Annotated in this window: 54 protein-coding genes (2 of these 54 running past the window's edge); 19 read left to right on the top strand and 35 right to left on the bottom strand. The window is 66.3% G+C overall.

The window, feature by feature from the left end; all coding sequences use genetic code 11:
* The 5 genes from cysC to AB4850_RS04705 form a co-directional block, all read right to left on the bottom strand.
* Positions 1–391, bottom strand: the 5' portion of a protein-coding gene (gene cysC / locus AB4850_RS04725) for an adenylyl-sulfate kinase (protein WP_414441445.1). Its footprint begins 176 nt before the window's first position; 391 of the gene's 567 nt are visible here — the first part of the coding sequence; it begins with the start codon at positions 389–391; the stop codon falls past the left edge of the window.
* Positions 388–1,203, bottom strand: a complete 816-nt coding sequence (locus tag AB4850_RS04720; protein ID WP_414441444.1) for a sulfotransferase family protein — start codon at positions 1,201–1,203, stop codon at positions 388–390. The genes cysC and AB4850_RS04720 overlap by 4 nt, the downstream gene beginning before the upstream one ends.
* A gap of 95 nt (positions 1,204–1,298) precedes the next feature.
* Positions 1,299–4,535, bottom strand: a complete 3,237-nt coding sequence (locus AB4850_RS04715) for a matrixin family metalloprotease (protein WP_414441443.1) — start codon at positions 4,533–4,535, stop codon at positions 1,299–1,301.
* Complete coding sequence (locus AB4850_RS04710) at positions 4,522–5,169, bottom strand: hypothetical protein (RefSeq protein ID WP_414441442.1); 648 nt, start codon at positions 5,167–5,169, stop codon at positions 4,522–4,524. Before AB4850_RS04710 ends, AB4850_RS04715 begins: the two co-directional genes overlap by 14 nt.
* Positions 5,170–5,695: 526 nt before the next feature.
* Entirely contained in the window at positions 5,696–6,631 is a 936-nt protein-coding gene (locus tag AB4850_RS04705) for a LysR family transcriptional regulator (protein ID WP_414441441.1), read from the bottom strand.
* Positions 6,632–6,702: 71 nt separating this feature from the next.
* Between AB4850_RS04705 and AB4850_RS04700 the strand changes: the two genes are divergently transcribed.
* A complete protein-coding gene (locus AB4850_RS04700; RefSeq protein ID WP_414441440.1) occupies positions 6,703–7,443 on the top strand; it encodes an SDR family NAD(P)-dependent oxidoreductase in 741 nt (246 codons plus the stop codon).
* A 123-nt stretch (positions 7,444–7,566) separates the two neighbouring features.
* On the opposite strand, the gene AB4850_RS04695 is transcribed toward AB4850_RS04700, so the two are convergent.
* Positions 7,567–9,174, bottom strand: coding sequence for an amidase (locus AB4850_RS04695; RefSeq protein ID WP_414441439.1), 1,608 nt, complete (start codon positions 9,172–9,174; stop codon positions 7,567–7,569).
* 158 nt (positions 9,175–9,332) lie between these two features.
* Between AB4850_RS04695 and AB4850_RS04690 the strand changes: the two genes are divergently transcribed.
* A complete protein-coding gene (locus AB4850_RS04690; protein ID WP_414441438.1) occupies positions 9,333–10,250 on the top strand; it encodes a LysR substrate-binding domain-containing protein in 918 nt (305 codons plus the stop codon).
* Positions 10,251–10,275: 25 nt separating this feature from the next.
* Positions 10,276–10,824 carry a lysozyme inhibitor LprI family protein gene (locus tag AB4850_RS04685; RefSeq protein WP_414441437.1) on the top strand — a complete coding sequence of 183 codons (549 nt, stop codon included), beginning with the start codon at positions 10,276–10,278 and terminating at the stop codon, positions 10,822–10,824.
* Between the two features lie 155 nt (positions 10,825–10,979).
* On the opposite strand, the gene AB4850_RS04680 is transcribed toward AB4850_RS04685, so the two are convergent.
* The 5 genes from AB4850_RS04680 to AB4850_RS04660 all read right to left on the bottom strand — a co-directional run bounded on the left by AB4850_RS04680 (position 10,980) and on the right by AB4850_RS04660 (position 17,526).
* Complete coding sequence (locus AB4850_RS04680; protein WP_414441436.1) at positions 10,980–12,152, bottom strand: sensor histidine kinase; 1,173 nt, start codon at positions 12,150–12,152, stop codon at positions 10,980–10,982.
* 241 nt (positions 12,153–12,393) lie between these two features.
* The gene (locus AB4850_RS04675; protein WP_414441962.1) at positions 12,394–13,800 is read right to left on the bottom strand and encodes a cytochrome c; all 1,407 of its coding nucleotides are present in this window, start codon (positions 13,798–13,800) and stop codon (positions 12,394–12,396) included.
* A gap of 59 nt (positions 13,801–13,859) precedes the next feature.
* Entirely contained in the window at positions 13,860–15,638 is a 1,779-nt protein-coding gene (locus AB4850_RS04670; protein WP_414441961.1) for a GMC family oxidoreductase, read from the bottom strand.
* Positions 15,635–16,363 carry a gluconate 2-dehydrogenase subunit 3 family protein gene (locus AB4850_RS04665; protein ID WP_414441435.1) on the bottom strand — a complete coding sequence of 243 codons (729 nt, stop codon included), beginning with the start codon at positions 16,361–16,363 and terminating at the stop codon, positions 15,635–15,637. Before AB4850_RS04665 ends, AB4850_RS04670 begins: the two co-directional genes overlap by 4 nt.
* A gap of 221 nt (positions 16,364–16,584) precedes the next feature.
* Positions 16,585–17,526, bottom strand: a complete 942-nt coding sequence (locus AB4850_RS04660) for a GlxA family transcriptional regulator (protein ID WP_414441434.1) — start codon at positions 17,524–17,526, stop codon at positions 16,585–16,587.
* 150 nt (positions 17,527–17,676) lie between these two features.
* Here AB4850_RS04660 and AB4850_RS04655 point away from each other — a divergent pair, with 150 nt between their 5' ends.
* Entirely contained in the window at positions 17,677–18,006 is a 330-nt protein-coding gene (locus AB4850_RS04655) for a DUF3817 domain-containing protein (RefSeq protein ID WP_414441433.1), read from the top strand.
* The gene (locus AB4850_RS04650; RefSeq protein WP_414441432.1) at positions 18,003–18,422 is read left to right on the top strand and encodes a CopD family protein; all 420 of its coding nucleotides are present in this window, start codon (positions 18,003–18,005) and stop codon (positions 18,420–18,422) included. The genes AB4850_RS04655 and AB4850_RS04650 overlap by 4 nt, the downstream gene beginning before the upstream one ends.
* A gap of 242 nt (positions 18,423–18,664) precedes the next feature.
* On the opposite strand, the gene AB4850_RS04645 is transcribed toward AB4850_RS04650, so the two are convergent.
* A complete protein-coding gene (locus AB4850_RS04645) occupies positions 18,665–19,186 on the bottom strand; it encodes a sigma-70 family RNA polymerase sigma factor (protein WP_414441431.1) in 522 nt (173 codons plus the stop codon).
* A 454-nt stretch (positions 19,187–19,640) separates the two neighbouring features.
* On the opposite strand from AB4850_RS04645, the gene AB4850_RS04640 reads away from it, so the two are divergent.
* The 9 genes from AB4850_RS04640 to AB4850_RS04600 all read left to right on the top strand — a co-directional run bounded on the left by AB4850_RS04640 (position 19,641) and on the right by AB4850_RS04600 (position 25,630).
* The gene (locus AB4850_RS04640; protein WP_414441430.1) at positions 19,641–20,450 is read left to right on the top strand and encodes a transporter substrate-binding domain-containing protein; all 810 of its coding nucleotides are present in this window, start codon (positions 19,641–19,643) and stop codon (positions 20,448–20,450) included.
* 122 nt (positions 20,451–20,572) lie between these two features.
* Positions 20,573–21,262 (top strand): amino acid ABC transporter permease, encoded by a 690-nt coding sequence (locus AB4850_RS04635; RefSeq protein WP_414441429.1) that lies wholly within the window; start codon positions 20,573–20,575, stop codon positions 21,260–21,262.
* Positions 21,259–21,909, top strand: coding sequence for an amino acid ABC transporter permease (locus AB4850_RS04630; RefSeq protein ID WP_414441428.1), 651 nt, complete (start codon positions 21,259–21,261; stop codon positions 21,907–21,909). The genes AB4850_RS04635 and AB4850_RS04630 overlap by 4 nt, the downstream gene beginning before the upstream one ends.
* Complete coding sequence (locus AB4850_RS04625) at positions 21,896–22,618, top strand: amino acid ABC transporter ATP-binding protein (protein WP_414441427.1); 723 nt, start codon at positions 21,896–21,898, stop codon at positions 22,616–22,618. Before AB4850_RS04630 ends, AB4850_RS04625 begins: the two co-directional genes overlap by 14 nt.
* Positions 22,619–23,038: 420 nt before the next feature.
* On the top strand, positions 23,039–23,266 hold the full coding sequence (locus AB4850_RS04620; protein ID WP_414441426.1) for a hypothetical protein: 228 nt from the start codon (positions 23,039–23,041) through the stop codon (positions 23,264–23,266).
* A gap of 329 nt (positions 23,267–23,595) precedes the next feature.
* On the top strand, positions 23,596–23,961 hold the full coding sequence (locus AB4850_RS04615; protein WP_414441425.1) for a DUF2946 family protein: 366 nt from the start codon (positions 23,596–23,598) through the stop codon (positions 23,959–23,961).
* A 118-nt stretch (positions 23,962–24,079) separates the two neighbouring features.
* Positions 24,080–24,727 carry an SCO family protein gene (locus AB4850_RS04610; RefSeq protein WP_414441424.1) on the top strand — a complete coding sequence of 216 codons (648 nt, stop codon included), beginning with the start codon at positions 24,080–24,082 and terminating at the stop codon, positions 24,725–24,727.
* 62 nt (positions 24,728–24,789) lie between these two features.
* Positions 24,790–25,233, top strand: a complete 444-nt coding sequence (locus AB4850_RS04605) for a copper chaperone PCu(A)C (protein WP_414441423.1) — start codon at positions 24,790–24,792, stop codon at positions 25,231–25,233.
* A 28-nt stretch (positions 25,234–25,261) separates the two neighbouring features.
* Positions 25,262–25,630 carry a copper resistance protein CopC gene (locus AB4850_RS04600; RefSeq protein WP_414441422.1) on the top strand — a complete coding sequence of 123 codons (369 nt, stop codon included), beginning with the start codon at positions 25,262–25,264 and terminating at the stop codon, positions 25,628–25,630.
* A 104-nt stretch (positions 25,631–25,734) separates the two neighbouring features.
* Here the strand turns inward: AB4850_RS04600 and AB4850_RS04595 are convergent, their stop codons facing one another.
* From AB4850_RS04595 to AB4850_RS04545, 11 genes are all read right to left on the bottom strand, one after another.
* Complete coding sequence (locus AB4850_RS04595) at positions 25,735–26,457, bottom strand: hypothetical protein (protein WP_414441421.1); 723 nt, start codon at positions 26,455–26,457, stop codon at positions 25,735–25,737.
* A gap of 42 nt (positions 26,458–26,499) precedes the next feature.
* Positions 26,500–28,053: a methyl-accepting chemotaxis protein gene (locus tag AB4850_RS04590; protein ID WP_414441420.1), complete on the bottom strand. Its 1,554-nt coding sequence runs from the start codon at positions 28,051–28,053 to the stop codon at positions 26,500–26,502.
* Between the two features lie 98 nt (positions 28,054–28,151).
* The gene (locus AB4850_RS04585; protein WP_414441419.1) at positions 28,152–29,117 is read right to left on the bottom strand and encodes a VOC family protein; all 966 of its coding nucleotides are present in this window, start codon (positions 29,115–29,117) and stop codon (positions 28,152–28,154) included.
* 14 nt (positions 29,118–29,131) lie between these two features.
* Positions 29,132–30,628: an aldehyde dehydrogenase gene (locus AB4850_RS04580; protein WP_414441418.1), complete on the bottom strand. Its 1,497-nt coding sequence runs from the start codon at positions 30,626–30,628 to the stop codon at positions 29,132–29,134.
* Between the two features lie 15 nt (positions 30,629–30,643).
* Complete coding sequence (locus tag AB4850_RS04575; protein WP_414441417.1) at positions 30,644–31,471, bottom strand: aspartate dehydrogenase; 828 nt, start codon at positions 31,469–31,471, stop codon at positions 30,644–30,646.
* Complete coding sequence (locus tag AB4850_RS04570; protein ID WP_414441416.1) at positions 31,464–33,122, bottom strand: thiamine pyrophosphate-binding protein; 1,659 nt, start codon at positions 33,120–33,122, stop codon at positions 31,464–31,466. Before AB4850_RS04570 ends, AB4850_RS04575 begins: the two co-directional genes overlap by 8 nt.
* Positions 33,115–33,909: an SDR family oxidoreductase gene (locus AB4850_RS04565; protein ID WP_414441415.1), complete on the bottom strand. Its 795-nt coding sequence runs from the start codon at positions 33,907–33,909 to the stop codon at positions 33,115–33,117. The genes AB4850_RS04570 and AB4850_RS04565 overlap by 8 nt, the downstream gene beginning before the upstream one ends.
* Entirely contained in the window at positions 33,910–34,770 is an 861-nt protein-coding gene (locus tag AB4850_RS04560) for an IclR family transcriptional regulator (RefSeq protein ID WP_414441414.1), read from the bottom strand.
* A complete protein-coding gene (locus tag AB4850_RS04555; protein ID WP_414441413.1) occupies positions 34,767–35,687 on the bottom strand; it encodes an alpha/beta fold hydrolase in 921 nt (306 codons plus the stop codon). The genes AB4850_RS04560 and AB4850_RS04555 overlap by 4 nt, the downstream gene beginning before the upstream one ends.
* Before the next feature lie 10 nt (positions 35,688–35,697).
* Positions 35,698–36,237, bottom strand: coding sequence for a cupin domain-containing protein (locus tag AB4850_RS04550; protein ID WP_414441412.1), 540 nt, complete (start codon positions 36,235–36,237; stop codon positions 35,698–35,700).
* A 36-nt stretch (positions 36,238–36,273) separates the two neighbouring features.
* Positions 36,274–37,044 carry an SDR family oxidoreductase gene (locus AB4850_RS04545; RefSeq protein ID WP_414441411.1) on the bottom strand — a complete coding sequence of 257 codons (771 nt, stop codon included), beginning with the start codon at positions 37,042–37,044 and terminating at the stop codon, positions 36,274–36,276.
* 388 nt (positions 37,045–37,432) lie between these two features.
* Here AB4850_RS04545 and AB4850_RS04540 point away from each other — a divergent pair, with 388 nt between their 5' ends.
* A complete protein-coding gene (locus AB4850_RS04540) occupies positions 37,433–38,506 on the top strand; it encodes a porin (RefSeq protein ID WP_414441410.1) in 1,074 nt (357 codons plus the stop codon).
* A gap of 65 nt (positions 38,507–38,571) precedes the next feature.
* On the opposite strand, the gene AB4850_RS04535 is transcribed toward AB4850_RS04540, so the two are convergent.
* The 7 genes from AB4850_RS04535 to AB4850_RS04505 all read right to left on the bottom strand — a co-directional run bounded on the left by AB4850_RS04535 (position 38,572) and on the right by AB4850_RS04505 (position 44,124).
* Positions 38,572–39,534, bottom strand: a complete 963-nt coding sequence (locus AB4850_RS04535; protein ID WP_414441409.1) for an IclR family transcriptional regulator — start codon at positions 39,532–39,534, stop codon at positions 38,572–38,574.
* Between the two features lie 134 nt (positions 39,535–39,668).
* On the bottom strand, positions 39,669–40,625 hold the full coding sequence (locus AB4850_RS04530) for a PDR/VanB family oxidoreductase (RefSeq protein ID WP_414441408.1): 957 nt from the start codon (positions 40,623–40,625) through the stop codon (positions 39,669–39,671).
* Positions 40,626–40,668: 43 nt separating this feature from the next.
* Positions 40,669–41,112, bottom strand: a complete 444-nt coding sequence (locus tag AB4850_RS04525) for a RidA family protein (RefSeq protein ID WP_414441407.1) — start codon at positions 41,110–41,112, stop codon at positions 40,669–40,671.
* Positions 41,109–42,128, bottom strand: a complete 1,020-nt coding sequence (locus AB4850_RS04520; RefSeq protein ID WP_414441406.1) for a Rieske 2Fe-2S domain-containing protein — start codon at positions 42,126–42,128, stop codon at positions 41,109–41,111. The genes AB4850_RS04525 and AB4850_RS04520 overlap by 4 nt, the downstream gene beginning before the upstream one ends.
* 16 nt (positions 42,129–42,144) lie before the next feature.
* Positions 42,145–42,360, bottom strand: a complete 216-nt coding sequence (locus AB4850_RS04515) for a recombinase-like helix-turn-helix domain-containing protein (protein ID WP_414441405.1) — start codon at positions 42,358–42,360, stop codon at positions 42,145–42,147.
* Complete coding sequence (locus AB4850_RS04510; RefSeq protein WP_414441404.1) at positions 42,360–42,692, bottom strand: hypothetical protein; 333 nt, start codon at positions 42,690–42,692, stop codon at positions 42,360–42,362. Before AB4850_RS04510 ends, AB4850_RS04515 begins: the two co-directional genes overlap by 1 nt.
* A gap of 25 nt (positions 42,693–42,717) precedes the next feature.
* Positions 42,718–44,124, bottom strand: coding sequence for an MFS transporter (locus AB4850_RS04505; RefSeq protein ID WP_414441960.1), 1,407 nt, complete (start codon positions 44,122–44,124; stop codon positions 42,718–42,720).
* 316 nt (positions 44,125–44,440) lie between these two features.
* Between AB4850_RS04505 and AB4850_RS04500 the strand changes: the two genes are divergently transcribed.
* Positions 44,441–45,586, top strand: coding sequence for an FAD-dependent monooxygenase (locus AB4850_RS04500; RefSeq protein WP_414441403.1), 1,146 nt, complete (start codon positions 44,441–44,443; stop codon positions 45,584–45,586).
* A gap of 36 nt (positions 45,587–45,622) precedes the next feature.
* The gene (locus tag AB4850_RS04495) at positions 45,623–46,384 is read left to right on the top strand and encodes an IclR family transcriptional regulator (protein ID WP_414441402.1); all 762 of its coding nucleotides are present in this window, start codon (positions 45,623–45,625) and stop codon (positions 46,382–46,384) included.
* 69 nt (positions 46,385–46,453) lie between these two features.
* Here AB4850_RS04495 and AB4850_RS04490 read toward each other — a convergent pair whose 3' ends face one another.
* The 3 genes from AB4850_RS04490 to AB4850_RS04480 all read right to left on the bottom strand — a co-directional run bounded on the left by AB4850_RS04490 (position 46,454) and on the right by AB4850_RS04480 (position 51,031).
* Positions 46,454–48,631 (bottom strand): TonB-dependent receptor family protein, encoded by a 2,178-nt coding sequence (locus AB4850_RS04490; protein WP_414441401.1) that lies wholly within the window; start codon positions 48,629–48,631, stop codon positions 46,454–46,456.
* Between the two features lie 259 nt (positions 48,632–48,890).
* Positions 48,891–50,348, bottom strand: coding sequence for a PepSY-associated TM helix domain-containing protein (locus tag AB4850_RS04485; RefSeq protein ID WP_414441400.1), 1,458 nt, complete (start codon positions 50,346–50,348; stop codon positions 48,891–48,893).
* 191 nt (positions 50,349–50,539) lie between these two features.
* A complete protein-coding gene (locus AB4850_RS04480) occupies positions 50,540–51,031 on the bottom strand; it encodes a DUF2946 family protein (RefSeq protein ID WP_414441399.1) in 492 nt (163 codons plus the stop codon).
* Positions 51,032–51,203: 172 nt separating this feature from the next.
* Here AB4850_RS04480 and AB4850_RS04475 point away from each other — a divergent pair, with 172 nt between their 5' ends.
* Complete coding sequence (locus AB4850_RS04475) at positions 51,204–51,653, top strand: DUF2946 family protein (RefSeq protein WP_414441398.1); 450 nt, start codon at positions 51,204–51,206, stop codon at positions 51,651–51,653.
* A 329-nt stretch (positions 51,654–51,982) separates the two neighbouring features.
* A complete protein-coding gene (locus tag AB4850_RS04470) occupies positions 51,983–54,115 on the top strand; it encodes a TonB-dependent receptor (protein ID WP_414441397.1) in 2,133 nt (710 codons plus the stop codon).
* A 51-nt stretch (positions 54,116–54,166) separates the two neighbouring features.
* Here the strand turns inward: AB4850_RS04470 and AB4850_RS04465 are convergent, their stop codons facing one another.
* Positions 54,167–55,300 carry a porin gene (locus AB4850_RS04465; protein WP_414441396.1) on the bottom strand — a complete coding sequence of 378 codons (1,134 nt, stop codon included), beginning with the start codon at positions 55,298–55,300 and terminating at the stop codon, positions 54,167–54,169.
* 80 nt (positions 55,301–55,380) lie between these two features.
* Positions 55,381–56,394 carry the 3' portion of a purine-cytosine permease family protein gene (locus AB4850_RS04460; RefSeq protein ID WP_414441395.1) on the bottom strand. It continues 444 nt past the right edge of the window, so 1,014 of the gene's 1,458 nt are visible here — the last part of the coding sequence; the start codon falls outside the window, past its right edge — the gene reads right to left on this strand; its stop codon occupies positions 55,381–55,383.

The following is a 56,394-nucleotide window of genomic DNA, read 5'->3' as shown; positions in this document are numbered from 1 at the left end:
GATACAGGCCTTTCGGATCTCGCGTCATGCAGGTCTCGAGCGATGCATCGATAAACACTTCGATAAATCGATGATCACCCACGATATCGCGGGCGACTCGCCGATCTTCGGCATAGGGTGAGACAAGCGCCGCGACCACGACTAAGCCGGAATCGACTGCCACTCTGGCAATTTCCGCTGCCCGGCGAACGCTCTCCGCACGGCCTTCGCGGCCAAATCCGAGATCTCGATTGAGGCGAGCTCGTAACGTGTCGCCGTCTAGTACCAATACACCGAAGCCTTTTTTTCGCAATTCGCCTGCGAATTTCTGAGCGAGCGTCGTCTTTCCTGCTCCCGATAAACCGGTCAGCCAATAGCAAAGGGCGGTGTCGTAAGTGCTCTTGGCGTTCACAGCAGCGTGACCTTTCTTGGATTGAGCTCGGGTTTCGCCCAGAAATTGGAGCCTGCGTATTTGGCGAAGAGGTCAGGCGGTATGCGAGGCGAGCGTGGCTGATACTCCACCTTGCTTCTTACCTTGTGGAGTCCCGGCATACCCAGCTGTGCGTCGTACTCGGGCTCGTCGTAGACAGCGTTGTTGAAATCGTGCTCGAACCAAGGCTCGCCGATCGCTCGATACAGCGATTTGAGGACTCGCTCCGGTTCGCTGACGAGACGTTCGTATTGAACGACAAGCAGGCGACCGGCATCACCACCGTACCAAGCTTCACGCAAGGTGCTCCATGGGTGGCCAATCAGGCCTCGCTCGGTATCCATCAAGGTCTCGGCCCTGGCGTATACCGAGTTTCCGGGCTGGAAGTTGAAAACCTTCGAGAGTTGCAGCGGATTCTTTCCCAGCATCGTTTCCACGCTGTCGATGATCCAACTCACCTCTCGCACGCAGCAGATGATGCGCGCTTGCGGATAAAGTGCAGCCAGCAAGGCTACCTTTCCAGTCCAAGTACGATTCGTGTCGAAGACAACCTGGTCTGCTGAAATCTGTCCGTAATATGAATCGAATATGCCGCGCAGCATCCGAGCACGTTTTTCGTCATCGAAAAACGTACTGAATTCACCGCCACACATTTTCGGATGAATAGCTCCGCAAAGCGCTGCGACCGGGCTCGTCATAGCTGCCGTGAAGCGCGGATTTTGGCGAAGCAGCGCGCCCAGCAAGGTTGATCCGGAGCGTGGCAATCCGGAGATCAAATGCAGATTTGAAACCATTGAATTCGAAGTCCAGCAACAGGTCGATAAGTGCAGCGTATTCAACGGCTGGCGAGACATCCGCCAGCCGCCGAATAAGAGGCATACGGCTCGGGTTAGTGAGCCGCCGCTAGCAACTGCGTTTGCATCGATGCCTGATCGACAGGTGAGGACACTGCGGCACCCGCATTCGTTGCCCCCCCTGCCATGGCCTGTATCAGCGCTGTAGTCTGCGCGGAAGCCCCGTACAGCGCCTGGATGGCGTTGATATCGGTTTGATCCAGCGTCTGGTTGCTCGAGGTCAGGTCGTAATTCATGATCGACGAGGTATCGGCGTTATCTGCGAGTCCCAATGCATGACCGATCTCGTGAAGCACCGTTTGATAGAACGTCGCTTCGGCCCCCGAGTAGATCTGGTCACCATTTGCGCTGCTGACGAATCCATCTTGCGTAGGTGATTCGAGTTCAATGGATGCACCCGCGGCGATGACCCCGTTTGCCGCCTTGAACGTGGTATAGCCGACTTCGCCGGTTGTGGCCGTATTCAGATCGGCCCAATTGATGGAAATATCGGAAGATGCCGTACTCGACACCTCCTCGAAGTTCAAACCCGAGGCGGCAGCCCATGTGGCAAACGCCTGCTCGATCTCGCTCTCGTATTGGGAGCCTTGTGATCCACTCGTATCGTTAAAGCTCCAAGTGATCGTCGGGACGTTCCAGCGGGCGCCCTCAAGCACGTTCGGACCTGCTCCCGAAGCGGCTTCGGTGTCTCGGGACATTTCTGCGGCCTGAGCCAGCCCATTTTGAGCCGCCATTGCTGCAATACCATTGCCCTGAGATTGATCAAATTGAGCGATTGCGGCGACGTTGCTCGAGAGCTTTTCGGTTACATCTGCGCGACTGCCGGAGAATCCGTAGCCGCCGTAGTAGCCGTATCCATAACCACCGCCATTGCCGGAGCCGTCGTCGATGTAGTCGACGCCACTCCACCCAGTACCAGAGTCTCCGCTTCCATCAACAATGTCACCTGCGGCATCACCACTAAAGTCGATCGTGTCGCCACTGATGTCAATGTTGTCGTCTTCGCCATCTACGCCGACGAAACTTCCAGTGCCCGCATAAACCAGAACATCGTTGTTGCCATTGATATACGTAGTACTGCCATTGCCATCGGCGATCCTGTCCCCAGCGCCATAGACCGAAAGCGAGTCGCCATCCGCACCGTTAATTTGAATGCCCGACCCACTGAGGATGTCATTGTAGCCAGCAACATTGATCGTACTGCCGCTACCGGCATAGTAAAGATCGTCTCCACTGCCGAAAATGCTGGTAGTGCTTGCAAGACCGTTAGCGATATAGTCTCCGCTTCCCCAGATAGACAACGAGTCGTTGTCCTCTCCATCAACCGTGATGCTCGAACCAGTAATGGTGTCATTTTGACCCGAGACGTTGACAGTACTTCCGCTACCGGCATAGTAGAGGTCGTTGCCATTTCCAAAAAGATTGGTGGTGCTGTTCAAACCATCAGCAATGGAATTTCCACTTCCCCAGACAGATAGCGAGTCACCGTCTTCTCCGTCTACCGTGATGCTCGAACCAGTGATAATGTCGTTTTGACCTGAGACGTTGACGGTGCTTCCGCTGCCGGCGTAATAGAGATTATTATCACTTCCAAAAACATTGGTAGTGCTGTTTAAGCCGTCGGCGATGGAGTTCCCGCTGCCCCATACAGACAATGAGTCGTTGTCCTCACCATCAACGGTAATGCTTGACCCGGTGACGATGTCATTTTGACCAGAAATGCCGACAGTGCTGCCACTTCCGATATAGGACAGGTTGTCATTATTGCCGTTGATACTTGTGGTGCTATCTACACCGTTTGTAATCGTATTGCCGGCTCCGTTAACAGTGAATGTATCGTTGTCTTGGCCGTAAACCGTATCATTTGATGCGTTGACAATGTCGTTTTGACCAGAAATCCCAAATGAGCTTCCGCCTGACGATCCGTCGACATCGCTGACGACGTTGTTACTACCAACAAAATCCTCGGACAGGGAATTCTGCGCAACTAGAATCGTGCTACCAGAACCATTCAGTTGATTATCTGAACCAGACAATGTGAAGACATCCCCTGACAGCGAACCCGAAATTACGTTATTGTCTCCGGAAATATTAACGACATCGCCATCCTCCGCAGCAATAATTTTGTCACTCCCAAAAATATTTTCATTGAAATCCTGCCCGTTTATATCTATCGACGAGGCGTTCGTAGTGAGCGAAACTCCCGACGCATTAATATTTGCCGTCGATGACGGATCTGTGAAAGTTTGTACTTCCGAACCTAAACCCGAAAATTCTTCGTTCGATATGACATTTCCCAATTCATCAGTTACGATGGAACTATAAGTTCCATCGGAGTTATGAACATAGGAAATATTCTCCACAATATTACCGGAAACCGAATATGTCGACGAGCTAACCTGCGATCCCGAAAAATAAATCTGCTCAGACTCCCCATTAGTCAAACCCAAACTTGCGGAGGCAATACTCCCATTGGAGTAGTTAACAATTATATTATTATCAAGCACTGATTGATTAGTTACCACACCACTATAATTCGACAGCGCATACATACCGCCAAGCAACGCAGGATTTGAAGAATAATATTCCGGAAAAGATTGATTAACAATAGCATTGTATGAACCAAGTTCGCTGAATGCCGCTTGAATCAATGCATTGTTCGCGTCTGCAGTTGGCAGACCGGCGAGCCCACCGTTGGTCCAGGCGTTATCCAAGACAGCCTGGATAATGCCCCCGGCATGATTCGTTCCATCACCATTAATAATAAATCCAGAATCAATTCCCTTGTTCGTATAAACCTGCTGCTGCACCTGAAAGCTGAATGCTTGCGATTGACCTTCCGCTATGCCACCGAGTATTCCGGCCATCGTATTGAAATTAGGATCATTGGGACTGAGATTTCCCAATGAATTAAAAAGCTGTTGATTTGAAGCAAAATTCGCATATTTCCCAACTTCGTAAGATAAATCACTTACAAAATTCAAAGGATCAGAGTTTGCTTCGGCCCATATGGCGTTACCCAAAAGGATTTGAATTTGGCTTCCAACAGCCGTCGTCTCCTCTCCATTTGAATCAAGCGGATTATTATTACCAACCGGAACATAAAGCCCGATAGGCAAAGCAGTTTTTGCATCAACTTCAGATTGATAATTATTTAAATACTGAACCAACAGCGGGCTTGAATTAATATAATCGAGTGCAGCTGATGAAATTTCCTCACCACCCCACATCGTGGCAGAAGCAGAGATCGGAGTTAAGTTAATTTTGGCCACTTTTTTCCTTATACGTTTGAGTGAGATATATCTCGGACACGCATGCCGGGACCCTTGGAGATAATATGAATTTAATTTTTATATCACCCTTTTCACCAACCGCCTCCAAATATCGCCACGACGTCGCGGGGCCGTAGCCTTTTACAAAAGGAAAAAATTTCCTGACATCCTCACCGGATAGGCATATTGAATTTAAATTCAATGACAGCTTTGCCGCTGCAGTCTGCACCTTATCATCCGAAATACTTTCAATGAAATCTGCGATACATGGCTGCTTCGACGTCCGAGAAGAATCCAACATCGGAGATATGTTTAAAAAAAACATTCTTCTTGTGGCAACACTTGGTTCAGGCGGAATAGATATAGCGCAGTCATTAAATGCAAAGGGGGAAATTTTAATATTTTGAGATATTAACTCGGAACGAAGGGAATTCTGATAAAACTCGACATCAGCTAGATCTCCGTGATCAAACACGTTCCTGAGCGCAGGAAGCAAGTCAGCACTTAATAAGTGATTTTTATTTTCAACACCAATTGAGTTATTTTTTGCAGACCCAGTTTCCACACACCCGGAAATCAAAAAGCCCATAAAAACATATGCCAACTTATCCAAATGAGGAAAAAATTTTTTCACCACACCCTCCGATTTAGATAGCAAAGAAGATATGAGCAAAAATATGATGCATCTCTACCCCTCGACCTTTTATATTTTACGATTTCGAATTTTCTTAAAACTCGGCCCAATGACTTGACAATCCCCAATGATATTAGAGAGACATTCACGAATGAAATTTTCATGTTCGGCATTAATTGCCCGACACTTACTCGGACAACCGGCCGATTGATTGAATAGGTTTGACGCACATAGAACTTTACTCTCTCATTTTGTTATCTTCACCAACGACGATTTTATTCGGCCACTATACCTATAGTTACAAATTGTTTCGACCAATTTAACAACGCCAGAGAGCCAATGGCAAGCCATTTTAGTTTTTCACCACATTTATTACAAAAATAATATTACTTAATATTTTTGAATTTAGATGGAAAGGCCTTTGAAGCCTCCCTGGCAAAATAACAAGCCAAGGCAGCCAACGTCGTCGGACAGCGCGTGATTAGCGATAAAGGAGCGGACCTGAAGCACCACCCTTGCGCACTCGTCACCCTCGCGCGCGCCCAGTCCGCCCCTGCATGAAATCAATAAACGCCCGCAGCTTGCGCGGCACATGAATGCGGCTCGAATAATAAAGATGGAAGCCGGGGAAACTCGGCCACCACGGTTCGAGCAGCGCCACCAGCCGGCCGGCGCGGATGTCGTCGGCCACTACCGCTTCGAGCGTGCAGCCGATGCCCGCGCCACTGCGAATCGCCGAGAGCAGCAGATCGCCGTCGTTGGTCAGGAACGGCCCGGGCGTATCCACGTTGAACGTTCGCGCGCCCTCCTGAAACTCCCAGCGAAAAATGCCGCCCTCCAGCCGCACGTTCAGGCAGCGGTGCGCAGCCAGATCGGCCGGCTCGCGCGGCATCGTCCGGCCGTCGAGGTAATGCGGCGCGGCCACCGTCGCGAGCCGCTGCGTGCCGCCCAGCGGCACCGACACCACGTCCTGCGCCAGATTCTCCAGCAGGCGGATACCGCCGTCGAAGCCGCCCGCGACGCTGTCCACCAGCGCGTTGTCGCAATGCAGCTCGACGGTGATGTCGGGATAGGCCTCCAGGAACGGCGTCAGGTGCGGCATCACGAGGATGTCGGCGGCCACGCGCGACACGTTCAGCCGCAACAACCCGGCCGGCCGGTCACGGCGGTCGTGCACGTCGTTGACGGCGCCGTGCAACGCGTCGAGCGCCGGCTGCGCGCTGTCGAGAAAGCGCCGGCCGATTTCGGTCAGGCCCACCTTGCGCGTCGAGCGTTCGAGCAGGCGCACGCCGAGCCGCGCCTCCAGCGCGCGCAGCGTCTGCGACAGCGCCGAGGTCGATACGCCCAGCTCGTTGGCCGCGCGCGTGAAGCTGCGGTGATGCGCGACTCGCGCAAACGCCGCGATGCCGGGCAGCATCTCCGGCGAGATCATTCGATTGTGAAGCCCATCTTCATGGTTCATCCCGTTCCACCGCTTTATCCGGGCCAAGGTGGCGCCTAGCATACAGGCTCACTTCACAATCAGGAGCAGGCATGACGCGACTCGCAGGCAAGACGGCCATCGTGACGGGATCTTCGAAGGGCATCGGCGCGGGCATCGCGCTGCGGCTGGCGGCGGACGGCGCGAAGGTGGTCGTCAACTACACGCGCGACGCCGAACCGGCGCACGCGCTGGTGGAACGCATCGTGGCGGCGGGCGGCGAAGCCGTCGCCGTGCAGGCCGACGTGGCCGAGCACGGCGGCCCGCAGGCGCTGGTCGAGGCCACGCTCGCCGCGTTCGGGCGGCTCGACATCCTCGTCAACAACGCGGGCATCTACGCGATCGATTCGATCGACACCTTCAGCGCCGAATCGATCGACCGGCACTTCGGCGTGAACGTGCGCGGCCTGCTGCTGATGACGCAAGCCGCCGCGCGCGCGTTGCCCGACGGCGGCGTGATCGTGAACATCAGCTCGGGCGTGGCGAAAAGCCCGACCGGGATGGCGCACGTGTACTGCGCGACCAAGGGCGCGGTCGACACGCTGACGCGCTCGCTCGCGCTCGAACTCGCCCCGCGCGCGATCCGCGTGGTCGGCATCGCGCCCGGCTTCACCGACACCGAAGGCAACAGCCACATCCCGCGCGAACTGCTCGCGCCGCTCATCGAGAAGACGCCGCTCGGCCGCTCCGGCAAGCCGGCCGACATCGCGGCAGCGGTGTCGTTCGCCGTGTCGGACGACGCAGGCTGGGTGACGGGCTCGACGATCGATGTGGCGGGGGGGCTGGTGTTCTGACAAGGTCGGATGCGTGGCCGGGGGGGCTGTAGCGGGTTCGGTGCTGGCCTCGGGTGCCAGCCTCGGGTGCCGGGGTCGAGTACCGGCCTCGGCCCCGGCCTCAGAGGCCCGCTCCGTCCCGCCTCAACCGCGATCACCCGCCCACACCACCGGCCGACGACCAGCCCACGGCCGCGCGCGCTCCAGTTGCCCGGCGAGCCGCAGCAAGATGTCCTCACGCGCAAAACCCGCCGCGAACTGCAGGCCGATCGGCAGGCCCGATTGCGGATGCGTTTCGAGCGGCACCGACATCGCCGGCACGCCCGCGACATTGAACGGCGGCGTGAACGGCGCATGGCCGAACACGCGCGCGGTCCATTCGAGGCCCGTCATCGCGTCGGCGCCCGCGCCGTACACGCCGATGGCGGGCGGCATCTGCGGCAGCGTCGGCGTGAGCAGCACGTCCACCGCCTCGAACCAGCCGCCCACCGCGCGCGCCACCGTGTTGCGCCCCGCCAGCGCCGCCGCGAATTCCGACGCGCGCGCCGCCTGGCCATGACGAAAACAGGCCAGCGTGGCCGGCTCCAGCGTCGTGAGATCGATCGGGCGGCCGGTGGCCGCCGCCAGAGCGTCGATCCAGCCCACCAGCGTGGCCGTCCAGATCGTCGCGTTCAGTTCGACGAACGCCTCCCACGACATGCCGAGCGACGGCCGCATCTCGATCACCGTATGGCCGAGGTCTTCGAGCAGTTGAACGGTGGCGCGCGTGGCCGCCGCGATGGCGGGATCGGTGCGGCTCGCGTCCCATGGATCGATCATCACGCCGATCGTCAGCGCGCCCGGCTCGCGGCCCACTTCCGACAGGAAGCTGCGCGGCGGCGCGGCCGTCACGTACGGGTCGCCGCTCGCGTGCCCCTGGATCGCGTCGAGCAGCGCGGCGCTATCGCGCACGCTGCGGCTCACGCCCAGTTGCACGCCGAAGCCCGCGAACACCTCGTCGAGCGCGGGGCCGTTCGAGCTGCGCCCGCGCGTGGGCTTCAGGCCGAACAGGCCGGTGCTGGCGGCCGGCACGCGGATCGAGCCGGCCGCGTCCGTGGCATGCGCGAGCGGCACCGCGCCGGCCGCCACGGCGGCGGCCGATCCGCCGCTGGAGCCGCCCGCGCTCAGTGCCGTGTGCCACGGGTTGCGCGTCGCGCCCTGCTGCACCGATTCGGTCGCGGTGCTGAACGCCATCTCCGGCGTGGTGGTGCGGCCGATCGTCTGCAGCCCGGCCGCGCGAAACCGCGACATCAGCCAGGAGTCGTGCTCGGCCACCAGGCCCGCCGCGAGCCGGCTGCCCAGTTCGACACGCTTGCCGCGCATCGAAACCGCAAGATCCTTGATCAGAAACGGCACGCCGGACAGCGGGCCGGCGGCCGGCTGCGCGGTGTCCGCGTTGCGGGCGTCTGCGTTGCGGGCATCGGCATCGCGGGTGTCAGCATCGCGGGCGTCTGCGTTACGGGCGTCTGCGTTACGGGCGCCTGCGTTGCGGGTGCCTGCGTTGCGGGTGCCCATATCGCAGTTGCCAATACCACCAGCGTCGCCAACGCCACCCTCGACGGCCCAGTGCTCGATCACGGCGTTGATCTCGGGGTTGACGGCGTCGATCGCCCGACGGGCCAACTCGGCCAGTTCCGACGCGGTCACGTCGCCTGCTGCGACGCGTTGCGCCAGGCCGATGGCGTCGTGGCTCGCGTATTCGTTGAGGTTCATGGATGCCTTCCCGTTGGAAGCGATGGAGAAGGTCACACGATAGGGGTTGGCGAGGCGGCCGATTAGTCGGTCAAAGCGGCAAGGATTGCGCCATGGGTGGCACGATTGGCGTGCTAATCTGCCGCCATGACCGCCCACCCTCGCCCGCTTTTCCGCCGATGAGCCGCGACCTCAACGACACGCTGGTGTTCCTGCAAGTGGTTCGATCGGGCAGCTTCACCGCCGCCGCAGCCGCCTTGCAAACCCCGAAAACCACCGTCAGCCGGCGCGTGCGCGAACTGGAGGCGCACCTCGGCGCGCACCTGTTGCACCGGACCACGCGCAAGCTTCGCCTCACCGAAGCGGGCACCGCCTACTTCGAGCATTGCCGCGCGATCGCCGGGCAGCTCGACGCAGCCGAGCACGCCGTGCAGCGCATTCGCGGCACACCGGGCGGCTGGCTGCGCGTGACGCTGCCCTACTCGTTCGGCGCGACCTGGATCGCGCCGCTGATCGCCGGCTTCTGCACGCGCTACCCCGACGTGCGGCTCGACATCGTCGCCTCGCATATCCCGATCGACCTGTTCGGCGAGGACGTGGATGTCGCGCTGCGGCTCGGCGCGCTGCCCGATTCGAGCCTCGTGGCGCGCCGGCTCGGCACCTTCTCGACCGCCGTCTACGCCAGCCCCGCCTATGTCGAACGGCACGGCGCGCCGGCCACCCCGGACGATCTGCCGCAACACCCCGTGCTCGCCCTCCACCAGGCGCGCAGCGACAGCGGCTACCTCTGGCCGCTGCGCAAGGCCAGCCGCAAGCCGGCGCGCTACGCCGTGGAGCCGGTGATCGTGGCCAGCGATCCGGCGCTGGTGCTCGACGCGGCGCGCGCCGGCCTGGGCCTGCTGCTGGCGATGGACGCCGGCATGGCGCCCGAGGTCGAAGCCGGGCGGCTGGTTCGCGTGCTGCCCGACTGGATCGGGCCGCCACAGGATTTCAACGCGCTGTTCCCTCGCGAGCGCGCGCCGTCGCCGAAGCTGCAGGCATTCCTGCATTACCTGAAGACGCAGTTGCGCATCGGCGAAACCGGGCCGGCCGATTAACGATGAGTTTCGACGGAATCGGCGAATGAAAATCACCGATTATCAATTCATGCCGAATTCGATTATTCGGCATGGGCCCAATTTTCTTTCAAAAACATTTCAACACCGAAAACACGGTTATCCCGGTAAATCTGGCCGTATCATGACGCCCGCCATCCTGCGGCACATGACGTCATATCCCAATCAAATCAACCAGGACTCATTCCGAATGAAAAAGCTGCTCGTGTTGTCCGGCGCATGCCTGATCCTTTCGCAAAACAGTTTCGCCGAAACGTCCCCCGAATATGCGGCCTGCCGCGATCGCGCGGCCGGCAACGCGGTGCAACTCGACCTGTGCGTCGAGAAGGAATTGGCGATTCAGGACACGCGCCTGAACAAGGTCTACGGGAAACTGGCCCACAAATACGGCAGCGATCAGGCCAAGCGCAAGGCGCTGAAGGCCGACGAACTGGCCTGGCTGAAAAACCGTGACGAGGAATGCCAGAGCGGTAACGGCGGCGTGACGCTGCCCGATTGCGAATTGCGCAAAACGGACGCGCGTGCGGATGAACTCGAGTCGCGCCTGGCGAATTGATGGTGCATGGGGCCGCTGCGAATCGGGATGAGAATCGAGATGAAAATCGGCATGATCCGGACAACACCACATGCCGATCCCGAACCCGGCGCGCCCCATTTTTGAAGCGAATCACGTCAAACCGCTTCTAAGGTAGCCGCAGCCACCCGGCCGGCTCAATCGACTTGCGCCTTGACAGCCGTTTGCATCGCCGGCAGCCGGGCGCAGAACGTGGTTCCGCCTTCCAGGCTGGAGCGCACCTCCAGCGTTCCGCCATGCGCGATCGCGATCTGATGGCAAATGAACAGGCCCAAGCCCAGCCCGCCGCCAAGCCGGCTGTCGGGTGACCGCCAGTACGGCTCGAACAGCCTCGGCAGCAGATGCTCCGGAATCGGATTGCCCCCATTGGTGACCGAGATCGACAGGATGTCCTGAACGTGGCTCACGTCGACACGGATCGGCTGATCCTGCGCGCCATGCGTCAACGCGTTGCCGAGCAGGTTAGACAGAAGCTGCTGCATTCGGCGCAGATCGACCTGCACGGAGGGCGCGACGGATATGTCGGACACGATCACGCGAGTGGGATTGGCCACGGTCAGTTCGTCCACCACCGCAAACAGATGCGTGTCGAGCAGTTCCACCGTCTCGATCGACATGGCGATGCCCGCACCGAACTGCCCCCGCGCGAAATCCATCATGTCGCCGATCAGGCCCGTCATCCGGCTCACGGTGCGTCGCAGGCGCTGGCCGGCCGCGACCACCTCGGGCTCCGACGGGCGCCGGACCAGCCACTCCGCCGTGGCGTTGACGGTGGACAGCGGGTTGCGAAGGTCGTGGCACAGCACCGCGATGAACTGCTCGCGCAAGCCCGCCGTCTCCTTCTCCTTCCTCAACATCGCGTCGGCCGACCACAGGCGCAGTTCGTTATCGAGTTGCATGCCGATCAGTTGGGCAAACACCTCGAACATGCGCACGATGCGCGGCTCCGATACCTTCGCCGGCCGCGCATCGATCGCGCACAGGTTGCCGAAATAGCTGCCGTTCGGCAGCACGATCGGAATCGAAATATAGCTTTCCAGCCCGTATATCTGCCCGGTGTGATGGCCGCGATAGGTGGCGTCCTGGCTGAACTGGTCGATGACGATGGGCGCGTTGAGCGCGCGGGATTCGAAACACAGCGTGGTTTTCAGCTCGAGCTGGCCGCCCGGCTTCAAGCCGAAATCGACGTTGTCCAGCACCGCGCAAGCCGTCCAGGTGGCGTCGGTCACGCGCGCGACGGCCGCGAAGCCCATCCCTGTTTCGTCGCAGATCATTTTCAGGATGGAAGGCACCGCGCTGATGCGATTCACGGCGCCGATATCCCGCGCAATCGATTCGTGCGAATCCGGCGACACCCCTGGTTCGTTTTTCATGCAACACCCCGCTGCGCCGTGTGCTCGGCGGCCCACCCGGGCCGCATCGTCTGGCGCGGTCGAAACCCCACGCCCACACGGGAGATTCGCGATTATAGCCTCGGGCCTGCGGCATTTTGGCGAGGGATCGCGCGCCGGAGCGACAGGCCGATCCCTCGGCGAGGGGCCACACCAGCGCCTACCGCCCCGTTCGCCCGAAGCTCGCCCCCGCCGGCGCATCGGGCCGCGTGCCCGGATACGTCTTGCGCAGCTTCGCCACCTGCGCGGCCGTCACCGGCGCCCCGCTGTTGCCCCAACTCGTGCGCACGAACGTCGCGACCTCCGCCACTTCCTGATCCGACAGCCGCCAGCCGAACGGCGGCATCGTGAACGTCGACGGCGCGGTGTGCGTGCCGTTCAGCGCCGCGCCTTCCAGCACCACGTGAATCAGCGAGGCCGGATCGGCGCCCTGCACCACCGGGTTGCCGCCGAGCGCCGGGAACACGCGCGTGTAGCCGCGGCCGTCGCTGCGATGGCAGGCCATGCAGTTGTCGACGTAGACAGCCGCGCCGGCCTTGCTCGCGTCGCCGGCGCGCAGCGCCTTGGCGGCCGCGTCGTCGTACGCATACGGCGTCTCGCCGGTCGCGCGTGGCGGCAAGGTCTTCAGGTAACGCGCCATCGCGTTCAGGTCGGCATCGCTGAGGTACTGCATGCTGTGATCGACCACGTCGGTCATGCCGCCGAACGCCGCAGTGTGGGCGTTGCGGCCGCTCTTCAGGAACTGCACGATCTCCGGCTCGGACCACGTGCCGAGGCCGGTGCGTGGCTCGCCGCGCAGGCTGGTGGGCACCCAGCCGTCGATGGCCGCGCCGCCGGCCAGGAAGTCGAGGCCGTCGGCATCGGTCAGCGCGCGTTCCTGCATGGTCGGCGCGCGCGGCGTGTGGCACGCGCCGCAATGGCCGAGGCCCTGCACGAGGTAGGCTCCGCGCGCGAGCACGGCGTCGGGGTAGCGCGCGGCGTCGAACGGCTGCGGCGCGGGCGCGTACAGCTTGCGCCAGATGCCGAGCGGCCAGCGCATCGACAGCGGCCAGACGATATCCACGGGCCGGTTGGCCTGCTCGACCGGCGTCACGCCGTGCATGAAGTATGCGTACATCGCGCGCACGTCTTCGTCGGACAACCGCGCGTACGACGGATACGGCATCGCCGGATACAGCGTGTCGCCGTTCTTGCGCACGCCCGAACGCACGGCGCGATCGAAATCGGCCAGGCTCCAGCCGCCGATGCCGCTGGCGGGGTCCGGCGTGATGTTGGTCGAATAGATCGCGCCGATCGGCGTGGCGAACTTCAGGCCGCCCGCGAACGGCTTGCCGCCCGACGCGGTGTGGCAGGCGATGCAATCGCCGGCCCGCGCCAGATATTCGCCGCGCTTGAGCAGATCGGCGGCCGCGACGGAGGAGGCCGAGACCGAGGCCGAAATGGAAGCCGATGTCGATGCCGATGCCGATGCTGATGTCGAAGCCGATACCGCAGCCGTCGAAGCCGCAGCCCCGTCGGCCCACGCCTGAGCCGCCGGCCACGCCACAACCGCCACCACCCCGGCCATCGCCACCACCACTGCCGCCGCCCGCGCCAACCGCGTGCCCCTAGAAAAGATGCTCTGCTTCATACGCTCACCAACGGGCCGGGGTTCTTCAGATACTGCGTGCGGATCGCGCGCGCCGACCAGTAGGCCAGCGCGGCCACCAGCCCGGTGGGGTTGTAGCCGATCCCCTGCGGGAACGCCGATGCGCCCATCACGAACACGTTGTGCACGTCCCAGCTCTGCAAATAGCGGTTTAGCACGCTGGTCTTCGGGTCGGTGCCCATCACCGCGCCGCCGACGAGGTGAGTCGTCTGGTACTGACGCGCGTCGAAGTGCTTGCCGAACTCGCGCGTCGACACGCCGATCGCCTTCGGCCCCATCGCCTCGGCGATCTTCTTCATCTGGCCGGTCACGTACTGCGCCATCTTGATGTCGTTGTCCTTCCAGTCGAACGTCATGCGCAGCAGCGGCTGGCCGTACGAATCGCGGTAGGTCGGATCGAGATCGAGGAACACGTCGCGGTACGACATGTTCGAGCCGTGCGCGTCCATCGACACGGTATGCGCGTAGTTGTCCTTGACGGCCTTCTTCCACGCCGAGCCCCAGGCCGGCGTGCCGGCCGGCGTGGCGATGCCGCTGATCGGCTTGGTGCCGGCCTGGTTGACCCACAACGGCGACCCGCCGACGAAGCCGAGCGGCCCGTGGTCGAAGTTGTCGGCGTTGAAATCGTCGACGGCCACGCCGTTGCCGCCTGCGCCCACGAACGGGTTCGTCCAGGTGTCCTTGTCGAAGAACGCCTTGATGGTCGAGAGGTTCTGGTACGCGAAGTTGCGCCCCACCACGCCCTCGCCCGACACCGGGTCGTAGGGCTTGCCGATGCCCGACAGCAGCAGCAGATGCACGTTGTGATACTGGAACGCGGCCACGATCACGAGATCGGCCGGCTGGAACACCTCGCGGCCGGCCGGGTCGACATAGGTCACGCCGGTGGCGCGTTTCTTGTCGCCGTCGAGTTCGACGCGCAGCACATGGCACTTCGAACGCAGCTCGAACTTCGGCTCCTGCTTGAGCGCGGGCAGGATGTTCAGGTTCGGCGACGCCTTCGAATACATGTAGCAGGCATAGCCGCTGCAATAGCCGCAGAAATTGCACGGCCCCATCTGCACGCCGTACGGGTTCGTATACGGCCCCGACGTGTTGGCCGACGGCAGCCGGTACGGATGCAACCCGATCGATCTGGCGGCGTCGGAGAAACGCTGCGCCGAATAGGTATTCAGTTGCGCGGGCAACGGAAAGGGGTTGCTGCGGCTGGCCTCGAACACGTTGCCGTCGCCCACCACCTTGCCGTCCACGCGATAGGCCTGCCCCGAGGTGCCGAACACCTTCTCGGCGAAATCGAAATACGGTTCGAGTTCCTCGTAGCTGACGCCGTAATCCTGGATCGTCATGCCTTCGGGGATGAACCGCTTGCCGTAGCGTTCCTCGTAATGGCTGCGCAGGCGCAGCTCCTCGGGCGTGATCCGGAAATGCACGCCCGACCAGTGCAGCCCCGCGCCGCCCACGCCCTCGCCGGGCAGGAACGCCGCGAGCTGGCGATACGGCAGCGCGGTGTCGCCGGGCGCGTGGCGGATCGACACGGTCGTCTTCGACAGGTCGAGGAACAGCTTCTTGCGCACGCTGTAGGTCAGCTCGTCGAGCGTGTTCGGGTAAGCGCCGTCAGGGTACGTGTCGCGATATTCGCCGCGCTCCAGCGCCACCACCGACAGCCCCGCCTCGGTCAATTCCTTCGCGAGGATCGCGCCGGTCCAGCCGAAGCCCACCACCACGGCATCGACATGCGGTTTCTTCTCGGCCATCAGCCACGCTCCCCATTGATCGACAGCGGCGCGTACGGATAGGCCTTGCCGTCCTGATTGACGAAATCCATGAAATCCGCGCGCGCGCCGGGGAAGCCGATCATCTTCCACGCGGCCATCTCGCGGTTGCCGCCGTGCACCGGGTCGCAGAAATAGCCTTCGCGCGTGTTCTGCAGCAATTGCCCGAAGAACGTCTTGGCCGGCACGTCGCCCAGCTCCACCTTGCCGGCCTCGAGCGCGCCGAGCACGCCGTCGCGGGTGGCCGCATCGAGGTCCGCGAACGGCTTGCCGTAGGCGGTACGGCAATAGCGGTTCACCGCCGCGATGCCGAGCCGGTAGATGTCGCGCGGCACCAGCTTGAGCTGGTAGCCCAGTTCGGGCGCGCCCTCCTGGAACGGCCCCTGCATGTACCAGGTCGCGCCGTGCGCATACGGCGTATCCATCTGACGATCGATGAATTCGGGCGCACCGGCTTCGAGCGCGCCGGGGCCTTCGGCATCGGCGGGAATCAGCCGGTCGCAGGCGGCGTTCACGAACGCCCATTCGGCGGTGTCGAAGAAGCGCGGCTTGTAGGGGCCGCTGGCGGCGGCCTGGGACGACGTCTGAGCAGAAGCCGCAGCGCTTGGCTGGCCGAGATCGCAGCCGGCCAGCGAAGCGGCCGGGACGAGCGCAATCGTCGTCTGCAGGAAACGGCGTCGCGAGCCCGGCTTGTCGGGAGGGGTGGTCATGATGGGGTCCGTTCGTGATGGGAGCGACGGGTGCGGGACGACAGGCGTCGAACGCCACGGCCCCGCCATCTCGAAAAATACGCGATACCGCGGCCGGATTTTTCGTTTCGACGCAATTTGGCGCTCGCAGTATAAATGGAACCGGTTCCATTGTGCGATATTCAGTCGCAACGGCTTATTGCATGATTGGCATCAATCGCGCGACGGGGTGCTGGGCGGCGTCAGACGGGACGGGAGAAGCGCTTGCGGTAGACGCTCGGCGACACGCCGACGAAGCGTTGGAAGCGCGCGCGGAACGTCACGGGGGAATCGAAACCGGTCGCGGCAGCGATCTGCTCGATCGACGCCGGCCCCGTTTCGAGCCATTCCTGCGCGCGGCGGATGCGCTGCCGCAGCAGCCACTGGATCGGCGTGGTGCCGGTCTGGTCGCGGAACCGGCGCGCGAACGTGCGCGGCGTCATGCAGGCCTGGGCGGCCAGCGTGGCGACGTCGAGCGGTTGATCGAGGTGGGCCACCATCCAGTCCACCACGCCCGCCAGGCTGTCGCGCGGCGCCGGCGCCTGCTGGTGAATGAACTGCGCCTGGCCGCCGTCGCGATGCAGCGGCGCCACCGCCAGCCGCGCGGCGTGCGCGGCGATGGCCTGGCCGTGATGCCGGCGCACCAGGTGCAGGCACATGTCGAGGCCGGCCGATGCGCCGGCCGAGGTCACGATCGAGCCGTCGTCGACGAACAGCACGCCGGGATCCACCGACACGGCGGGATAGCGGCGCGCCAGTTCCTCGGCGGCGGCCCAGTGCGTGGTGGCGCGCCGCCCGTCGAGCAGGCCCGCTGCGGCCAGCACGAACGCGCCCGTGCAGATCGAGGTCACCAGCGCGCCGCGCTCGCTCGCGGCCCGCAAGGCGCGCGTGACGGCGGCCGACTGCGGGCGCCGCGCGTTCTCGATGCCGGGCACCACCACCATGTCCGCGTCGGCCAACGCCGCCAGCCCGAACCGCACGCGAATCTCGAAGGCGCCCGCGCTGACGCGCGCCGCCTCGCCGGCCACCCGCACGCCATAGGCGGGCGCGCCGCCGGCGTCGAGCACGCGACCGAATACATCGCAGGGGATGCCGAGATCGGACGGGACGACGCCTTGCAGCGCCAGGATGACGACGGTTCGCATGACGGGCGGGGGCAATCGAGGAAAGGGAAAACGAACTTTATCAGCCGATGGCAGTAAACGATCTGATTTCGTCAATCCTGCCACTCTCGCCAATGCGCGCATGGACGTTATAAATGCACTCCCCCCTCAACGTCCGACCGCGAGACCGACATGCCCCCTCCCTCCCCCCTCGACGCGCTGCGCCGCCTGCGCATCTCCTGCATTGCCGAGGCGATCACGCTGCTCCTGCTGCTCTGCGTGGCCGTGCCGCTCAAGCATCTGGCCGGCGCGAATTGGGCCGTGCATCTGATGGGGCCGGTGCATGGCCTCACGTTCCTCGCGCATGGGTGGCTCGCGCTGCGCACGGCGTCCGAAGCGAACTGGCGCGGTACCGACACGGCCATGCTGCTGGGGCTGGCGCTCGTGCCGTTCGGCGGCTTCGTCAATGCGGCGCGCCTGTCGCGCCGAATCGCCACGCAGCGAGCCGAGGCGGCCCGATGATGACGCTTGCGATGCTGTATCCGTGGCTCAAGGCGCTGCACGTCGCGGCGGCGCTGGTGTTCGTGGGAGGCGTGAGCGCAGGCGCGCTGTGCCTGTCGGCCGCGCCGCACGCGGCGGGCGCGCAGACGCTCGCCGCCGTGCTCGAGCGCTGGGACCGCTACGTCACCACGCCCGCGATGTTGCTGGTGTGGGGCCTCGGCCTGGGGCTGGCGACGATGGGGCACTGGTTCGACGGCGGGCGCTGGCTGATCGTCAAGCTCGTGTTGGTGGTGGTGCTGTCGGGCTTGCACGGTGTGCAGTCGGGGCGCTTGAGCGCGCTGCGACGCGGTGCGGCGGTCCGGCCGTGGCGGGCTGCGCCGGCGGTGGTAGTGCTGGTGGCAGGCATTGCGATGCTGGCGGTCGTCAAGCCGTTTTGAGGAGACCGTCGCGCCTTCAGGCGCTCAAGACGCCAGCAGGCATTGCGATAGGCAGTCGCCAAGCCGTTCTGAGGAAATCGCCGCGCCGTCAGACGCTCAAGACGCCGGCAGGATTGCGATATCGGCAATCGCCAAGCCGTTCTGAGGGAACCGCCGCGCCGTCGGACGCTCAAGACGCCAGCAGGATTGCGATACCGGCGGTCGCCAAGCCGTCTTGAAGGGACCATCGCGCCGCCAGACACTCACGACGCCAACAAGAAACACGCGTCGTAAGCCGCCGACATATACCGCTTGACCGTCCGCTCGCTGATGCCCTGCCGCTCGGCGATCTCCGCGTACGTCAGCCCTTCGAGCTGCGACAACAGGAACGCGCCGCGCACCTTGGCCGGCAGCCGGTCGAGCATCGCGTCGATTTCGTGCAGCGTTTCGAGGATCAGGCAGCGCGCCTCGACCGACGGCGTCATCGCCTCGGGCATCAGCGCCAGCGCGTCGAACCAGGCGCGTTCGAGCGAGCGGCGGCGGTAGTGATTGAGCGCCAGCCGGCCGGCCACCGTCGTGAGGTAGGCGCGCGGCTCGCGCAGTTCGCGGGGGTCGAAATCGGCGCCGGCCCAGGCGGTCAGCACCCGCGCGAACGTGTCCTGGGCCAGGTCGGCCGCGTCCGACGCGTTGCCGAGCTTGCGGCGCAGCCAGCCCTGCAGCCACGCATGATGGTCGTGATACAACGCGCTCACTTCACGTTGCACGTCGGATCGAACAGCGGACATCGAAACAACCCCTTTTTGCGACAAACACTTCGATTCGATTTCGAAGTGAAGATAAGAATGATTCGCATTTTATAGAATCATCGGCGTTGCGCAATCGATCGATGCAGGGCGACATGGCCGTGATCAACCCGGTTCATGCGTTTGCTCGACTGGTCATACCAGTATGAACAAATGAAACCTCCCCGTTCGAACGCATCCGCTCGACGCGTCACGCTGCGTTTCGGGCCGTCATTTGCCACCGAAGGCCCATGCCACGCCCGCTTTCGGCGCTTTCCGGCCGCCTCGCACCCGAATGACGCACGCGCTCCGCTCGAAAACGGTGCATCACCCTCCCCCATCGCCGTCGAAGCTGGTTAGACCAGCCTGCCGTCGCATGGCCCGGCTCTTGCTAAATGAAAGCGGGGGCCGGCCGACGGCCCGACCGACTGACGACAACACCTACAGAGAACTCGCGATGGACTTTCGATCGAACCGTACCGCCTCCCGCCGCGCCTGGCTCGCCGCGCTGCTCGCCGCTCCCGCCCTGCTGGTGCTCGGCGCGCCCGCCGCCCAGGCCGATGCGCTCGACACGATCGCCAAGAGCGGCGAGTTGCGCGTGGCGGTGCCGGAAGACTATCCGCCGTTCGGTTCCGTCGGCACCGACATGCAGCCGCAAGGCTATGACATCGACACGGCCGCCCTGCTGGCCAAATCGCTCGGCGTGAAGCTCAAGCTGGTGCCGGTCAACAGCGCGAACCGCATTCCGTACCTGACGACCAACAAGGTCGATCTGGTGATCTCGTCGCTCGGCAAGACGCCCGACCGCGAGAAGGTGATCGATTTCTCCGCCGCCTACGGCCCGTACTTCCAGGGCGTGTTCGGTCCGGCCGACATCAAGGTCGCCGGCCCGGCCGACCTGACCGGCAAGACCGTCGGCGCGACGCGCGGCGCGCTGGAGGAAATTGCCCTGACGCAGATGGCGCCGAACGCCACCATCAAGCGCTTCGAGGACAACAACGCCACCATCCAGGCGTTCCTGTCCGGCCAGGTGCAACTGATCGCGGCGGGCAACATCGTGGCCGCGGCGATCCTCGCCAAGAACCCGCCGCGCCGCCCCGAAACCAAGTTCGTGATCAAGAACTCGCCGTGCTTCGTGGGCCTGAACAAGAACGAACCGCGCCTGCTCGCCAAGGTCGACGCCGCGCTCGCCCAGGCCAAGAAGGACGGCGCGCTCGACGCGATCTCGAAGAAGTGGCTGGGCCAGCCGCTGCCGGCCGGCCTGTAACGTGTAACGGCGCACACCGCGCGCCTGCCCGCTTCCGGCTTTGCGCCCCCGCCGCCGCGCCGCTTCCGGCCGTGGCGGCGGACGCCTGGCCGACCGACTCCTTCCACCGATCCGCATTCGAGATGACCTACCAGCTTCAGTTCGGCGAGCTTGCCGAGTACGCGGGCATGTTCGCGAGCGGCGCCGCCACCACGCTCGCGCTGACCGCCGTGTCGACCGTGCTCGGCCTGAGCCTCGGCGTGCTCGGCGCGGCCGCCCACGACACCCGCGCGCCGGGCCTCGCCTGGCTGCGCGGCGCGACCGGCGCTTACGTCGAGGCAATCCGCAACACGCCGTTCCTGGTGCAACTGTTCTTCGTGTTCTTCGGCCTGCCCGCGCTCGGCATCCATATCGGCGAGGTCACGGCCGCCGTGCTGGCGATGACGCTGAACCTCGGCGCCTATTCGGTGGAGATCGTGCGCGCCGGCATGGCCGCCGTGCCGCGCGGCCATCACGAGGCGGCCGCCGCGCTGGCGATGTCGCGCGCCCAGGCGTTCCGCCACGTGGTGCTGCCGCAGGCGTTCGCCAAGGTGTTCCCGGCGCTGACGAGCCAGATCGTCATCACCATGCTCGGCTCGGCGGTGGTCTCGCAGATCTCGGTGACCGACCTGACCTACGCGGCCAGCTATATCCAGTCGCGCAACTTCCGCGCGTTCGAAACCTACTTCGTGATCACGCTCGGCTATCTGGCGATGGCGCTGGTGCTGCGCTTCGCGCTGAACACCGCCGGCCGCCGCCTGTTCGCGCGCCGCGCCATCGGAGGCGCGCGATGATCGAATTCACGTTTGGCCAGATCCTCGCCAACCTGCTGCTGGCCGCGCGCTGGACGGTGGTGCTGTCGCTGGTGTCGTTCGCGCTGGGCGGCGCGGTGGCGCTGGTGCTGCTCGCGATGCGCGTGTCGAACAACGCGCTGCTGCGCGGCATCGTCAAGGTCTATATCGAGGTGTTCCAGGGCACGCCGCTGCTGATGCAGTTGTTCGTGGTGTTCTTCGGCCTGCCGCTGCTCGGCCTCGACGTGCCGCCGTGGGTGGCCGCCACGCTCGGCCTGACGTTCTTCACCAGCGCGTACCTGGCCGAAATCTGGCGCGGTTGCGTGGAAGCGGTGCCGCGCGGGCAATGGGAAGCGTCGTCGAGCCTGGCGATGAGCTATCTCGAACAGTTGCGCCACGTGATCCTGCCGCAAGCGGCGCGCATCGCCATCGGGCCGACCGTCGGCTTCGGCGTGCAGGCGATCAAGGACACCGCGCTGGTGTCCATCATCGGCTTCACCGAATTGACCAAGGCCGGCCAGGTGATCTCGAACGCGACGTTCCAGCCGTTTCTCGTCTATGGCCTGGTCGCCCTCATCTACTTCGCGCTCTGCTATCCGCTGACCCGCTGGGCGCGCTCGCTGCAAAGGAAATGGCATGCCGCTCGTTGAAACCCGCGCCCTCGAAAAGAACTTCGGCCAGAACCACGTGCTGAAAGGCATCGACTTCAGCGTCGAGCCCGGCCAGGTGGTGACCATCATCGGCCGCAGCGGCTCGGGCAAGAGCACGTTCCTGCGCACGCTGAACGGGCTGGAGAGCATCGACGCCGGCTCGATCACGATCGACGGCACCACCGTGGACGCGCGTCGCGGCGACCTGCGCGCGCTGCGCCTGAAGGTGGGCATGGTGTTCCAGCAATACAACCTGTTCCCGCACCTGAGCGCCGGGCAGAACGTGATGCTGGCGCAGACGGTGGTCAAGCAGACCAACAAGCATCAGGCGCGGGCGATCGCCGAGCTGATGCTCGAACGCGTGGGGCTCGGCGAAAAGTTCGATGCGTTTCCCGAACAACTGTCGGGCGGGCAGCAGCAGCGCGTGGCAATCGCGCGGGCGCTGGCGATGAAGCCGGCCGTGCTGCTGTGCGACGAGATCACCTCGGCGCTCGATCCGGAACTCGTGGCGGAAGTGCTCGGCGTGGTCGAGCAACTCGCCAAGGAAGACATGACGCTGATCATGGTCACGCACGAGATGCGCTTCGCGCGCGCGGTCAGCGATCAGGTGGTGTTCATGCACCAGGGCCGCGTGTGGGAAAGCGGGCCGCCGGAGCAGATCTTCGAGGCGCCGCAGACGATCGAACTGCAACGGTTCATCCAGCAGTAAGGCGCGCCCTGCGCCTGTTGTAAGCGGCATGCGGCTGCGCCTTGCGGCGCAGCATCGCCGCGCGCTCACTGCCGTGCGTGCCGCCGCGCCGAACATCGGCACGCGGCTTGTGCAACGCGTCAGCGCCGATCGTTACGGCCCCTCGCGCTCGTGATCGCCGGTAACACGCTTCGCGGGAACGGCCGCGTTCCCGAGCGAGTCCATGTCAACGTAACGAACGCAGCGCGCGTGCCGCCCCGCTGTCGCACCGACAGCGCAGGCAAGGCCACGTCGACGCACCCCGCCGCGTTCGGCTCGCCGCCGTATCGATGCCGGCTCGCTGCTCCATGTTTCACGCCGCCCGTCATCATGGCTTCACGTCGCTACGGTATGTCCGATGTCCCGCGCCGCCGCGCGGTTGCCCTGCCTTCGGAGTCCACCATGTTGAGCCCCCATGAACTCGCCACCCTGATGCTGATTCACGGCGCACCGGATGGTATCGATCCGGGCCGCGTCGAGATCGATGCCCTGCTCGCCCATCGCCTGGTTTCGGTCGAGCCCCACGCGGACGGCGTCGCGCGCCCGGCCCTGACGGCCACCGGCCGCTCGGTGCTGGCCGCCGCCGGGCGGCTTGCGTCGAGCGCACCGGATGGGCGCGACTACGTGTGAGAGGGTTGGATGGCGCAGCGGGCCGTTTCGGCGAATTCGGCCGACATGCGCCGGGTTCGCGCGCTGGCGGTTTCGCTGCGTTGGCGCGCGTGCGGTTGAAACGATCGTCGCGCCGTTGATGCGCTGGCCGTTCGACGGCCACTGCGCTGCGGTGCCCGCGTGCTCGCCCCGGCTGGCCTGAACGCCGCCCCCGCCGCCCTTCTCCCCGTCCCGACCCCGCATTTCCGGGCGCGACAAATCGCCCCACTTCTCGCGACGAACGCCCACCGCGCCGTCACGGTTGCCTCACAAACGACGCAAAACCGTGCGCACTGGTTTACCATCGCGCGATGCCGTCGTCCTCTCCCTTCCGCCGCCGTCTGACCGCCTGGCTCGGCCTGCTTGCCGTCTGGCTGCTGGTCCTGATGCCGCTCGCCAGCCAGCTGGAGGAGGCCGCTGCCGCGCAGCGGCCGGACGCGCCGATCTGCGCCGCGGCGCAGCATCCGGGCCGGCCGGGGCAACCGCACGACGCGCTGTCCGCCTGCGGCTACTGCACGCTCGCGGCTTCGCATGTGTACGCGCCGCCCGGCGCCGCAACGGCCGCCGCGCTGTTCCAGCGCCGCGTCGAGCGCGCGCCGCGCCTCGCGCAGGCGCTGCCGCCGCGCCGCTTCCTCTCGCTCGCCGCTCCGGCCCGCGCCCCACCCGCCTTCGCCTGATTCCGTCGTTCCGTTCGATCGCGCCGCCCGTGTGCCGGGTTGCCGGGCTGCACGCCCGCGCAGGCAGTTAGGCGCCCGCGCCCTCGTTCGGCTTTCTGATTTTCATGGCGAGATTTCCATGTTCAAGCGTTTGACCGTTTCCCCTTTCAGCGCCGGACGGCGCACGGCCGCCCTCGCGATCGCCGGCGCGCTCGTCGGCGCCACGCTGCTGGCCGGTTGCAAGCAGAACGAACCGTCGTTCAACAACCTCGACATCACCGGCAACACCCAGTTCGGCAAGGATTTCGCGCTGCCCGACACCGACGGCAAGATCCGCACGCTGGCCGACTATCGCGGCAAGGTCGTGGTGCTGCTGTTCGGCTATACGCATTGCCCCGACGTGTGCCCGACCACGCTGGCCGAACTCGCGCAGGCCTTGCAGCAGCTCGGCCCCGATGTCGCGAAACAGGTGCAGGTGCTGTTCGTCAGCGTCGATCCGAAACGCGACACGCCCACCGTGCTGTCGCAATACGTGAGCGCCTTCGATCCGTCGTTCCGCGCGCTGCGCCCGGCCGACGACGCGCAACTGAAGCAGGTCACCAACGATTTCCGCATCAGCTACGAACAGGTGGCCGGCAGCAAGCCCGACAACTATTCGATGAACCACACGGCCGCGAGCGTGATCTTCGATCCGAACGGCAAGCTGCGCCTGTTCGCGCGCGACGGCCAGGGCGTGCCGCCGTGGGTCCACGACCTGCCGCTGCTGATCAAGAGCGGCGGCAACTGATGCGCACGCGCCGTTCCGGCCGCCCGTCCACCCCATCGACCGAATTCATCAAGGAATCCCGCATGAAAACCGCACTCCGCCTGCTCGCCGCCGCCCCCCTGTTCGCCTGCGCCGCCGCCTTCGCCGCCCCGGCCGACGTCACCGTCTCGCACTGCTGGGTGCGCGCGATGCCGGCCGGCATCCCGTCCGGCGGCTTCTTCGAGCTGGCCAACGCCGGGGCGAAGCCCGTCGACCTGACCGACGTCGGCGCCGACGCGTTCGGCATGGCGATGATGCATCAGACCCAAAGCAACGGCAGCATGTCGAAGATGGTCATGGTCGACAAGGCCACCGTGCCGGCCAAGGGCACGCTGGCGTTTGCGCCGGGCGGCTATCACGTCATGCTCGAGGAGCCGAAGCAGCCGCTGAAGATCGGCTCGACGATCCCGCTGACGCTGACGTTCGGCGACGGCGAGAAGCTCACCGCGCAGTGCAAGGTCGAAGGCCCGAAGGGCATGTCGAAGTAAGCCGCCCGTCCATCCCAGGAGTTCAGACATGAAGATTCTCCAGCCCTTGTTGCACGGCGCCGCCGCCGTGCTGTTCGCCGCCGTCGCCCCGCTCGCGTTCGCGCACGCCCATCCGAAGCAGCGCGTGCCCGACGCCGGCGCGACGGTGCCCGTCGCCACGGCCAACGTCGCGATCGATTTCGACGAAGGGCTCGAACCGGCGTTCAGCTCGCTGAAGGTGACCGATGCGGCCGGCCAGGCCGCCACGCGCGATGCGTCGAGCGTGAGCGGCAGCGACAAGAAGCACATGAGCGTCGATCTCGCCGCGCTGAAGCCGGGCGTCTATACGGTGAACTGGGTGGCCGTGGCCACCGACGGCCATCGCACGCAAGGCACGTATACGTTCACGGCGCAGTAAGCCGCGCGATCCGGCGGACAGCCGGATCGCCCATGCGACAAGGCCCGCGCGGCATGCCTGCCGCGCGGGCCTTGTTCATTTCACGCCCTACCGTACCTGCCGCGCTAATCCCCCGACGCCATGCCGGCATCGAGATCGACATACGCGCCCGGCTGCAGCAAGCGCCCCTTCCACTCGCGCGAGCCGGCCAGGAAGCACGCGGCCAGTTTCGGGCCGGCCGGCGTCAGATGCAGCGTGCTGTCGCCGCCGCACGGCCAGCCGTCGATCGTCTGGCCCGGGCTGAGGTCCACCCGCACCGTATCGCCCGAGTTCTGCGGAATGAAGATGAACGCGTCGACGAGCACGTTGCCCACCGGCACCGGATGCGGGCTGCGAATCGCCTGCAAGGTGCGCTGCGCGCCCAGGCCGAACAGGCCGCCGGTTTGCTCGTAATCGGCGGTGCTGCCGGGCGGGAACGTCACGCCCGATACTTCCAGCGGTTGTTTCGTCACTTCGGTTCTGAGGCGCGTGCCCTCGCCGAGCGCGTAGCTGGAGAGCAGCGACACCGCCAGGTAGATCGCCGGCAAGCAGAAAAACAGCGCGGACCATGCGAGCCGTTTGACCACCGACAGCCGGCGGCACAACCACAGGCCCACGAACAAGGTCAGCCCGCCCCAGATCGCGACGAACACCGTGAACGCCGCCATGGCGACGGCGCCCAGGCTGCCGACATCGGCGCGGCTTGCCGAGGGGAACAAGGCCAGCGACGGCAACACCAACGCGCCGAGGCGCAGGCGGGTAATGGAAAGCAGGTTCAGGCGAACGGGGTGGCGGTCGAATTCGGGCATGGCCGTTTGTAACACACATCTCGACCACGAACCCCGGCCGACCTAAGCCCCCTGCGCCGCCATCCGGAACGCCGCCGTCAACTCGCGCAGCGTATGCGCCTGATCGGCCAGCGCCGTGGCCGCCGCCGCGCTTTCCTCGACAAGCGCCGCGTTCTGCTGCGTGACCTGATCCATCTGCGTGATCGCCAGCCCGACCTGCTGGATGCCGTCGCTCTGCTCGCCCGAGGCCTGCGCGATCTCGGTGACGATGCGGGTGACGCGGTCGATGGCGGTGTCGATCTGCGCCATCGTCGCGCCGGTGTCCTGGATCAAGCCGGCGCCGGCCTCGACGCGCGAAGTCGCCTCGGCGATCAGCGCGCCGATCTCGCGCGCCGCCGTGGCCGAGCGCTGCGCGAGGCTGCGCACCTCGCCGGCCACCACCGCGAAGCCGCGCCCTTCCTCGCCGGCCCGCGCGGCTTCCACCGCCGCGTTAAGCGCCAGGATGTTGGTCTGGAACGCGATGCCCTCGATCGTGCCGATGATGCCGGTCATGCGCGCCGAGCCGGTGTGGATCGCGCGCATCGTCTCGATCATGGTGCCGACCGCCTCGCGCCCGCGCCCGGCCAATTCGGCCGCGCTGCGCGCCAGTTCGCTGGCCTGGCCGGCGTTGTCGGCGTTCTGGTTGACGGTCGCCGTCAGTTGCTCCATCGCGGAGGCCGTCTCGCTGAGCGACGCGGCCTGCTCCTCGGTGCGTTGCGACAAATCCTGATTGCCGGCCGCGATCTGCTGGGTCGCGCCGGCAATCGCCTGCGACCCCGAACGCACGGCCGCCACCGTGGCGGCGAGACTGGCCTGCATGCCGGCCAGCGAGCGCAGCAGCGTGGCCATCTCGTCGTTCGAGCGGATCTCGACGCGGGTGGTCAGGTCGCCCGCCGCGATCGCCTCGAACTGCTGCATCGCCGAGGCCAGCGGCGTCATGATCGCGCGCCGCAACGCGCGCCAGCCAAACCACGACACCACCAGCGCCAGCACCAAACTGGCGATGCAGATCGCCATCAGCACGTGAAAGCGCGCATCCGAATGCCGCCCGGCCGCGCTCGACTGTCGGTCGAGATAATCCTCGAGCGCGCCCTGGCTCGCGTTCATGGCGGTGTAGAGGCCGATCAGTTGCTGCGCGCGTTGCGCGTCCATCCAGCCGGTGTTGCCGCTGCGGATCGCCGCGATCAACTGATCGATCGCATCGCGACGCACGGCGGCGCGCTTGGCGTCGAGGTCGTCGGTCAACGCGCCCAGCTCGGACGATTTGGGCAGCGCGCGAAAACGCTTCCACCAGTTGTCCGAATCGATCAGCAGCGCGGCGGCGCGATCCAGTTGCGGCACGAGTTGCGGCGATTGCGGGTTCGCGATCGCCCAATCCAGCCCGAAGCGCGCGCGCGACATGGCCGTGTTCGATTTGCCGAGTGCCACGGCCGAGGCGTAATAGACGTCATACGCTTCGTGCTGCGAACGATTGCTGGCGTTCATGCCGGCGATGCCGATGCCGCCCGTGACGATCAGCAGCAGCGCGAGAAACAGCACGATCGCGGCGATCCGGGCATTGAGGGTGAGGTGTTTCATCGTCGGGGGTGAAGGGGGAGGAATGGCGTGCCCGGCGCACGCGCAAACAAACGCCCGCCGCCGCGCACGATCGGCGGCAACGGCGGGCGCGCGCTACGTCAGCTTTTTCGGTCGGTCATGAACTGGCCTTCCGGCGCCTTCGCCTCGACCTGACGGCGCGTATGGCCGTCAAGGCCGCCGTCGACGGCCCATTCGGCGAACACGGTCGGGCCGGGTTCGAAATCGCGCGGCTGCCAATCGGGCGTGAGTTGATCCTCGTCGGCGTAGTACTCGATCAGCCCGCCAGCCGGGTTCTTGAAGTACCAGAAGTACGCCGACGACACCGGGTGCCGCCCCGGCCCGAGCTGCGTTTGCCAGCCGCAGCGGCTGATGTGCAGCCCGCCGCCGAACACCTCGTGGATGTCGCGCACGGTGAACGCCACATGATTGAGGCCCTTCTTGCCGTTCGGCAACGCCAGCAGAAAGATGTCGTGATGGCCGCCGTGCGGCGCGCAACGCATGAACGCGCCGCGCTCCGGGTAGCGATCCGACATCTCGAAGCCGAGCCGTTCCTCGTAGAAGCGCTGCTGCTCGGCCAGGCAGTTCGTGAAGAACACCACGTGGCCCACCTCGACCGGCTCGGCGTGGTCGTACACCGGGCTCGGCGTATCGACACGCAGCGGCGTCTCGCCCCACACGTTCGACGGCGAACCCTTCACGTCGATGGCGCGCTTGCGCGTGACTTCCACGCGAATCGCCATGCCGGCCGGATCGGTGCAGCCCACGGCCGCGTCAGTCGCGTAGTAGCCGGGCGCACCGGCCAGGCGCTCGCGGTACAGCGCGAGATCGGCCGCGTTCGCCACGCCCCAGGTCACTTCGCGCAGCGTCGGGCCTGCCTCGAAGGCCGGCGGCAGCGACGGGTCGTCGGCCTTCACGGCCAGCACCGTGCAGCCGTTCAGCGTTTCGAAGCGCCCGCGGCCGGCGTCGTGCGCGACCTCGCGCATGCCCCAGTCGGAAAAGAAACGGCGGCAGGTATCGAGATCGTCGACGCCGTAGGTGATCTGTTCGATGCCCAGAATCGTCATGTTGCCTTGCCCCTTTAGTTCGCCCACGCCAGCGGCGCGTCGTTCAAGCCCCAATAGAGGCTCTTCTGCTGCATGTACTCGCGAATCCCGAGCCGGCCCTTTTCACGGCCCATGCCGCTGTCCTTCCAGCCCGAGAACGGCGTGGAGATCGAGAACAGCTTGTAGGTGTTGATCCACACGGTGCCGGCTTCCAGCGCGCGCGCCACGCGCCAGGCGCGCTTGTAGTCGCGCGTCCAGATGCCGGCGGCCAGGCCGAACACGCTGTCGTTGGCCTCGGCCAGCAGCGCGGCCTCGTCGTCGAACGGCATCGCCACCAGCACCGGCCCGAAGATCTCCTCCTGGCAGATGCGCGCGCTATTGCCCAGGCCTTCGAGAATTGTCGGCTGATAAAAATAACCGTGCTCGCGCCCCTCGCCCACCGGCCGCTCGCCGCCGCACAGCAGGCGCCCGCCCTCTTCCAGCCCGATCGCCACGTAGCGCTCGACCGATTCGCGATGCTTGGCGGTGATCAGCGGCCCCATCTGCGTGCCCGGCAGCGACGGATCGCCGACCCGCAGCTCGCGCGCCTTCGCCACCAGCCGCCGCATGAATTCCGCGTAGATCGGGCGCTCGACGAACAGCCGCGAACCGGCGATGCACGCCTCGCCCGACGAACTGAAGATGCCGTACAGCACGCCGTTGACGGCGTGGTCGAGATCGGCGTCGGCGAACACCATGGTGGGCGACTTGCCGCCCAGCTCCAGCGACACCGGCATCAGCTTCTCGGCGGCGATGCGAGCGATGCCGCGCCCAACCTCCGTGCCGCCGGTAAACGACACCTTCTTGACGAGCGGATGGCGCACCAGCACATCGCCGATCACCGAGCCCTTGCCGGGCAGCACGCTCAGCACGCCCGGCGGCACGCCGGCTTCCTCGCAGATGCGGGCCAGCGCGAGCGAGGCCAGCGGCGTGACTTCGGCCGGCTTGAGCACCACCGCGTTGCCGCCCGCCAGCGCCGGCGCGAGCTTCTGCGCGTCGGAGGCGATCGGCGAATTCCACGGCGTGATGGCCGCGATCACGCCGATCGGCTCATGCACGCTCATCGTCAGGTAATCGCCGCGCGAGGGCGTCAGTTCCTCGTCGAGCGTTTCGAGGCAGGCCCCGTAATAGCGGAACGTGTTGGCGGCGCTCGCCACCAGCGCGCGCGTCTCGCCGATCGGCTTGCCGTTGTCGCGGCGCTGCAACTGCGCGAGCGCTTCGTGGCGCGCCGTGATCAGGTCGGCGATGCGATACAGCACCAGCGCGCGCTGATGCGGCTTGAGGCCGGCCCAATCCGCGCGGCGCCAAGCCAGGTCGGCCGCTTCCACGGCGTCGCGCGCATCGTCGGCGTCGGCCGTGGTGATTTCCGCGTTGACCGAGCCGTCGGCCGGATACAGGCTCGCGAACACGGCGCCGCGGCCGCGCTTCCACACGCCGCCGACGAAGATCTCGTCGGTCGGCACGAGCGTGGCGATGATGTCCTTGTCTGACATGTCGGGCTTCCTCGTTCAGATCACACAATGGGCCGCGCGGTTACGCAGCGCGCGAATCGCGCTGAATGCCGTCAGCGCGGAGGTTTTCGGGTTGTCGGGCAGCGGCTTGCCGCACATTTCCAGCGACATCTCGCCGAACGCGCCGGTGGCGACGATGCGGTGCACGTTGCGCGTGACCTGCGGATCGGCAATCAGCCGCACGCGCGTGTTGTCGAGGCCCAGGCCCGCCAGCGCGACGGTGGCCGCCACGTTGGCGTTCTTCGGGTACAGCCGCGCGGCGTCGCGCGCGCTGCCTTCGAAAATCACGCGCGCCTCGGTGAGCGCGTGCAGGTCGCACACCGCCTCGGCCGGCGTGCCGAGCCAGCCCACCGGCGGCTTGCGGCCGATGTACTGCACGTCGTCGAGGCCGCCTTCCTTGGCCGACGCGAGCGCGTCGATGCCGCCGATCGCGCCCGACAGCAGCGAGACGGTGGCATTGCCCTCGGTGGCCGCCAATTCCAGCGCTTCGAGCAGCGCCAGGTCGGACAGCGCGCCGATCGACGCCACCACGCAATCGGTGCCGGCCTTCAGCAGCGGCACCACGTGATCGATCAGCGCGCCGTGGCCCGCGCATTCGAGCGCGAAACGCGGGCGGTGCGCGAGCGCCGCGACCGAGCTGACCACGTCGACCTCGGGGCCGGTGATGGCGCGCACCATGTCCCGCTGATGCTCGGGCACCACCACCTGCGCCACACGCACCAGCGGGTCGGCCGCGACGGCGCGATACACCGTCTGCCCGATCGCGCCGAAGCCGATCATCGCCACTTCGATGCGTCGGCCGGGCGACACCGTGGAATCACGCATGTTCGGGCTCCTCTTTCTTGACCGGCGGGCCGGCGAACGCGGTGGCGAACGAGCCGATCGACAGCATGTCGACCTCGACCATCACCGGGCCGCTGGCCGCCATGCCCTCGCGGATCACGGCCTCGGCCTGATCGAGCGACGAGATGCGGTAGTGGGTCAGGCCGAAGCTCGCGCAGAACTGCGCGAACTCGGGCTGGTGCAGTTGCACGTAGCAGCGGCGGCCGCCGTATTGCGCGTCCTGGATGTTGCGGATCACGCCGTAGCACTGGTCGTTCATCAGCACGATCATCACGTTGGCGTTTTCCTGCACGGCCGTGACCAGTTCGCCGACATTGACCATCAGGCCGCCGTCGCCCACCAGGCTAACGGTTTTCGCGGCGGCGTTGGCGAGCGCCGCGCCGATCGCCATCTGCACGCCCTGCCCGATGCCGCCGCCCAGCGCGTGCACGCCCGCGCGCGGCTCGAAGATCTTCAGCATGCGGTTGCCCCACGTGCTGTTCGAGATCGTCACGTCGCGCACCCAGTTGAAATCGCGGCCCACGGCCTGTTGCAGCGCCTCGACCAACTGGCGATACGGGCCGAGGCCCTTGCCGGTTTCGGCCACGGCCACTTCGCGCACCGCCGCGAGATCCTGCGCGAACGCCGGATCGACGTTCAGGCGGCCTTCGAGGCGCGTGGCCAGTTCGTCGAGAATGGCGGCCGCATCGCCGTGCACGAACTGCGTGTTGCGATAGCCGCGGTTGTCGGCCAGCGCGTCGGCGTCGATGCGGTACAGCGGCTGCGGCAGCGCGAGCTTGTACTTCAGCGTTTCGTTGCCGCGCAGGCGCGAGCCCACCACCAGCATCGCGTCGCAGGTGCGATAGAACGCCTCGACGCTCGGCTGCACGTTGAACGCGCCGAGCGTGGCCGGGTGATCTTCCGGCAGCACGCCACGGCCCTGCACGCTGGTCACCACGCCGAAGCCGAGCCTGACGAGCCGCTCGACCTGCGCGCGCGCATGGCGGGCGCCACCACCGAGCCACAACAGCGGGCGCTTGGCCGACGCGAGCGCCTCGGCCAGTTGCTCGACGCGCTGCGTATCGTGGGTCGGCAGGCTCACGTGCGGCGCGCTCAGATCGGCCGGCCATTCGATCAGGGCGGCCTGGATGTCGATCGGAATCTCGACGCTGACCGGGCCGCTCGGCGCGGTTTGCGCCACGCGCACGGCCTCGCGCACGATCGACAACGCCGTCTCGACCGAACGCACGCGGTAGGCGGCCTTCGAAATCGACGACAGCATCGTCAGTTGATCGGGCGCTTCGTGGATGTAGGCCAGATCCTGATCGAGATACTGCGTCTCGATCTGCCCGGTGATGTGCAGCAGCGCGGTGCCGGCGGTCAGCGCCTCGACCATCGCGCCGGCCGCGTTGCCCGCCGCCGTGCCGGTGCTCGTGAACGCCACGCCGAGCCCGCCCGACACGCGCGCCAGGCCGTCGGCCATGTTCAGCGCGCCGGCTTCGCCGCGCGCGCCGACATAGCGGATGTTGCCGCGCGTGTTGATCGCGTCGAGGATCGGCATGTTGTGAATCGAGATCACACCGAAAGCGGTCTGCACGCCGCATTGTTCGAGAAAAGCGGCGATCAGTTCGCCGACGGTCGTGGTATTAGACATGACGTGCAACGCCTCCAGAAACATCGATATGGCTGCCGGTCGTGTAGGACGACAGCGGCGTGGCCAGATAAAAAAGCGCTTGTGCGGCTTCTTCGGGGCGGCCGAAACGGCCGAGCGGAATCTTCTTTTGACGCGCGAGTTCGCCGGTCCAGTCTTCCCAGCTCTGGCCCGGCTGCGCCTGCGCCTCGTAGCGGCGGCGCCACTGCCCCGATTCGACGATGCCGATCAGGATCGAGTTGACGCGCACGCGGCGCGGCGCGAGTTCCACGGCCAGCGACTTGACGAGGTTCAGCACGCCGGCGCGCGCCGACGAGGTGGCCACCATGTGCGGCTCGGGTTGCAGCGCGAGCAGCGAGTTGACGCAGACGATCGCGCCGGCGGCCGCTTCGAGCATCGGCAGGAACGCCCGCGTGGGGCGCACGATGCTGAAATACTTGAGGTCGAGTTCTTCGCGCCAGGCGTCGTCGCTGGTGTCGGCGAAGGTGGACACGCGGCCCTGCCCGGCGTTGTTCACGAGCATGTCGGCGCGGCCGAACGCGGCCTGCACCGCTTCGGCGAAGCGCGCGACGTCGTCCGCATCGAGCACGTCGCAGCGCGCGGCCAGCAGCTTCGCGTCGGGGAAGGCGTCGCGCAGTGCGCGCTCGGCGCTGGCCAGGCGGCCGGCGTCGCGGCCGCAGAGGGCCACCGATGCGCCCGCCTGCAGGAACAGCCGCGCGGTGGCGAGGCCGATGCCGGACGAGCCGCCCGTCACCACGGCCACCTGCCCTGTGAGGTCGATCTGAATCATTTAGATTTCCAAAGCGTTCATGAAGCGTTGTTCCGCCGGCGGCCGGTAGTTGAGCCGCAGCGAGAGTTGATGCGCGGTGGCCCGAACCTGCTCGATCAGCCCGCTGGCCGGCAGCGTGGTGTCGAAATGGGCGCGCGGCACCGTGGCGGTCACCACCGCGACGATCCGCCCCGCGTCGCCGAACACCGGCGCGCTGACCACCGAGATGCCGTGCTCGAACGACGATTCGCTGGTGGCGTAGCCTTGCTCGGCGTCGGCACGTGCACGCTCGAACAGTTCCTCGACGGTGCCCGGCGTGTGCTGCGTGAAGCGTTGCAGCGTGAGCCCGGCGTACAGCGCGCGCAGTTCGTCGAGCGTCAGGTCGCCCATCAGCACCTGGCCGTGGGTGGTGGCGTGCGCCGGCAAGCGCGTGCCCACGTTCACCTTGACCGCGCTGAACGCCGGCGCGTGGCTCTGCGCCTTCGCGACGAACACCACGTCGCGGCCATCGCGAATCACGATGTGGGTGGACAGGCCCGTGCTGTCGCGCAAGGCCTCGATCAGCGGCAGGCCGAGGTCGGTCAGCTCCAGCGAACTGAGGTATTCGAAGCCGAGCCGCAGGATCGCCACGCCGAGCCGGTAATTGCGCTCGCCGTTGGCGCGCTCCAGAAAGCCCAGCGATTCGAGCGTCTGCAGCAGCCGGAACACCGTGGTGCGCGGAATGCCGAGCCGGCGCGACAGTTCGGGCGCGCCGAGGATCGGCTCGTGCGCCGAGAATTCGGTCAGGATGCGCAGGCCGCGATCGAGGCCCGGCACCAGGTAGTTGATCTCGCCCGGCCCTTCGATGGCGGCCGGTGCGCGCTCGGTCGATGCCGGCGTCATGCGTTCGTCTCCCGGTGGTGCTGCGATTTGTGCTGCGATCGGTGCTGCGATTCATTTGCTTCGCACTGCTTGGCGAATGCATCGATCAGCGTGGTGTAGGCGTCGGGTGCCTCGATATAACCGGCGTGGCCCGCGCCCGGAATGGTTTGCAACGGCACGCCGGCCGCCTGCGCGATGCGTGCGCACGCCTCGGGCGGCGTGATGCCGTCCTGCGCGCCGACCGCCACCGCGATGCGGCCACGGTATTGCGCCACGTCGGCGGCCAGATCGGCATTGGCGAGCAGGTGCGTGGCCTGCGCGTAGCCGGCCGGCACGATGCGCGCCATGTTCCAGCGCACCCACTGCCGCGCCGGTTCGCTCGCGTGCGGCGACAGCATGTTCGCGCTGCGTTGGTCGGCCAGCCCTTGCGGGCCGAGTTCGGTCAGCATCGCGAGGCGGCTGTCGCGCTTTTGCGTGCGAACGGCTTCGCTCGCCGCACCGTAACCCCCGGCAGGCGACAGCAGCAGCAGCCCCGCCACGCGGCCCGGATGCAATGCCGCGAACCGCCCAGCGACGATCGCCCCGAGCGAATGCCCGACCAGCACGCAGCGCGCGATGCCCAGCGCATCGAGCCAGCCTGCCAGCGTCTCGGCGTAATCGGCGGCGTGCGGCGAGGCCAGGCCGACCGGCGTCGATTCGCCATAGCCCGGCGCATCCCAGGCCAGCACGCGGCGCGCGGCGCCGAGCGCCTCGAACTGCAGCACCCACGACGCCGCGCCCGAGCCGATGCCGTGCAGCAGTACCGCCGGCAAGGCTTCGGCGCGATCCGCGCCGGCCTCGCGATACCCGATGACGCGCGACGGCGCGACGTCGATCCGGCGCTCGGCAAACGCCGCGAGCCGATCGCCGAACGCTGGCAGGCTGTGCTGGTCGTGCATGGGCGGCCTCTTATTTCGCGAGTTCGCGCTTGATCTTCGCGAGCGGCGAATCGGGCGGATAGGTCGGCGTAACCGGCTTCGGCGAACCGAGCATCACGCACATCAGCGCGTCTTCCTCGCCGACGTTGATTTCCGTGCGATAGACACCCGGCGGCACCGAAATCAGATCGCGCTCGCCCAGCACCGATTCCCAGGTCTCGCCATCGCGCTCGCAGACCACCTTCATCTTGCCGCGCAGCACGAAGAAGATTTCTTCGACATCCATATGAATGTGGCTCGGGCCGATGTTGCCGGCCGGAATCACCATCGTCGAGAACGTGAAGCCGCCGGCCGGCACCGTGTTGACGTCCTTCGCGACACCGGTGCCGCCGGTGCCGACGTAGCGCATCTGCGCGCGGCGGTATTTCGGGTCGTAGTCGGCCTGGAACTTCAGCGCGTCCCAGTCGTAGCGGCGCGTGGCGAAGCGCGCGACGCGCGCCTCCATCCACTGCTCGAAGCTCGCGTCGGCGGGCTGGTCCCACGATTTACGTTCGATATCGGCATCGGCCATCTTCATTCTCCAAATAGGCTCGCGCAGCGGCGAGCGTCAGTTCATTACAAAGCCGCCGTTGACCGGCAGCACCTGGCCCGTCAGATAGCGCGCGGCGTCGGACAACAGGAACAGCACCGGCCCGGTCACGTCAGCGGGCACCTGGGCACGCGAGATCGCGCGGCCCTGCTGGTAATGCGCGTGGCGCTCGGCAGGCACGTATTCGGTGGCTTCGACCTCGGTCAAACCCGGCGCGACGGCGTTCACGGTGATGCCGTGCGCGCCGAACTCGCGCGCCAGCGAACGCGTCATCGCGATCACCGCGCCCTTGCTGGCGACGTAGGCGAGCAGCTTCGGCGCGCCCCACAGGGCCGTGTCCGACGCGATGTTGACGACGGCCGCGCTCGCCGATTCGCGCAGGTACGGCAGCGTCTCGACGCACATGCGCCAGGTGCCGCGCACGTTCACGTTCATCACGGCGTCCCACGTTTCGAGGCTCAATTCCTCGGCGAAGCGGCCGCCCGAATTGGTGATCGCAGCGTTGTTGACGAGCGCATCCACGCCGCCCAGCCGTTGCGCGGCCGTGGCGACGAACGCCTGGATGCTGGCGTCGTCGCTCAGGTCGAGCGCGACGAACTGAACGCGGCTGCCGAGCCGCTCGGCAAGCCGTTGGCCTTCGTCGTGCAGCACGTCGCCGAACACGACGTTCGCGCCGGCCGCGGACAGCGCCTCGACGAACGCCGCGCCCAAACCGCGCGCGCCGCCCGTGACGATCACGCGCCGGTTGTCGAGCCTTGCATCGGTGTCGCGACAGGTTGGGAGATTCATCGCTCCTCTCCGTTCATTTGTTCCATATAAGGAACAGTGGTTTATATGTGGTCATTATAAGGTTGCCGGCCACGGGTCAAAAAGAAATTTGGCGGCATCAGGGAAAACACTAGCGCGCCAACGCGTATCGCGACAAAACCCCTTCCTGCAAGGATCGAAAGCAATCTGTTGCATCGAGACGAATTCGGGTAAGCCCGAGCACCAAGCTTTTTTTGTCCACGCTCGCATCTCATTATAATTTCCATAGGAGATACGTTGTTCCTTATATGAAACAAACAAGGCAAGCAGGAACATGCATTTCCGCGACGCGGCACGCCGGCATCAACGTTGGCGGCACGTCGCCCCACCAGGCTCTATCGAACGACCATATCTATTAGGAGTACGGACTGTGAAGCGCATCATTGCTGCCGGGGTGGCAGGTCTTGTGGTTAGCGCGACGGCGTCGGCGCAGAGCAGCGTCACGCTGTACGGCAGCCTCGACGCGGGGGTGGCCTATATCAGCAACGTCGCGGGGCATGCGAAGTGGATGGAGGAGCAAGGCAACACGCAGCCCGACCGCTGGGGCCTGACCGGCACGGAGGATCTCGGCAGCGGCTGGCGCGCGGTGTTCAAGCTCGAAAACGGCTTCTATACGAACACCGGCAGCTTCGCGAAGGCGGGCACCCTGTTCAATCGTCAGGCCTATGTGGGCTTGAGCCAGAACCGCGTCGGCACGCTGACGCTAGGCCACCAGACGCCGTTCAACTTCGACGTGCTCGGGCCGTTCAGCACGGCGTATCAGGGGCAGAGCTGGTTTGCGTTCCACCCGGGCAATATCGACGAGCTGGCCGACACGGGCATCGTGCCGTTCGACAACTCGGTGAAATTCCGGTCGGTGGATTACTACGGCTTCAGCGTGGGCGCGATGATGGGCCTCGGCAACACCACCAACTTCGCAACCGGCCGCAACTACGGCCTGACGCTGACCTATGCGAACGGGGGGCTCAAGGCCGGCGCGGTGTACTCGAACGAGAGCAACCGCACGCCGTCGATCGTCACCACCGGCATCACGAGCTTCCAGGGCGTGGCGGCCGCCAACTACACGGCGGCCAAGGTCGAGAACATGGGCGCGGGCTTGTCCTACCAGATCGGCAAGCTGCTGCTGCACGGCGTGTATACGCACGTGAAACTGCAATCGGCGGGCTTCTCGGATATCTACCAGAGCTACGACGTGGGCGCGAACTATCTGGTCACGCCGTTCAACAACGTGGGGGGCGGGGTGTCCACCACCACGCTGTCGGGCCGCCGCTGGACGCTGCTCGAGATCGGCGACACCTACTCGCTCTCCAAGAGCACCCAGTTGTACGTGAACGTGATGGTCGAGCACGCCAACAGCAATGCGAACGCGGCGTTCTTCACGGCCGGCGTATCGGGCGGACGCAACCAGACCATCGTGCTGTCCGGCATCCACCACTCGTTCTGATTTCGCAGCTTCGAGCCAGCCGGCGCGCAGCGAGGTTTCGGCCTCGCCGCGCGCCGTTTTTACGTTCAGACGTGCGCGTAGGACTGGGTGGGATCGCCGACGCGCGGCCGGTAGTTGAGCCGCGACGACAGATCGAGCGCCGCCTGGCAGGTGCGCGCCACGAGCGGCGCGCGTTCAGCCTCGCCGATGTCCGAGCGCGGCACCGTGACGGTCAGCGCCGCGACGATGCGGCCGGTGTGATCGCGCACCGGCGCGCTGATCGCGGAAATGCCGCGTTCGAACGAGGCCTCGCTCAACGCGTAGCCCTGCGCCGCCGTTGCGCGAATGCGCTGGTACAGATCATCCACGGTGGCCGGCGTGCGCTCGGTGAAGCGCGACAGCTCGCGCTCCGGATACAGGCTGCGCAACTCGGCCAGCGTCAGGTCGCCCATCAGCACCTGGCCGTGCACCGTGGCATGCGCGGGCAACCGCGTGCCGACGTGCACCTTGACCGAGCTGAACATCGGATCGCGCGTCTGCGCCTTGGCGACGAACACCACGTCGCGCTGGTCGCGAATCAGCAGATGCGCGCTGAAGCCGGTGTCGTCGCGCAGCCAGTCGAGCACCGGCTGGCCGAAATCGGTCAGTTCGAGCGAATTCAGATATTCGAAGCCGAGCCGCAGGATCGCCACGCCGAGCCGGTAATGGCGGTCGCCCGGGGCGCGTTCGAGAAAGCCGAGCGATTCGAGCGTCTGCAGCAGCCGGAACGTGGTGGTGCGCGGAATGCCGATGCGCTTGGACAATTCCGGCGCGCCCAGGATCGGCTCGCGCGAGGAGAATTCGGCCAGAATCCGCAGCCCGCGTTCGAGGCCCGGCACCGAATAGGACGACCCGGCGCCCGAGGCGGCGCCGGCTTCGTCATCGGCTTCGGCCGGGGCGTCGAGCGACGCATCGAGGGAGGAATCGGGAGTGTCCGGCACGGCTTCGACGTCGTGCGTCTGATCGGCGCGGGGCCGTTTTGCAGTGCCTGGAGGGGTTGCTCGCGCCATGATCGGCAAGATTGGGTAGGAAAGATGACAGATGATAGCGCGAAGGCCCGGCCGGCCGGAATTCCGGCCCTATCGCGTTCGTGCCGCGTTCGTGCCGCGCGCCGCCGCGCCTGTCATCTTCCTGTCCTGCTGCCTCAGAGGTCGAGCACCAGCTTCTCGCCCTTGCAGCCCGACACGCAGATCATCATGACCTGGTTGCTCGCGCGCTCCGACGCACTGAGCACCGAATCGCGATGATCGGGGCACCCGGACAGCACGCGCGTTTCGCACGAGCCGCAAATCCCTTCCATGCAGCTGTGATCGACCTTCACGCCGGCCGCCAGCAGCGAATCGAGCAGCGACTGCCCCGCCGCCACCTCCACCACCTGCTTGCTGCGCGCCAGTTCGACCTGATAGCCGTGGCTGGCTGCCGGCGCGGCCTGCGGGGCCGCCGCGAAACGCTCCACGTGGCGGTTCGCGATGCCGCTTGCTTCGCAGGCCTGATCGAATGCGTCGAGCATCGGCGCGGGGCCGCAGCAATACACGTGCGCACCGGCCGGCGCCTCGGCCAGATAGGCCTTCAGGTCGGCCGGGCCGCCCTGCTCGTCGTCGAAATGCACGCGCAACGCGCCGCCGAGGCCGCGCAGCTCGTCGAGGAACGCCGCATGATCGGCGCTGCGCGCGCAATACAGCATCTGCACCGGGCGGCCCAGTTCGAGCAGCCGGCGATACATGCACAGGATCGGCGTGACGCCGATGCCGCCCGCGATCAGCACGCTGTGCGAAGCGGTTTCGTCGAGCGCGAACAGGTTGCGCGGCGCCGACAGCGGCACGCGCATGCCCACGCGGAAATTCTCGTGGATGAAGCGCGAGCCGCCGCGCCCCTTCGGGTCCACCTGCACGCCCACCACGTAGCGGTGCGTCTCGCTGCCCGGATTGAGCAGCGAATAGCTGCGCACCAGCCCGCTCGCCAGATGCAGGTCGATGTGCGCGCCCGCCTCGAACGCCGTGAAGCGTTCGCCGCGCGGCGGCACCAGTTCGATGCTCATGATGCCCGTGGCCTCGTGGCGCAGCGTGCGCACGATGGCCGTGTGGGCCGGTTGATTGCTCATCTTCGCGTCTCTCGCGTCTCTCGTGTTGCTTTATCGCGTTGCTTTACCGTGCCGCGGCCCGGGCGATGCCGAGCCGCGCGCATGCCTCGATCTCGACACGCAATTCCGGAAACACCAGCCCCGCTACCTCGACCAGCGTCGAGCACGGATACGGCGCGCCTTGCGCCGCCTGCGAGGCGAAGAATTCCCGGCGCGCGCGGCCGACCTCCGCCTTGTCGGCGATGTCCGTCACGTACACCACGAGCTTGTAGATGCAGCCGAGATCGCCTCCGGCCGCTTCCACCAGCGCGCGGATCTTCTCCAGCACCACCAGCGTCTGCTCGTAGGTGGACAGCCCGCCTGCCGCCGCCAGCGTGGCCGGATGCGCCGTCATGCCCGACAGGATGATGTCGTCGCCGATCACCAGCGCGTTGCTCCAGGTGGCGCCCGGTGCTTCCGGCACCGCCTCGCAACGCACAGGCGTCGGCGCGTTCTGCGCCACGTTCACCGCGCCGCCCCGTTCTCGATCTGCTGCTTCGCGAGGTTGCGCAGATGCCGGCGCAACCGCACGATGCCCATGTCGTGCTGATACAGGTGCTCGTTCTGGTTCGCGTCCGGCTCCATGTATTCGAGGATCTCGCGATCCTGTTCGAGCACGGCCCAATGGCGCGCTTCGAGGCGGTTGCGATACAGGAAGCGCCAGGTGTCGCGCTGCCAGCCATCGACCTTGCGCACGCGCCAGTGGAACACCGCCGCCAGGTTCGGGCCGATCGGCGTGTAGCTGCCGATGATGATGAAGTTGCCGCCGGGGCCGCCCGTCTTCGGATACGGGATTTCGAGGCGCATCCAGTGCAGGCCCGTGTCGGCCCATTCGGTCCAGTCGAAGTTCACGTCGCGCTGGCCGACCTTCTCGAACACGAAGCCGCGCTCCGTGTCGCGAATCGTGAACGTGGCGCTGATCTCGCCCTCGGCCATCGAATGCGACTGCTTGTGCAGATACGCGCCGTGCATCGGGTCCATCACGTTGTCGAGCACGAAGCGGTAATCGCCCTTCCACTCCGTGTAGCAGAGGAACGACGAGAATTCGGCGCCCGTCAATTCCTCGGGCAGCACCAGCGGCGGCGGCTCGTCGACGTTCTCGGCCGAGTTGTACAGAAACAGCGCGCCGGCGGCCTCGCGCACGTGGAACGAGCGCGCGCCGCGCGAGCCTTCGAGCTTGCAGCCCGGGCTGCCCGGCACCGACGTGACCACGCCGTCGCAACGCACATGCACGCCGTGATAGCCGCACTGGATGCGATCGCCGAGCACCACGCCGCGCGAGAGCGGCGCGCCGCGATGCGGGCAGTGATCCTCCAGCGCGTAGGGCGTGCCGTCCACGTCGCGCCAGAACACGAGCTTGCGGCCCAGGCGGCGCAGCGATACCGGCTCTTGCTTGACGAACGACGACGGGCAGATCGGGTACCAGAGATTCTGCAGGCCGCGTTGCAGCGTGCCGTCGATATCGTCTTTCTGATCCGTATTCATGGGGTTCTCCGAATGGTTATTGGGCCAGGCGCGCGATCTCGGTGCGGAAGTTGTCTTCCGTCCACGCTTCGGCGTTCTGCGCACGCGGCCCGAATTCGTTCAGGTAAGCCACCAGTTCCGGCAGCGCCGTGATGCCCTTCCCGAACGCGCGTTCGATCGCGTCGCCGAGCAGGTTTTCGTATTGCGTCGGGGGACGCTGCCGCGCTTGATGCGGCTCCAGATATCGATCCATCATTGGCCTCCATTGCGAACCCGTTCACGAATCCGTTCGCGAACAGGCAAAAAATCGTAAGCGGGATAACACTCGGTGCGGAACACGCCCCACGCCGAGCGCTCCAGTTCCACGTTGACCAGCGGCAGCAGCCGCGGCGGCACTTCGAGCGTCACGATCTGGCCGAAGCCCATCGCCACCGTCCAGGAGACGATGCGAACGCCCTCCGGCGGAAAGCGCTCCCACCAGTCGGCTTGCTTCAATCGGGCCTGGATGGCGTCGAGGTTGTTCGATTGGTCATGGCGCAAGAACACGGTCAGCAGCACCGCTTCCTGGGAAGTGTCGGACGTCACGGCTTGGCTCCTGGTTGCAGGGGAATCAGTTTTCGAGCTGTTCGAGCACCTGGCCCTTGGTCTCGATGCCAAGCAGGTGAATGACCATCGCGGCGAGCAGCAGCACCGCGCCGAACGCGTAAAACGCGACGCTGATGTTGGTGGTCAGCGTTTTCGACACCAGCGCCGGCGCGGCAATCGCGGCCACCTTGAGCCAGGCGCTGCCGACGCCGCAACCGAGCGCACGCACGCTGGTCGGATACAGCTCCGGCGTGTAGACGTAGGCGGTGATGAAGCCGCAACCGAGCAGGCCGAACGACAGCGCGCAGAACGTGCCGACCACGTACACCGAGCTGTCGTGGAACACGGCCGCGCAGAACAACGCGATCGCGCACAACAGGAACGACACGTTGATCACCGGCTTGCGGCCCACCTTGTCGACCACCAGCGCGCAGATCAGCGAACCGATCACGCCGAGCACCGAGGCGCCCACCGTCAGGTTCAGCGCGAGCTGCAACGGTGCGTGATAGACCACCTTGTAGATGGTCGGCAGCCAGGTCAGCAGGCCATACTGGATCACGCCGCAGGTCATCCACAGCATCGCCACGGCGACCGTGCGCTTGAGATACAGCGGCCCGAACAGGTCGCGCACGGTGCGCTTCGGATGCTTGACCGCGGTTTGCGCGTGCGCCACCGCATCGGAGGCCTGCAGCGGCGGCAGCGGCTGCTTCACGCTGGCCTCGAAGGCCGAGATCGACACGGCGGCCTCGGTCATGCGGCCGCGTTGCCCGAGCCAGCGCGGCGATTCGGGCACCAGCCGGCGCAGCACGAAGAACAGCACCAGCGGAATGCCGCCGATGAAATAGATCACCTCCCAGCCCAGCACCGGCACCAGCCACGCGCCCAGCGCGTTCGCCACCAGCAGGCCGATCGGGAAGATGATTTCGTAGAGCAGCACGAAGCGGCCACGGCCGTGCGCACGCGTGATCTCGCTGATGTAGGCAGCCGCCACCGGCAGCTCGCCGCCCAGCCCCACGCCCTGCACCGCCCGCAACGCGACGAACGCCGCATACGACGGCGCGAAGCCGCACGCGATGCTGGTGATGCCGATGATCCCCGAGCTCCACGCGATCGTCCGCACGCGCCCGTAGCGCTCGGCGAGCGCCGGGAACAGCAGCGCGCCGATCAACTGGCCGATCGAGCCGGCCGCGATCAGAAACGCGATCTGCGACGGCGCGAGGCCCCATTTCGCGATCAGCATCGGCAGCGTCGCCGCGATGGCGATCACGTCGAAGCCGTCGAAGAACGTCGCGCAGCCGATCAGCACCCGCGCCCTCACCTGCATCGCATTGCCCGGCAGCCGCTCCATGCGCGCCACGATGCCGCCCATGGTCAGACGGTCCGACGCGCCGGCGTTGCCGGCCCCTGCTGCACTGTCCACCCCGACCTTCATGTCCATAGGTTTACATCGCCTAGTTGCGGTTGAACGGCTATCGATATGTTCTGGCGGCTTTTGTTCCGCCTACGGAACAACGATTCGTATATGGTTAATTTTAAGCCACGCACTCGGCTGGAAAAAAATGATTTCGCAGCGCTAGGGGAAAATACTGACACGTCGCGCCAGCAGCTTGCCAGCAGGCCGTAAAGGCCGTTCCTTGCAAATACCCGACACCAAAAAGCATTGCGATCAAAATAAAAAGTCCCGAGAATTCGACACGTTCAATTTCTATACATCATGTTCATTTTTGAACATAACGTGGAGCAGCGACATGTTGAAGATCGGTATTTCGGGCGGTGGGATCGGCGGGCTGGCGGCGGCCATCGCCCTGGCGCGGGGCGGTCACACGGTCACCGTGTTCGAGCAGGCCGATGCGTTCGGCCGGGTCGGCGCGGACATCAACCTGACGCCGAACGCGGTGCGTGCGCTCGACGGCCTGGGCATCGGCGCGCTGCTGCGCGAGACGGCGGCCCGCCCGTGCGCGCGCATCAGCCGGACCTGGGACACCGGCGCCGTCACTTCGCACCTGGCGATGTCCGACGAGGCCGAGCGCCAGTACGGCGCGCCGCAATTGACGATGCATCGCGCCGACGTGGTCAACGCGCTGGTGCAGGCGATCCCGGCCGAGCGGCTGCGGCTCGGCGCGCGCGTGGCCGGTTTCGCGCGGCGCGAGGCGGGCGGATCGACGGGCGAGTCGGCGGGTGGTTCGATCGAACTGGCCGACGGCAGCCGCCATGATTTCGACCTGATCGTGGGCGCGGACGGCATCCATTCCCGCGTGCGCGAATTCCTGTTCGGCGAGGACCGGCCGCAATTCACCGGCGTGGTGTCGTACCGCGCGGTGGTGCCGGTCGAGCGCATCGCGGGCGACGACGTGGGCGCGTTCGTCAAATGGTGGGGGCCGGCGCCCGAGTCGCAGATCGTCACGTTCCCGCTGAACCGCGGGCGCGACGTGTTCATCTTCGCGACCACGGCCCAGCCCGACTGGACCCACGAATCGTGGACGGCACCCGGCGACCCCGACGCGCTGCGCGACGCCTACCGGCACTTCCACGCCGACGCGCGCGCGCTGCTCGCGGCCTGCGACACCGTGCTCGCCTCGGCGCTGTACGTGCGCGATCCGCTGCCGAAATGGAGCCGCGACGGCTTCACGCTGCTCGGCGACGCCTGCCATCCGATGATGCCGTTCATGGCGCAGGGCGCGGGCATGGCGATCGAGGATGCGGTGGTGCTGTCGCGCGCGCTCGACGCGGCCACGCCGGCCACCCTGGCCGCCGCGCTGGAACGTTATGAAACCGCGCGGCGCGAGCGCACCGCGCGCATCCAGATCGGCTCGCGCGGCAACAACTGGCTCAAGGAAGGCGGCAATGCCGATTGGGTCTACGGCTACGATGCGTGGGGCGTTCCTCTGGCATGATGTCGGACCTTTCGCCACGCCCTCTGCCTGCCCGCCATGACCGCATCACAGCAACGCCCCGCTGACGCCGCCGGCGCCGTCGAACGCGCGCTGAACCTGCTGCGCTACATCGCCGAAGGCGGCTCCACGCGCAACATCAGCGAGGCCGCGCGCCGGATCGGCGTCAACCGCATCACGCTGATGCGCCTGCTCGCCACACTGGAGCAGGCCGGCATGCTGGTGGCCGAGGCGGACGGGCACCGGCTCGGCCTGCCGTTCCTGACGCTCGCCTCGGCCGCGCTCGGCTCGTCGAGCCTGATCGCGCGGGCGCGCGAGGTGCTGCCGGGCGTGGCCGCCTCGACGCGGATGTCCACCTACCTGGTGGTGCGCGAGCAGCACGAGATCGTTTACTGGCTCGCGGAAATGCCGGATACGCCGCTGGTCAGCCAGATTCGCGTGGGCAGCCGGCTGCCGGCCTATCGCGCCACGCCAGGGTTGGTCATGCTGGCGCGACTCGACGCGGAACAGGTCGAGCAGATGTGCGCCACCGCATGGCACGAGGCCGACGCGCCGGAGTGGACCGCGCTGGCCGCGCGATTGCAGCAGGTTCGCGCCGAAGGCTGCGCGTGGAGCCATTCGGCGCTCGAGGCCGGCATCGATTCCTGCGCCGCGCCGATCGTCGATCGCGACGGCAAGGTGCTGGCGGCGTTGAGCATCGCCGGCCCATCGCAGATGTTCGCGCATCGGCCCGGCCATTCGGCCTGGCTGGCCGATCAGTTGAAGGCGGCCGCGCAGCAGATCGCGCGGCTCGTGGTCTGAGCGGCGCGCTGCCGGCTGCGTCGTATCGAGCAGAACGAAACGATTGCGGCCGGCGCGCCGCCCCTCCCCTCAGAACGCGTAACGCATGCCCGCGAACACGCTGCGCCCCTCGCCCGGATAGAAGATCGCCGTGCTCGACGCGGTACGCGCGTCGGCGATGGTGCTGACATCGGACACATAGCGCTTGTTCGCCAGGTTGCGCACATCGAGGTAGATCGACAGCCCGTTGCGAAAATCCATCCCCGCCTGCACGCCGAACACGGTGTAGCCCGGCACGCGCAGCGTGTTGGCGTCATCGGCCCAGCCGCCCGACGGCACCCAGTCGACGCTGGCCGACAGATGGAAGCCGTTCGGCCGCGAGTAGCCGAGCACCGCGCGCAGCACGTTCAGCGGCACGCCGGCGATGCGGTTCGAGCCGTATTGCGGATCGTCCTTGAAGCGGAAATCGCTGAGGTTCCAGACGCCCGACAGCGTAATGCGGTCGCCCGCGCCCTTGCGCGTCACGTCGCGCCAGACATCGACCGACGCGCCCGCCTCGATACCCTGCAGCACCGTCTTGTTCGCGTTGAACGTGGCGGCCGGGATGTCGGGGTTGGTCGTGTATTGCAGCAACTGGTCGCGCACCAGCGAACGGTAGGCGGTCAGGTCCCAGCTCAGGCGGTCGCGCGTGCCGCGCGTGCCGAGTTCGAGCGTCCACGCGTGCTGGGCCGCCAGCGGCGTGAAGCGCGTGGTGGTGGCGAAGGTCTGCGAGAGGTCGGTGAAATCGGGCACGTCCTGGCTGCGCGTGATGTCGACGAAGGCCTGCACGTCGCGCTGCGGCTGCCAGAGCAGGCCGAGCTTCGGGTTCAGGCCGCTGTACGACGCGCGCGTGGATTTGTAGGCCGGATCGGTGGCCAGGCCGCCGTTGTCCACGTATTCGCGCACCGAGTGCAGCGCCTTCACGCCCGTCATCAGCGCCACGGTCGGCAGGAAGAACAGCCGGTTTTCCACGTAGGCCTCGTAGTTGAAGGCGGTTTGCATGGAATCGAGCGTCTGCGCGCCGCGCTCGCCGTTGACGTTCACGTACTGGTTCGCCTGGGTGCGCCCGCCGAAGAAGCGTGCACCGACGATCAGCTCGTCGCGCATGCCGGCCAGCGTCGGATGCGCGATGAAGCGCGGCGCGAAGCCGTAGGTCCAGCCGTCCTGATCGAGCGCCTGGAAGATCGGGTGATAGAGGCTCTTGTGGATCGCCCAGGTATCGAACTGCAACTGGCCGGCGTCGAGTTGCACGGTGGTGCGGTTGGCGATCCGCTCGGTGCGCGTGTTGCGCGCCTGATCGCCCGACAGCGCGCTCGGCGCGGCGGCGGTCGGGTTGTGCAGCGCGTCCGACAGCGACAGCGAGCCGGGCAGCTTCTGATCCACCACGTACGCGCCGACATAGAAGCGCGTTTCCACGCTCGGGCTGAAGCGGTAGCCCACGTTCGCGTTGAATTGCTCGTATTGGCCGCGTTCGTGGTCGCGCCAGCCGTCGGCGTGATTGACGCTGAAGCTGGCGAGGAAGTCGAGCGGGCCGATCACGCGCGAGACCTGGGCGCTGGTGCGCAGCGTGCCGTAGCTGCCGCCTTCGACGCGCACGATGTTCGGCGCCTGCGCCGTGTAGGCGGTGGGCGTGATGAAGTTGATCGCGCCGCCCAGCGTGGACGCGCCGTATTGCAGGCCGTTGCCGCCCTTGTAGACCTCGGTGGCCTGCAACGCGAGCGGATCGATCTGGTAGTAGTCGCCGCTGCCGTCGGCGAGGTTGGTCGGGATGCCGTCCTGCAGGATGTCGAGACCGCGCGCGTGGTAGCCGCGCGCAATGCCCGAGCCGCGAATCGACAGGCGCAGCTCCTGCCCGTAGCGGTTCTCGACGAACACGCCCGGCACGTCCTTCAGCACGTCGCGCAGCGTGAACGCGTAGCGGTCGGCGTAGGACGAGGCGTCGACGAAACCGACCGAGCCGACCGTCTGGTCGAGGCGGCGCTTTAGCGAGCGCGTGCTCAAGGCGGTGGGCGAAGCGTCGGTGTCGGCGGTTGCCTTGACGGCGACCGGGGCGAGCGTCAGGGCGGGGGTGGCAGAGCCGGGGGCGGCCGATGCGGTTGGTGCGGTCGACGGCGCACCGGTGGGCGCGACAATCAACGCACCCGCCGGCGCGGCTGCGCTCGCGGACCACGCGGAGACGGCGGACAACACGCCGGCGACGGCGGCGGCAATACGGGATGGTCGAATCATGTTCATTGGTCTGATTGGCGAGTGAGGCCGCGCGGCGCGCCGTGCCATCGGCGAACGGACACGCGCGGCCCATATCGCAGCCCGGCGCACGCGGCGGCGCTGCCACGCGAATGCGCGAGCAAGCGGGCCAAATGGGCCAAATGGGCCAAAACGGCACGGCAAGGCTGCGACGATCAAGGTCGATCGGGATCGACACGCCCCCCGGCGTGTCGCGATAGGCCACCGGCACGCGCCGATCGCGCGCGCGGGCGGCGGCGGCTCAATGGGCCGTGCGCATCGCGCGCCCGAACACCAGCCGGTCGGCCAGCCAGACGGCGACGATCGTCGCCCCCATCATCGGAAACACGATGCCGAGCAGCACCAGCCCCGCGATCCAGCCGCGCATCGGCGGCCGCTCGCGTTCGCGCAACGGCGCGCCGAGCGTGAGCGCGGGCCGCCGCTTCCACCACATCACGAAGCCGGTCACGGCCATCGCGGCGAGGCCCAGCGAAATCGCGGCGCACACCAGTTGATTGGCCAGCCCGAAATAGCGCCCCATGTGCAGTGCCGTGCCGTACGACACGCCCTGCGCCACCGCGCCGTAATCGGCGTAACGGATGTCGCGCAGCGTCCGGCCGCTGTACTGGTCGATGGAAATGGTGCGTTCGGCCTTCGGATCGGCCGGGAAGTACGACGCCGTGAACACGCCGTCGGGCGTGGCCGGCAGGGCCAGCGTGTAGCCGCTAGTCACGCCCAGCGCGGCGACCTTCGCGATCGCCGCGTCGATCGTCAGCGCAGGCGCGGCGGTGGCGGCCGGCGCCGATTCGGGCACCGGCACGTTGCCGACCGCCCAGGGCGTCTGCGGCAGCGGCAGGTCGTCCATCACCATGCCGGGCATCGAATCGTCGGCGTGCGCGTGGTGCATCGCGTGTTCCGATGACACCGCCGCCGCTGGCGGCGCGCCGGGCCGAAGCGAGCGCAGCCCGCTGTCGCCCCACGCGCCCGGCGGCGAACCGAGGTTCGCGCTGGTGGCGAGCGCCTTGAACTGCTTGCCCCACGAACCCGTCCACGGCAGGCCGCTCAGTACGAACGCCACCGCGCCGAGCGCGAGCCAGATGCCGAGCACCGCATGCACGCTCTTCCACAGCGGCCTCCCGCGCAGGCGCAGGTCGGGCGCTAACGCGCGGCGCAGCCGGCCCGGCTCGCGCGGCCACCACAGCGCCACGCCGGTGCCGATCATGACGAGCGTCCAGCACGCGGCCAGCTCCATCAGCAGCTCGCCCGGCTTGCCGAGCAGCAGCTTGCGATGCAGCATCCGGTCGACCTGCATGAAGCGGTCGTCCACGCCGAGCGTGCCGAGCACCGTGCCGTCGTACGGGTTGACGTAGACGCTTTCGCGCGCCCCGGTCGGCAGGCGGAACACGAACTCGGCGCTGCGATCCGGCGCGCGGTTCACTTCCACCGATACGGGCTTCGAACCGGCCGGCAGCGCGGCCGAGGCGCGCTGCAACAACTGGTCGGCGTCGAGCCTGGGCGTGGCTTGCGGCGTGACGATCAGCCGATGCGGATAGAGCAGCGGCTCGATCTGCGGCTGGAAGCAGTACAGCGTGCCGGTGATCGCGAGGATCACCAGGAACGGCATCACGAACAGCCCGGCATAGAAATGCCAGCGCCACAGCGTGCGGTAGCCGGCTTGCGGAGAACGGGGGGACGCAAGGCGTCCGAGGGAGGTCGACATACGCAGGGTTCCTCGTCGTCGTGGCGGCGCGGCCCGGCCTGCGATGCGGCAGCCAGGCGGCGCGACGGCCGGCGGCCCGCGCCATGCGAGCCTCGACAGCATTCAGGAGTCCGCTTCGATGAAGCGAAGCGGGAAGACGCACGCACGTGCGCACCGGCACCGGCCGGCACGGCGTGGCAATGAGGGAATGCTCAGGAAAACGAAGGAGGCGCGCGGGAAGGAGGACGATCGCCGATCGTCAGGCGCATGGCCGCGCGCGCAACGGGGCGCGGCCAGCTTTGCCGCGCGACGGCGGCGGGGAACAACAGCACCAGCAGCAGGCTCGCCGTGAGCGCCGTCAGCAGCGCGCCGCTGAACGGGCAGAGGTCGCCGCCATTGGTGCCGTTCTGCTGGCTGCCCGAACCGTCGCGATCGTGATGCGGCAGCAGGCTGACCAGAGCAAACGCATCGTTGGCCGGCGTGATCGGCGCCCGCGCGCCGAAATCGGCCGTCAGCGCGGACGCGCCGAGCACGAGCGGCCCGTGCCCCGAACACAGCACCACCGCGCCCGCATCCGGTCCGTCCGGAGCAAGCATCACGGCGCCCGAGAGCAGCGCGCGAGACAGCAGCACGGCCAGGATCAGGCCCCACAGCAAGCGTGTCGCGACGCCGCTTCGCAGCAGAAAGTGGCGAAGTGCGTTCATGGCGCGCGATTGTAACCCCCGCCAGCGGGCCGCGTGAAGCCGTCGCCGTGCGATCGCCGGCATCACCGCAACGGCAATTGCTTGGAAGTCCTTGACAATCGGCGCGGGTCATCATGCGACATCTCGTCGCGTGGCAACGCGTACGCGGAACCCGGCTACAATACGCCCCGCCATGAATCGACTCCGCCATCTGCTGGCGCAGCGCGCGAATCATCCGCTCCTGTCGGCGCTGATGCTCTGCGTGCTCGCGTTCCGCCTGATCCTGCCAGCCGGTCTGATGCTCGACACGAGTGCGGACAACGGCGCGGCCGGGCTCGCGATCTGCAGCGGCCATGGCCCGCTCGACCTGACGTCGGCCGCCACACAAGCGGCCGACGATCTCTCCCGCGCTCTCACCCAAAGCCCCGATTCGCACCACGCGCGCGGCAGCAGCCACGGCGAGCTGTGCCCGTTCAGCGCGTCGCTGGCCAGCGCCATCACGCTGACGGTGCTGGTGGCCGTGCTGTGGAATGGCCTCGGCGTGGTGACGCGCCGTGCCGCCCCGCGCATCGTGCGGTTCCGGCCGCCTCCCGCGCACGCCCGCCCCGGCGCGCGCGCCCCGCCCCGCTTCGTTCCCGCCTGACGCGACGCCGATCCGCCGCGTGCCTTCGTGCGCGCGCCGGGTCACGTGCCGCCGTTTCCGCTCGCCCTTCAACGCCCGGCCTCGATGACCGGTAGCGCAAGCGGCATGCGCACGGCCCGTCGCGTCTGTCCGGTTTCCATCGTTTCGTTATCCCGAACGCTTCGCGTCAACCCCGCGAGGCGCGACGGCGCACGCTCGCCTCGGCGGTCCAGCGTCCCGACGCCCAAGCGAGCACACGACGCAACGCCGAAACCGCCATCACCGGCCATAGCGCAGGCCATGCAGCCGCGCGCGCCGTTCCTGTCCGCTTTCGATCCGCCCGACTCGACATGAAGTCCTATCCGCTTTCCGCGACCGCTGCCACCCTGGCCGCACTGGCCGCATTGCCGATCTGCACGTTCGCACAAACCGCCCCGGCAGCCGCCTCGTCCGACCAGCCTCTGCCCACCGTCAACGTCGCGGCCGGCCGCGACACCGCGCTGCACCGCGTGCAGGACACCGGCAGCCACCTCGGCCTCACGCCGCTCGAAACACCGGCCAGCGTCGAGCAGATCGACCGCGCCACGCTGGACACGCGCGGCGACGCCTCGATCATCGATGCGGTGAGCCGCGCCGCCGGCATCGCCGCCTCGCCGCATCCGGGCAACGGCGATGCCGAACTGTCGGCTCGCGGCTTCGTGGGCGCGTCGTCGGTCACGCAACTGTTCGACGGCGTGCGCCCCTACGGCGCGATCGGCGCGACCTACCCGTTCGATACCTGGTCGGTCGATCACATCGACGTGCTGCGCGGCCCGGCCTCGGTGATCTACGGCGAAGGCGCGATCGGCGGCGTGGTCAACATCGTGCCGAAGAAGCCGACGCGCACGCCGATCGAGAACGAGCTGCAGGTAGGCATCGGCACCGAACGCACCGCGCGCGCCGCGTTCGGCAGCGGCGGCGCGATCAACGACCGCCTGTCGTACCGCTTCGACATCAGCGGCAACCGCTCGGCGAACTGGGTCGATGCGGGCAACTCGCGCAATCTTTCCGTGTCGGGCGCGTTGCGCTACGACGTCACGCCCGACCTGTCGATCACGGCCTCGTACGCGCAAGGCTACCAGCAGCCGATGCGCTATTTCGGCGTGCCGCTCGTCAACGGCGCGCTCGACACGGCACTGCTCAAGAAGAACTACAACGTCGGCGACAGCCTGATCTCGTTCCGCGACAGTTGGGCCACGCTGACGGCCAACTGGCAGCCCACCGAGCAGCTGAACGTGACGAGCACGTTCTACCGGATGAAGAGCAACCGCCACTGGAAGGATGCGGAGTACTACACGTTCCAACCCGCCAGCGGCCTGATCGCGCGCAGCAGCTACACGGAAATCTTCCACGACCAGCAGCAGTTCGGCAACGTGACGACCGCCACCGTCGACAGCAGCGTGCTCGGCCATCGCAACACGTTCTCGGCCGGCTTCGAGTTCAATCACACCACGTTCACGCACACCAACAACTCGCCGTATTCGGGCAGCTCGCTGGTCGATCCGTTCGCGTTCGATCCGGGCAGCTTCATCAACACAGCGGGCACGCTGCCGAAATACGATTCGCAGGCCAACCAGTACGCGCTGTTCGCCGAGGACCGCCTCAAGCTCACGTCGCGCTGGTCGGTGGTGGGCGGGCTGCGCTACGACCATGCCAGCGTCAACCGCGACGATCTCGTCAACGGCGGCGGCTTCACGCGGGTTTATGCGAACACCGGCTGGCGGCTCGGCACCGTCTACGACATCGCGCCGAACTTCACCGTGTACGGCCAGTATTCGGTGGCGGCCGACCCGGTCAGCTCGCTGTTGATGCTCAATTCGTCGAGCGCCAACTACAAGCTCGCCACCGGCCGGCAGATCGAGATCGGCTTCAAGCAATCGCTGCTCGACGGCCGCGCCGAGTGGACGCTGGCCGCCTACCGGATCGTCAAGGACAACCTGGTGGCCGCCGATCCGCAGAATCCGAACCAGTCCATCCAGATCGGCCAGCAATCGTCGCGCGGCATCGAGGCGAGCTTCGGCGCGCAGGTCACGCGCGATCTGCGCGTGGATGCGAACGTCGCGGTGCTGCGCGCGAAATACGACGATTTCACCGAGCAAAGCGGCGGCGCGCTGGTCTCGCGCGACGGCAACGTGCCGGCCTCGGTGCCGCAGCGCCTGGCGAACCTGTGGGTGAGCTGGCGCTTCGCGCCCGAATGGACCGGCATCGGCGGCCTGCGCTACGTGGGCAAGCGCTATGCCGATACGGCGAACCAGTTGTCGATGGCGTCGTACACCACCGTGGATCTGGCGCTCGCCTGGAAGCCGCGCAAGGACACCACGATCACGGCCCGCGCCTACAACGTGTTCAACCGGCACTACGTGGAAAGCGCCTATTACGACGAGACGCAATACCTGATCGGCAGCGACCGCCGCCTCGAACTGATCCTCAACTACAAGTTCTGAACGCAAGGCGGGCGGCCGCAGCGCCGCCCGCCGCTCGTTCGGCGCTGCGCGTCAGAACGCATGCGTGATGCCGACGCGCGCCACGATCTGCCGCGCGCTCGACGATTGCCCGGCCGAGCCGAGCACATAAGCGCCATCGAGCGGCGTGCCCGCGCCGCCACTCGCGCGCTGGTAAGCCACCTGCGAATACACGCCGGTGCGCCTGGACAGCGCGTACTGCGCCATCAACCCCACCTGGTTCCAGTGCAGCGATGCGTCGCCACCGCCTGTGGCCAGGTGCGCACGCGTGTACGTATACATCGCACCGACGAACAGGTTCGGCTGCACGCAGACCTTCGCGTTCGCCTCGATATTGTCGAAACGCAGTTGCGACACGCCGGTACCCAGGTCCCCCACGTACAGCGACGACACGGGCTGCTGCACCGTCACGTGCGTATACACCAGCCCGAACGTCGCCGGCCCGACGCCGTAGTTCGCGCCGATCCCGTAGATCTTCTGGTTGCCCGCGACGAAATCCATGTCGTCGGGCGCGACGCTGCCGCCCGTCGTGGTGCCCGGCGTGCCGAGATCCTCGTACACCGCGCCGATCGTCAACGTGTTCCATGCGTAGCTCAACCCGGCGCCGATCGCGCGGTTGCGCGCGAAACTGCCGGCCTGATTGCCGAAACCGTACAGCGCGGTGGCCGTCAGCCCGTGGTACGCCGCGCTCGTGAACTTGACCGCGTTGTTGGCATGGAACGACGCATCGGTGTTGTCGTTGTCGAACGGATGCGCGAACAGGTAGCCGGCCCAGCTGCCGTTGGCCGTCAGCGGCGCGATCGTGTCGGCCACCGTGTCGAACTGCCGCCCGAGCGTCAGCGTGCCGTATGCGTCCGATTGCAGGCCCACGTACGACTGGTACCCGAACACGCGATCGCCGTAATAGAAGCGCCCGTTGTCCACCTGGAAGCCGCTTTCGAGATCGAAGATCGCGTGCAGCCCGCCGCCGAGATCCTCGTTGCCCTTGATGCCCCAGCGGCTCGTGACGAGATCCACGCTGGTCTGCTGCCAGGCCGCATGGCCGCCCGCGTTGCTGGTGAAATTGATGCCCTCGTCGAGCACGCCGAACAAGGTCACGCTGCTCTGCGCGTGCGCGCCATACGACGCGCACAGGCAGGCGAGCGCCGTCGCAGCCTTCAGTTTCATTCGTTATCCTATATAGGTGGATGGCGGCTTGCGCCGCTATCGATCGAATCCGGCGCGCGGGGTGTCGAGCCCCGCCGCGTTCAATGCAGGCCGAGCGCGTTGTCGCTGGCCTCGATCGCGGCCGCTTCGGCACGCGCGTCGAGCCGAAGCCACGGCAGCAGATAGACGATCGTCGCGACCGCCAAGCCCACCGCCCATGCGATGTCCACGCCGCCGAGCCGCGCCGCGAGCGGGCCGCTATACACGCCCGGCAGCACGAAGAACGGCACCGAGGCCACGAAGCCCGCCGCGTACGACACGAGCCCGCGCACGCCCCACGCGCCGTAGATGCCGTCGGCCGTGAACAGATGCGTGATCGCGTAACGGCCGCGCCGCACGAAGAAGTAATCGACGAGATTGACGGCCGTCCACGGTGCGAGCAGGTACAGCATCATGGTCAGCGCCGCGAACAGGATGTCGATCGCGTTGCCGGTCAGCAGCATCGAGATCGTCACCCACACCGCCGTGAGCAGCACCAGCGTGACGATGCGGATCGTGCGCGTGGGCTTGACGGCGCGGAACGAATCGACGCCGGTGATCAGCGTCAGCATCGCGCTGTAGTTGTTCAGGCCCATGGTGGCGACCATCGCACCGATCGACATGATGGAAATCAGCGCGCCGAAGCCGCGGAAGATCGCGTTGCCCGCCTCGTTCAGCGCGATCAGCCCGTCGGACGCGCCAAGCCGCGACGCCAGCCACGCGCCGAGCGCGATCAGCCACACCGCCGACGAGGACGCCCCCGCGAACACCGCGCCGATGATCGCGCGCGGCCGGGTGCTGCGCGGCAGATATCGCGAGTAGTCCGACACATACGGCGCATACGTGATGTTGTAGCTGGCGCTGGCCGCGAACTGCGAGGCGAACGCCACCAGGCTGAACGCACCCGCGTGCGCGGCCTTGGGCGGCACGCCGCCGAACAGGATCGCCACCGTCAGCACGAGATAGAGCGGCAGGCTCAGGTACAGCATCCATTTGAACGCGCGATGCAGCCAGTCGTGGCCGTACACGGCCAGGAACAGCGCGAACAGCGCCGTGGCCAGCGTGATCGCCACCGG

The organism is Burkholderia sp. 22PA0106 (assembly GCF_047497155.1).
In the GTDB taxonomy this organism is placed as follows: domain Bacteria; phylum Pseudomonadota; class Gammaproteobacteria; order Burkholderiales; family Burkholderiaceae; genus Burkholderia.
The sequence above is the reverse complement of the archived record's forward strand: the minus strand, read 5'-3'. Positions and strand labels throughout refer to the sequence as shown.

What these genes read in the sequence shown, in the direction of transcription:
- AB4850_RS04720 (WP_414441444.1), bottom strand. Translation starts at nt 1,203, where the DNA reads ATGGTTTCAAATCTGCATTTGATCTCCGGATTGCCACGCTCCGGATCA.
- AB4850_RS04705 (WP_414441441.1), bottom strand. Translation starts at nt 6,631, where the DNA reads ATGAACCATGAAGATGGGCTTCACAATCGAATGATCTCGCCGGAGATG.
- AB4850_RS04700 (WP_414441440.1), top strand. Translation starts at nt 6,703, where the DNA reads ATGACGCGACTCGCAGGCAAGACGGCCATCGTGACGGGATCTTCGAAG.
- AB4850_RS04695 (WP_414441439.1), bottom strand. Translation starts at nt 9,174, where the DNA reads ATGAACCTCAACGAATACGCGAGCCACGACGCCATCGGCCTGGCGCAA.
- AB4850_RS04690 (WP_414441438.1), top strand. Translation starts at nt 9,333, where the DNA reads ATGAGCCGCGACCTCAACGACACGCTGGTGTTCCTGCAAGTGGTTCGA.
- AB4850_RS04685 (WP_414441437.1), top strand. Translation starts at nt 10,276, where the DNA reads ATGAAAATCACCGATTATCAATTCATGCCGAATTCGATTATTCGGCAT.
- AB4850_RS04675 (WP_414441962.1), bottom strand. Translation starts at nt 13,800, where the DNA reads ATGGCCGGGGTGGTGGCGGTTGTGGCGTGGCCGGCGGCTCAGGCGTGG.
- AB4850_RS04665 (WP_414441435.1), bottom strand. Translation starts at nt 16,363, where the DNA reads ATGACCACCCCTCCCGACAAGCCGGGCTCGCGACGCCGTTTCCTGCAG.
- AB4850_RS04660 (WP_414441434.1), bottom strand. Translation starts at nt 17,526, where the DNA reads ATGCGAACCGTCGTCATCCTGGCGCTGCAAGGCGTCGTCCCGTCCGAT.
- AB4850_RS04655 (WP_414441433.1), top strand. Translation starts at nt 17,677, where the DNA reads ATGCCCCCTCCCTCCCCCCTCGACGCGCTGCGCCGCCTGCGCATCTCC.
- AB4850_RS04650 (WP_414441432.1), top strand. Translation starts at nt 18,003, where the DNA reads ATGATGACGCTTGCGATGCTGTATCCGTGGCTCAAGGCGCTGCACGTC.
- AB4850_RS04645 (WP_414441431.1), bottom strand. Translation starts at nt 19,186, where the DNA reads ATGTCCGCTGTTCGATCCGACGTGCAACGTGAAGTGAGCGCGTTGTAT.
- AB4850_RS04640 (WP_414441430.1), top strand. Translation starts at nt 19,641, where the DNA reads ATGGACTTTCGATCGAACCGTACCGCCTCCCGCCGCGCCTGGCTCGCC.
- AB4850_RS04635 (WP_414441429.1), top strand. Translation starts at nt 20,573, where the DNA reads ATGACCTACCAGCTTCAGTTCGGCGAGCTTGCCGAGTACGCGGGCATG.
- AB4850_RS04630 (WP_414441428.1), top strand. Translation starts at nt 21,259, where the DNA reads ATGATCGAATTCACGTTTGGCCAGATCCTCGCCAACCTGCTGCTGGCC.
- AB4850_RS04625 (WP_414441427.1), top strand. Translation starts at nt 21,896, where the DNA reads ATGCCGCTCGTTGAAACCCGCGCCCTCGAAAAGAACTTCGGCCAGAAC.
- AB4850_RS04620 (WP_414441426.1), top strand. Translation starts at nt 23,039, where the DNA reads ATGTTGAGCCCCCATGAACTCGCCACCCTGATGCTGATTCACGGCGCA.
- AB4850_RS04615 (WP_414441425.1), top strand. Translation starts at nt 23,596, where the DNA reads ATGCCGTCGTCCTCTCCCTTCCGCCGCCGTCTGACCGCCTGGCTCGGC.
- AB4850_RS04610 (WP_414441424.1), top strand. Translation starts at nt 24,080, where the DNA reads ATGTTCAAGCGTTTGACCGTTTCCCCTTTCAGCGCCGGACGGCGCACG.
- AB4850_RS04605 (WP_414441423.1), top strand. Translation starts at nt 24,790, where the DNA reads ATGAAAACCGCACTCCGCCTGCTCGCCGCCGCCCCCCTGTTCGCCTGC.
- AB4850_RS04600 (WP_414441422.1), top strand. Translation starts at nt 25,262, where the DNA reads ATGAAGATTCTCCAGCCCTTGTTGCACGGCGCCGCCGCCGTGCTGTTC.
- AB4850_RS04595 (WP_414441421.1), bottom strand. Translation starts at nt 26,457, where the DNA reads ATGCCCGAATTCGACCGCCACCCCGTTCGCCTGAACCTGCTTTCCATT.
- AB4850_RS04590 (WP_414441420.1), bottom strand. Translation starts at nt 28,053, where the DNA reads ATGAAACACCTCACCCTCAATGCCCGGATCGCCGCGATCGTGCTGTTT.
- AB4850_RS04585 (WP_414441419.1), bottom strand. Translation starts at nt 29,117, where the DNA reads ATGACGATTCTGGGCATCGAACAGATCACCTACGGCGTCGACGATCTC.
- AB4850_RS04580 (WP_414441418.1), bottom strand. Translation starts at nt 30,628, where the DNA reads ATGTCAGACAAGGACATCATCGCCACGCTCGTGCCGACCGACGAGATC.
- AB4850_RS04575 (WP_414441417.1), bottom strand. Translation starts at nt 31,471, where the DNA reads ATGCGTGATTCCACGGTGTCGCCCGGCCGACGCATCGAAGTGGCGATG.
- AB4850_RS04570 (WP_414441416.1), bottom strand. Translation starts at nt 33,122, where the DNA reads ATGTCTAATACCACGACCGTCGGCGAACTGATCGCCGCTTTTCTCGAA.
- AB4850_RS04565 (WP_414441415.1), bottom strand. Translation starts at nt 33,909, where the DNA reads ATGATTCAGATCGACCTCACAGGGCAGGTGGCCGTGGTGACGGGCGGC.
- AB4850_RS04560 (WP_414441414.1), bottom strand. Translation starts at nt 34,770, where the DNA reads ATGACGCCGGCATCGACCGAGCGCGCACCGGCCGCCATCGAAGGGCCG.
- AB4850_RS04555 (WP_414441413.1), bottom strand. Translation starts at nt 35,687, where the DNA reads ATGCACGACCAGCACAGCCTGCCAGCGTTCGGCGATCGGCTCGCGGCG.
- AB4850_RS04550 (WP_414441412.1), bottom strand. Translation starts at nt 36,237, where the DNA reads ATGGCCGATGCCGATATCGAACGTAAATCGTGGGACCAGCCCGCCGAC.
- AB4850_RS04545 (WP_414441411.1), bottom strand. Translation starts at nt 37,044, where the DNA reads ATGAATCTCCCAACCTGTCGCGACACCGATGCAAGGCTCGACAACCGG.
- AB4850_RS04535 (WP_414441409.1), bottom strand. Translation starts at nt 39,534, where the DNA reads ATGGCGCGAGCAACCCCTCCAGGCACTGCAAAACGGCCCCGCGCCGAT.
- AB4850_RS04530 (WP_414441408.1), bottom strand. Translation starts at nt 40,625, where the DNA reads ATGAGCAATCAACCGGCCCACACGGCCATCGTGCGCACGCTGCGCCAC.
- AB4850_RS04520 (WP_414441406.1), bottom strand. Translation starts at nt 42,128, where the DNA reads ATGAATACGGATCAGAAAGACGATATCGACGGCACGCTGCAACGCGGC.
- AB4850_RS04515 (WP_414441405.1), bottom strand. Translation starts at nt 42,360, where the DNA reads ATGGATCGATATCTGGAGCCGCATCAAGCGCGGCAGCGTCCCCCGACG.
- AB4850_RS04505 (WP_414441960.1), bottom strand. Translation starts at nt 44,124, where the DNA reads ATGAAGGTCGGGGTGGACAGTGCAGCAGGGGCCGGCAACGCCGGCGCG.
- AB4850_RS04500 (WP_414441403.1), top strand. Translation starts at nt 44,441, where the DNA reads ATGTTGAAGATCGGTATTTCGGGCGGTGGGATCGGCGGGCTGGCGGCG.
- AB4850_RS04495 (WP_414441402.1), top strand. Translation starts at nt 45,623, where the DNA reads ATGACCGCATCACAGCAACGCCCCGCTGACGCCGCCGGCGCCGTCGAA.
- AB4850_RS04490 (WP_414441401.1), bottom strand. Translation starts at nt 48,631, where the DNA reads ATGATTCGACCATCCCGTATTGCCGCCGCCGTCGCCGGCGTGTTGTCC.
- AB4850_RS04485 (WP_414441400.1), bottom strand. Translation starts at nt 50,348, where the DNA reads ATGTCGACCTCCCTCGGACGCCTTGCGTCCCCCCGTTCTCCGCAAGCC.
- AB4850_RS04480 (WP_414441399.1), bottom strand. Translation starts at nt 51,031, where the DNA reads ATGAACGCACTTCGCCACTTTCTGCTGCGAAGCGGCGTCGCGACACGC.
- AB4850_RS04475 (WP_414441398.1), top strand. Translation starts at nt 51,204, where the DNA reads ATGAATCGACTCCGCCATCTGCTGGCGCAGCGCGCGAATCATCCGCTC.
- AB4850_RS04470 (WP_414441397.1), top strand. Translation starts at nt 51,983, where the DNA reads ATGAAGTCCTATCCGCTTTCCGCGACCGCTGCCACCCTGGCCGCACTG.
- AB4850_RS04465 (WP_414441396.1), bottom strand. Translation starts at nt 55,300, where the DNA reads ATGAAACTGAAGGCTGCGACGGCGCTCGCCTGCCTGTGCGCGTCGTAT.